Here is a 55,571-nt window from a genome sequence, read left to right as displayed (position 1 = left end):
GCTCGACCAGCGCGGTGGAGACCCAGCCGCCGGGGACCGCCCGCACGTGCAGGCGGATGGTGTTGTCCTCCCGCGGCGCGTTCGCGATGGAGAACGCGCGCCACACGCGAGGCCAGCGCGCGGTCTGCACGTTGACATACTGGCCGGGCTGGTACGGCAGGCGCTGGCCGGGCCGCAGGGTGATCACGGCGATGTCCGGCGTGCGGAGCTCGTGGTCGATCACCTCGGCCAGCCACCAGGCGGGGGAGATCCCCGAGTCGGACTCGGCTGAATCGATCATGAGGTTGGCGGCGACGGTGTACGCGGCCACCCACGCCGCCTCGATCTCGGAGTTCCAGACTTCGGCGGCGAAGCGCCTGATCGTGGCCAGCAGCGCGTTGCCGACCGCGGTGTAGTGCTCGGAGAGCACTCCGTACTTGCGATGGTCGCGGCCGAGCTGGCCGAGGAAGGACGTCAGGCTGTCCGGGCTGTCGAGGCTCCAGACGATCCTGGTCAGCGCCTTGAACAGGCGGTCGCGCTGGGCGTCCATGGCCGGGGGGAACATTCCCCGCAGCTGCGGGCTCTCGGCGAACAGGCGGCCGTAGAAGTATGCGGCGGCTTTGTCGGCGACGGGCTCGAGGACGGAGAAGCTTTCCTTGACGAGACGCGGATTCAAAGACATGTGACAGAACCCACCCTAATTGATCGGATCAAAGTCCGATCATGCAGATCCACCTCCCTGACGGCTCCGGGTGATGAGCGGCCGGCGGCCCCGGCGCACCTGGTCGCTCGAAATTTGAGTCTTCCATCACCATGTGGACGTCACAACCGTTTCTCTGTAATATGATGCGAAATCAAACTTTCTGTAATTGGAAAGTTATTTTCCGTGATCACAATGATCGACATGGGTGGAATAGGCGAATAAGAATCACATCTATCCTGAGTCGCCGGTTTACTAGTCATATAGGCCCATGTCATGGTCGCCACTTCGTGGTCGCGGGTCCAGGTCTCCATCGTTCCGGCGGCGGTGAGCGGCTTCCGGTGAGATGACACTGATGCCCGAGATGCGTGACACGGCAGAAATGCTTGCACGATGATAGGGGTCCTACCGCAGGTGGGATGGGTGCCGTCCGAAATGGGGGCTCCACCTTCGGCATGGCTCTGGGAGAACGCATGTCCCGACCCCTGATCGGTATCACCGCCTACTTTGAGGCCGCCCGCTGGAGCACCTGGGTCCGTGAGGCCGTCCTGTCCCCGCCCGCCTACGCCCGTGCCGTCGAGAAGGCGGGTGGCGCGCCGGTGCTGTTGCCGCCGCTGGGCCTGGGCGGTGTCGATGACTACGTGCGCGGCCTGTCCGGGGTGATCCTGGCCGGTGGCGGCGACCTCGACCCGGCCCTGTACGGCGCGGCCCGCGACAGGCGGACCGCTGAGCCTCAGCCCCAGCGTGACCGCTTCGAGCTGGCGCTGGCCCGCGCCGCCGTCCAGGCCGACATGCCGCTGCTCGCCGTCGCCCGGGGCATGCACGTCCTGAACGTCGCACAGGGCGGCACCCTGATCCCGTGGCTGCCCGAAGAGGTCGGCCATGACCGCCACGCCGACGCCGGCCGCGCGCACGTCATCCAGATCAGCGTGTCGAGCAGGCTGGGCAAGGCGGTGGGCGACCGTGCCGAGGTGACCGCGCCGCACCATCAGGCCGTCAAGCGGCTCGGCTCCGGCCTGCTCGCCGTGGCCTGGGCCGACGACCAGATCGTCGAGGGCGTCGAGCTGCAGGGGCACCGCTTCGCCGTCGGGGTCCAGTGGCATCCCGAGCGCGGCGGGGACAACCGGCTCGTCGAGGCCCTGGTCGAGGCCGCCGCGCGCTGACCCCGGACGCCGTGAGATCCGCGGGATAAGGTGCGTTCATGCCGTTGCACCCTCAGGCCGAGACCTGTCTGAAGCCGTATCCGACGGACTGTGGCGTCCCTGATGGCGAGGCCCCCCGGTGAAGGGCTATGAGGACTACGAGAAGCTGAAGCTCGACTGGGCCGCCGACGGTGTGCTCCGGATCGTGATCAGCGAGCCGCGCAGGCTCAACGCCGTGGACATGACCGGGCACCGCGAGCTGTCCGAGATCTGGCGCGACGTCGACCGCGACGACGACGTGCGCGCGGTGGTCGTCCGGGGGGAGGGCGAGGTGTTCTCCGCCGGAGGCGATCTGTCGATGATCGAGGAGATGACGCGCGACCACGCCACCCGCATGCGCATCTTCGCCGAGGCCCGAGACATCGTCTACAACGTGCTCAACTGTTCCAAACCCGTCGTCTCGGCCGTTCAGGGCCCCGCGGTGGGCGCGGGGCTCGCGGTGGCGTTGCTGGCCGACATCTCCGTGGCCGGCCGTACCGCACGCATCATCGACGGCCACACCCGGCTGGGCGTCGCGGCGGGCGACCACGCCGCCATCGTCTGGCCGCTGCTGTGCGGGCTGGCCAAGGCCAAATACCACCTGCTGCTGTGCGAGCCGGTCACCGGCGAGCAGGCGGAGGCGATGGGCCTGGTCAGCGTCTGCGTCGACGACGACCAGGTGCACGACAGGGCGCTGGAGATCGCCGTCCGGCTGGCCGGCGGCTCCGCCGAGGCGATCCGCCTGACCAAATACTCCCTCAACAACTGGCTGCGCCTGGCCGGTCCCTCCTTCGACGCCTCCCTGGCCATGGAGTTCCTCGGCTTCACCGGTCCGGACGTGGCCGAGGGTGTGCGGGCCGTCCGGGACAAGCGCCCGCCCAGGTTCACCTGACCGGTCCGCGCCTCCTCGATCGGGACGCCGGCCGCCCACCGGCACGGCGGGAACGAGGAGATCGAGGAGGCGCGGTCAGAAACGCTTGTGCAGCGAGGCCAGGCCCGGCTCGAAGATGCCGCGGGTGAAGATCTTGGTCATCTTCGCCTCGTCGTCGGCCTCGAGGGTGGCCGACCACTCGACGAAGGCCTGCCCGCTGTCGGTGACGGGGGAAACCCGGTAGCAACCCCGGTAGTTCCGGACCGGCAGCGGGCACTGGAGAATCTCGTAGGTCGCCGAGCGGGAGCCGTCGTCGAGCGTGAGCAGCCGCTCCAGGAAGACGCCGCCCGCCCCGTCGATCCTGCGCACCGCGCCCGGCTCGGAGCTTTCGCCCTCCTCGATCTCGCAGCTGGTGATCCCGGGCAGCCACTCGGCCAGGTTGCCGAAGTCTCTCAGGTAGCTCCACACCTCGTCGGCCGAGGCGTTGATCACGGTGCTGGCGTACGGGGACATCGGTCACTCCTTTGTGCTCGTCCGAACCTGCCCATGGTCTGCCCGTACGGCGCGTGCCGCAATCGGCTCAGAAACTCTTGGGGAGCCCGAGCACCTGGGTGGCGAGGTAGTTGAGCAGGAGCTCCTCGGTGACCGGGGCGACCTTGCCGATGCGGGCGTCCGCCAGCAGGCGGGCGACCGGATACTCCAGCGAGTAGGCCATGCCGCCATGGGTCTGGAAGGCGTGGTCGGCCGCCTCCCAGGCTGCCTGGGAGGCGGTCAGCTTGGCGATGTTGGCCTCGGTGCCGCACGGCTGCCGGTTGTCGAACAGCCAGGCGGCCTTGTAGAGCATCAGCCTGGCCAGCTCGATCTTCGCCTTGACCTGGGCGAGGGGAAAGGCGATGGCCTGGTTGGCGCCGATCGGACGGCCGAAGACCTCGCGCTCCTTGGCGTACTGCACGGCGACTCTCAGGGCGACCTCGGCGCCGCCCAGGGCGGAGGCCGCGAGCAGGATGCGCTCGGGGTTGAGGATGTCCCACAGCACCAGCGCGCCCTGGTCGACCTCGCCCACCACGTTCGCGGACGGCACCCGCAGGTCGTCGATGAAGACCATGTTGGACGGGGTGGTGTTGGCCCCCATCTTCGGGACCGGCCGGTAGGAGAGCTGCCCGGCGGCGACCGCCTCGGGGACGTTCACCAGGAAGATCGTCAGACCGTTGGTCCGGGGCTTGGCCTCGGCGGCCGGGACGGTCCGGGTGACCAGGAGCATCCAGGTGGCGCGCTGCACGCCGGTGATCCAGATCTTCTGGCCCTTGATGACGAATTCGTCGCCGTCGCGGCGGGCGAAGGTGGAGATGCCCAGGGCGTTGGAGCCGGCGTCCGGCTCGGTCAGGGCGAAGCAGGTCTCCAGCTCGCCGGTGGCCAGCTTGGGCAGCAACTCGTCACGCTGCCACTGGCTGCCGTGCCTGGCCAGGGTCAGGGCGCCGAAACCCGGGGTCAGGACGTAGGTGAACGCCGACCCCCCGGCCGAGCCGGACGCCGACAGGGTCTCGGTGGCCACGGCCAGCTCCAGCAGGCCCTGGCCGCCTCCGCCGTACTCCTCCGGAACGGCCAGGCCGAGCCAGCCCCCCTTGGCCAGCTCCGCCCAGACCTCCTCCGGCCAGCGTTTTTCGCTCTCGCAGCGCTGCCAGTAGTCGAGGTCGTAGCGCGAGCAGATATCGGCGATGCCGCGCTGGACGGCGAGGGCACTGTCGGGAAGCGTGAAGTCCACCGTGATCACTCCATTCTAGTTGCGCGCGCAATCTTAGAACGAAGTTCTATTCTGCTCCAGGCCTCTCACGGCATCGTTCGTCACGTCCCGGGCGCCGACCGCTCACTCCGGCACTTCCCGGCTCGGATTCCCGGCGTGCTCCCGTGGCCTGCGCACGTGATAGACGAATGCCGGGGGGAGGTTGCCCCACACGGTCCGGCCCACGACGACCTCCTCGAAGGTGTCGAGCAGGCGCTGCCGGAAACGCCGCGCGGGCGGCAGGTGCTTGGCGAAGCTGTAGGCGAAGGTGGTGAACGCGGTGTTCGCCCCCATGATCGAGCAGACCGCGTCCAGCAGGCGAGTCTGCACGTCGTCGGAGAACGCCGCCCAGGGGAGTCCGCTCACGATCGCGTCGGCCTTGACCAGGCCCCGCTCCTGCAACAGGTGCGGCAGCCGGGCCGCGTCGTCGACCACGACCTCCACCTTCGGATGCCTGGCGGAGAGGAACTCGGCCAGCTTCGGGTTGATCTCAACCGCCATGTGGTGACCGCGACCATCCAGCCGTCGCTGGATTTCCGCAGTGAACGCGCCCGTGCCCGGACCAAGCTCGACGATCACGGGATCGCCTCGGCGGGGAACCGGCGCGGCCACCGTCTCGGCGAGCCGCCGCGAACTTGGCGCCACCGCTCCGACGGTTCCCGGGGAACGCATCCACTGGCCCAGGAAGAGCGTGGTGTCATTGGTCATGCTGTGAAGGGTAGAGGGTGCGCGAGGAGATGTGACCCAGTCGTTCGGCCCCTTTCGGAGACCCTACCGGAGGAGGAGGGCGCCCTACCGAAGGAGGATGGCGCCCCTGAGAGATCCCCGAGCCGCGCACCGGAGCGGGCGGCCGGAGCGGATGGCCGGAGCAGACGGGCGGAGAGGACGGCCGGCGAGGAGGTCCGCCCGGCCGGAATCCACCACGCGGCGGATCAGGGAGTAAGCCCCCAGGCTGACGACCCGCCGTGTCTTCCACGACCACGATGTGTCCGAACCACTCACCAGAGGAAGGACACATCCCATGCGGGAGGTCATCGCCCAGCCGCCCACGGCACAGGGCCGCCCCGTCTCCGCGGGCCTGCTGTACGGCCTGCGCATCCTGGTCACCGCACAGGCGGTCGGCCTGGTCGTGGCGGCGGCGTTCGCCGGCCGTGCCGTGCAGGGCGGGGGAGACCTGGCCGAGACCCACGTCATGGCCGGGATGGTGGTGCACCTGATCGCGCTGCTGCAGATCGTCGCGGCCGTGCTGGTCTGGCGGCCGGGACGGGGCGCCGGGTGGCCCGCGCTCGCCAGCCTCGGCCTGCTCCTGATCGGCATGGGCCAGCACTTCAGCTGGGAGATGCTCGGCACCCACGTGCCCAGCGGCCTGATCCTGTTCGGGCTGACCGTGGCCGTGCTGATCTGGGCCTGGTCGCCCCGCGCGGCCGTACGCCGCTCCTGAGCCCACGCCGAAGGCGCCACCGCGGTCCCCCGGGGCCGCGGTGGCGCCTTCGGCGTTCGCGGCCCGGATCGCCCGCCGGGCGCTCCGGGACGCCGGACGGGCCCCGCGGAGCCGTGCCTGTGCCCCACCGCGGTGAGGAGGCCGGGACCCCCTGGCGCGATGCTGGAACGTCGGCCGGAAGACGGATGCGATTCTCGCGAGTCCCGCACAGGTAGGGTCGGCATCAAGTACGGGGAGGGGAGATAAACCGGTGAATCCGGAAGCATCGGGAGCCGAGGATCGAATCTGGACGGTTCCCAACGCGCTGAGCCTGGCCAGGCTCCTCGGCGTGCCGGTCTTCCTGTGGCTGGTGCTGGGGCCCAAGGCCGACGGCTGGGCCGTCGCGTTGCTGATGCTGGCCGGTTTCTCCGACTGGCTCGACGGCAAGATCGCCCGAGCGTGGAACCAGACCAGCAGGCTCGGCCGCCTGCTCGACCCGCTGGCCGACCGGCTCTACATCCTGGCCACCCTGCTCGGCCTGGCCCTGCGCGACATCATCCCCTGGTGGCTGGCGCTGGCGATCCCGCTACGGGACGTCATGCTGCTGGGCATCCCGGTCATCCTGCGCCGCCTGGGGTACGGCCCGGCGCTGCCGGTGCACTTCCTCGGCAAGGCCGCCACCGCCAACCTGCTCTACGCCTTCCCGCTGCTCTTCCTGGCCCACCACGAGGCCTGGTACGCGGAACCCGCCAGAATTGTCGGCTGGTCGCTCGCCATCTGGGGCACGGGGCTGTATTGGTGGTCGGGGGTGCTGTATTGGGTACAGGTGCGTCAGCTCATCAGAGGAGCCAAACGCCTTAAGAGGTGATTCGTGAAGGCCGTCGTGATGGCGGGCGGGGAAGGGACACGGCTCCGGCCGATGACCGCGAACCAGCCCAAACCTCTGTTGCCTGTGATCAACCGGCCGATCATGGAGCATGTGCTGCGCCTGCTGAAACGGCACGGGCTCACCGAGACCGTGGTGACCGTGCAGTTCCTGGCGGCACTGATCCGCAACTACTTCGGCGACGGCGACGAGCTCGGCATGAGCCTGTACTACGCCACCGAGGACATCCCGCTCGGAACCGCCGGCAGCGTCAAGAACGCCGCGGACAGGCTCCGTGACGACCGCTTCCTCGTCATCTCGGGTGACGCGCTCACCGACATCGACCTGAGTGACATGATCCGGTTCCATCGCGAGAACGGCGCGCTGGTCACCATCGGGCTCAAGCGCGTCCCCAACCCGCTGGAGTTCGGCATCGTCATCGTGGACGATCACGGCCGGGTGGAGCGCTTCCTGGAGAAACCCACCTGGGGCCAGGTCTTCTCCGACACCGTCAACACCGGCGTCTACGTGATGGAGCCGGAGGTCCTCGACGAGATCACCGCGGGGGAGTCCGTCGACTGGTCGGCGGACGTCTTCCCCCGCCTGCTGGAGCGCGGCGCCCCCCTGTACGGCTACGTCGCCGACGGCTACTGGGAGGACGTCGGCACCCACGAGAGCTACCTCAAGGCCCAGGCCGACGTGCTGTCCGGGCGGGTCAAGGTGGACATCGACGCCTTCGAGGTCTCACCCGGCATCTGGGTGGCCGAAGGAGCCTCGGTGGACGCCGACGCCGTGCTCAAGGGCCCGCTCTACGTCGGCGACTACGCCAAGGTCGAGGCGGGGGCCGAGCTTCGCGAATACACCGTGCTGGGCAGCAACGTGGTGGTCCGCGAGGGCGCCTTCCTGCACCGCGCGGTGATCCACGACAACGTCTACGTCGGGCCGAGCGCCCACCTGCGCGGTTGCGTCATCGGCAAGAACACCGACCTGATGAACGGCGTCAGGATCGAGGAGGGCGCCGTCGTCGGCGACGAGTGCATCATCGAGGCCGAGGCCTACGTCTCCTCCGGGGTCAAGATCTATCCGTTCAAGACCGTCGAGGCGGGGGCGGTGATCAACACCAGCGTCATCTGGGAGCCGCGTGGCCAGCGCAACCTGTTCGGCCCGCGGGGAGTGTCCGGTCTGGTCAACGTGGAGATCACCCCCGAGCTGTGCGTACGGCTGGCCAGCGCCTACGCCACCACCCTGAAGAAGGGCGCCTCGGTCATCACCTCCCGCGACTCCTCCCGCGCCGCACGGGCGCTGAAGCGGGCCGTGATCAGCGCGCTGAACGCCAGCGCGATCAACGTGGTCGACCTGGAGGCGGCCCCGCTGCCCGTCTCCCGCTTCCACACCGCCAGGGAGAACGCCGTCGGCGGCATCGCGCTGCGGACCACCCCCGGCGACCCGCAGAGCGTCGACATCGTCTTCATGGACGAGCACGGCGCCGACCTGTCCCAGGGGGCCCAGCGCAAACTGGACCGGGTCTTCTCCCGGCAGGAGTTCCGGCGGGCCTTCCCCGGCGAGATCGCCGAGCTCGTCTTCCCCGCCAGGGCGATCGAAGACTACACCCACGAGCTGCTGCGCTGCGTGGACATACGCGGGGTCCGCGACGCCGACATGAAGGTCGTGGTCGACTGCGCGGGCGGTACCTCCTCACTGGTGCTGCCCAGTCTCCTCGGCAGGGTCGGGGTCGACGTGCTCACCGTCAACAACCGGCTGGACGACGCCTCGCCCACCGAGACCCTCGCCGAGCGCCGCCGCGACCTGCAGCGCCTGTCAGAGCTCGTCAGCTCCTCCAGGGCGGCCTTCGGGGTGCGCTTCGACCCGGTGGGGGAGCGGGTCGCGCTGGTGGACGAGATGGGCCAGCTGATCAGTGAGGAGCGTGCCCTGCTGGTGGTGCTGGACCTGGTCGCGGCCGAGCGGTGCGGCGGCCGGGTGGCGCTGCCCGTCACCACCACCCGCGTGGCCGAGCAGGTCTGCCGGTTCCACGGGGTGCAGGTCGAATGGACCTCCACCGCGATCGACGCGCTCACCGCGGCCGCCCGGGGACAGGACATGATCTTCGCGGCGGACGGGCGGGGCGGCTTCGTCGTGCCCGAGTTCGGTCCCACGGTGGACGGCCTGGCGGTGTTCCTGCGCCTGCTCGGGCTGGTCGCCAGGACACGGCTGTCGCTCAGCCAGATCGACGCCAGGATCCCCGAGGCCAAGCTGCTGCGCCGTACCGTCCCGACGCCGTGGGCGGCCAAGGGGGTGGTGATGCGCTCGGTCATCGAGGCCGCCCAGCACGGCCGCATCGACACCACCGACGGAGTGCGGGTCGTCGCCGAAGACGGAAGCTGGGTGCTGGTGCTGCCCGACCCGGCCGAGGCCGTCACCCATCTGTGGGCCGAGGGCGCCGACGTCGACTCCGCGCAGAGCCTGCTGGAGCGCTGGGCCCGGGTCGTGGAGGAGGCGACGGGAACCTGAGGAGGCGGGCCGGCCGGACGGCCGGTGATCCGGAGCCGGACGGCCGGTACCGTGGAGCGGAGTGCGGTAAACCCAGCGCGGCGACATGGACCGGGGACACCGCGCGGCTGTAGCTTTGTCACCGACCGAACCCTCGGTCGAGCGTCAGCCTTGATCTTTGCGTCTCAGTAGTGTAAGTTGCGGCATTCGCAGTCTGAGAAAATACTTGAGAAGCGAAGAAGCGAGGCGCGCATCCCTGAGTACCGTTGCCGCGTCTTCGCGGTAGGAGGCCGAGCCGATCGATGCCGAGCGTCTACTGCACGCAGTGCGGTCATGCCAACCCTGAGGATGCCCGTTTCTGTTCACGATGCGGGTCGCCGCTGACCAAGTTCGACTCACCCGGAGACAGCACTTCCACGATCTCCCTCTCCGGGATCGAGGCGTATGAGGCGGAGACCGGAGAGACGCTTCTCGCCGAGCGGCAGGCCGTCGAGCAGCTGCCCCCGGGCACTGCTCTGCTGGTCGCCATGCGTGGTCCCAACGCGGGCAGCCGTTTCCTGCTGGACAGCGATCTCACCACCGTGGGCCGCCATCCCGAGAGCGACATCTTCCTTGACGACATCACCGTCTCGCGCCGTCATGTGGAGTTCTACCGGCGTGCCGGCGGGGTGTTCACCGTCCGCGACGTCGGCAGCCTGAACGGCACCTACGTGAACCGCGAGCGGATCGAGGAGGTCCCGCTGTACGGCGGGGACGAGGTGCAGATCGGCAAGTTCCGCCTGGTCTTCCTCACCCGCGGTGCCGCTGGAGGATGATGAGCTCGCAGGCCGCTCGTGCGCACATGAGCATCGGGGAGGTGCTCACTCTCTTACAGGGCGAGTTCCCCGATGTCAGCATCTCCAAGATTCGTTTCCTGGAGGGCGAGGGGTTGATCGAGCCGCAGCGAAGTCCCTCCGGCTATCGGAAGTTCACCTACGCCGATGTCGAGCGGCTTCGCTACATCCTCAGCGAGCAGCGTGATCGTTACCTGCCGCTGCGGGTGATCAAGGATCATCTCGAGGCGGCCGATCGCGAGGATCGGCCGGTCGCCCGGCCCCGCGCGGTCCCCGACGACGCGCCCCGCGAGGTCCGCCTCACCCGCGAGGAGCTGCTGGCCGCCGCGGAGCTCAGCGAGGAGACCCTCACCGAGCTTGAGGACTTCGGCCTGCTGGCCGCCGTGGCGCGTTACTACGACGCAGAGGCGCTGGCCGTGGCCCGCAGTGTCGGCGCTCTCGCGGCCTTCGGGCTGCATGCGCGCCACCTGCGGGCGGTCAAGGCGGCGGCCGAGCGCGAGGCCGGGCTCGTGGAGCAGGCCATCGCACCCCTGCTGCGCCGCCGGGGACCCGGCGCCATCGACCAGGCCGACGAGACGGCCAGGGAGATTTCCGGCCTCCTCCTGGATTTACACGCCTCCCTGCTACGTTCCGGCGTTCGTGGGATCCTGGGCCGTTGAGAACCTGACCAGGCACTCGTACCCCCACGAGTGTTACGTTGAACAAACCGGTCGTAATCCAGCGAAGACGGAGCAGCCCGTGTTGCAGATGGAGGTCGTGGGGGTTCGGGTTGAGATGCCCTCCAACCAGCCGATTGTTCTGCTGAAGGAGGTGCATGGGGAGCGCTATCTGCCGATCTGGATCGGCATGACCGAGGCGACGGCGATCGCCATGGCTCAGGCCGAGGAGCCACCACCCCGGCCCCTTACCCATGACTTGTTCCGCGATGTGCTCGACGCGCTCGGTGTCCGGCTGAGCACGGTGAACATCGTCGCGCTCCGTGACGGGATTTTCTTTGCCGATTTGGTGTTCTCCAACGGGGTAGAGGTGAGCGCCCGTCCCTCAGACTCGATCGCCTTGGCGTTGCGCACCGGCGCGCGTATTTTCGCCAGCGAGGATGTGGTCCGGGAAGCCGGGGTGATCATCTCCGACGACCAGGAGGACGAGGTGGAGAGGTTCAGGGAATTCCTTGACACGATCACGCCCGAAGACTTCGGTCGCGCGGGGTAGGAATTTCGGTGCATTTACGCTTCACGACGCGCCGGGTGGGGTCGTTGACTGAGCTTGGCCCCAGTCCTACGGTGCAAGTGAAACCCGCGGTCGTGCACAAACCCCCAGATCAGGCCGCGGGATGAGAGAAAGCCGGAGGTCCGCGTGGCGGTCAGCAGCGGCGAGGGTAGAAACGCCGATCAGGATGACCCGGAACGGCGCCAGTCGGCACGCCAGCGCGCGGGTGAAGAGGGTCTGCTGTTCGACGGGGAACCGGTGAAACTGCCCGCCGACATCGGATACCGAGGCCCCACCGCCTGTGCGGCGGCCGATATCACCTATCGGCAGCTGGATTACTGGGCGCGCACCGGACTGGTGGAGCCCACTGTGAGAGCCGCCCAGGGTTCGGGCTCCCAGCGACTGTACGGTTTCCGCGACATCCTGGTGCTCAAGGTCGTCAAGCGGCTGCTCGACACCGGTGTCTCCCTCCAGCAGATTCGCATCGCCGTGCAGCACCTGCGCGACCGCGGCGTCAACGACCTCGCGCAGATCACCCTGATGAGCGACGGGGTGAGCGTTTACGAGTGCACCTCGCCCGACGAGGTCATCGACCTCCTCCAAGGCGGTCAGGGAGTCTTCGGCATCGCGCTCGGCCGGGTCTGGCAGGAGGTGGAGGGTTCCCTCGCGGATCTTCCCGGTGAGCGGGCGGAGTCCGGCCAGGGCCCTTTAGGAGATCACCACACAGATGAGTTGGCGCGTCGTCGCAGGGCCCGCCGCACCGGGTAAGGTTGGTATCGCTGCTGACACCGCGCGGGAGAGACCCCGACATGATCGGGGCGCCGAAGGAGCAACCTCCCCGGAATCTCTCAGGCACCCTGTACCGCGCGGACGAGGCGACTCTGGAAAGCAGATGCGTCCGCCAGGCGTGTCTCACCGACGGTGAAAGCCTCCCGGGAGGGAAGGCGAATCTCTCAGGTTGAGATGACAGAGGGGGAGATTCGGCATACGCCCGCGCCCAGCGCCGGTCTCCACCGCCTCAGGAGGCTTTCCATGACCGACCTGTCACCGCTCAGCGAACTCACCTCCCCACCGTTCTCGACCCGTCATATCGGGCCCGCCGACGCCGACCAGACCCGCATGCTGGAGGCCGTCGGATTCGCCTCCACCGCCGACCTGATCGCGGTGGCCGTGCCGGAGGCGATCCGGGTCAAGGACCAGCTGAACCTGCCCCCGGCGGCCAGCGAGACCGAGGCCATCGCCGAGCTGCGTGCCCTGGCCGGGCGTAACAGCGTGCTCACCTCGATGATCGGCCTGGGCTACCACGACACCATCACCCCGGCCGTCATCCGCCGCAACCTCCTGGAGAACCCGGGCTGGTACACCGCCTACACGCCCTACCAGCCGGAGATCTCCCAGGGCCGCCTGGAGGCCCTGATCAACTTCCAGACGGTCATCTCCGACCTGACCGCGCTCGACGTCGCGGGCGCCTCCCTGCTGGACGAGGCCACCGCCGCCGCCGAGGCGATGACCCTGGCCCGCCGCGCCGGCCGTTCCAAGTCGAACGTCTTCGTGGTGGACGCCGACGCGCTGCCGCAGACCAAGGCCGTGCTGCGCACCAGGTCCGAGCCGCTCGGCATCGAGCTGGTCGAGAGCGACTTCACCGCCGAGCTCCCCGAGTGCTTCGGCGTTCTCGTGCAGTACCCGGGCGCCGGCGGCCTGGTCAGGGACTTCCGGGCCATCGCCGACGCCGCCCACGCGCGCGGCGCCCAGGTGATCGCCGCCGCCGACCTGCTCGCCCTCACCCTGCTCGCCGCGCCCGGTGAGCTCGGCGCAGACATCGCGATCGGCTCCTCGCAGCGCTTCGGCGTCCCGCTGGGCTTCGGCGGCCCGCACGCGGCCTACATGGCGGTCCGCGACGGCCTGCAGCGGCAGATGCCCGGCCGTCTGGTGGGAGTCTCCCAGGACGCCGACGGGCGCCCCGCCTACCGGCTCGCGCTGCAGACCCGCGAGCAGCACATCCGCCGCGAGAAGGCGACCAGCAACATCTGCACCGCGCAGGTGCTGCTCGCGGTGATCGCGGGCATGTACGCCGTCTACCACGGCCCCGAGGGCCTGCGCCGGATCGGCCGGCGCGTCCACCGGCACGCCGTCGTGCTCGCCGAGGGCCTGCGCCAGGGCGGTGTCGAGGTCGTGCACGACACCTTCTTCGACACCGTGCTGGCCCGCGTGCCCGGCCGCGCGGCCCAGATCGTCGCCACGGCCCTCGACAACGGGGTCAACCTGCGCCTGGTCGACGCCGACCACGTGGGCGTCACCTGCGACGAGAAGACCGAGCTCATCCACCTGGAGCAGGTCCTGGCCGCCTTCGAGGTCAGCGGCGCGGCCCTGGCCGACCTGGACGCCGCGACACACGACGCGCTGCCCGCCTCCCTGACGCGCGTCAGCGACTACCTGACCCACCCGGTGTTCCACAGCCACCGGTCGGAGACGGCCATGCTGCGCTACCTGCGGAGGCTCCAGGACAAGGACATCGCGCTCGACCGGTCGATGATCCCGCTGGGCTCGTGCACCATGAAGCTCAACGCGACCACCGAGATGGAGCCGATCACCTGGCCGGAGTTCGCCGGGCTGCACCCCTACGCTCCGGAGGACCAGGCCAGGGGCTACGTCGAGCTGATCAAGGAGCTGGAGAACTGGCTGGCCGAGGTCACCGGCTACGACGCGGTGTCGATCCAGCCCAACGCCGGCTCCCAGGGTGAGTTCGCCGGTCTGCTGGCCATCCGCGCCTACCACAAGGCGCGCGGCGAGTCCGGCCGGGACGTCTGCCTGATCCCGTCCTCCGCGCACGGCACCAACGCCGCCAGCGCCGTCATGGCGGGCATGCGCGTCGCGGTGGTCGCCTGCGACGACAACGGCAACGTCGACATCGACGACCTCACCGCCAAGATCGAGAAGCACCGCGACCAGCTTGCCGCGATCATGGTGACCTATCCGTCCACGCACGGGGTCTACGAGGAGACCATCACCCAGATCTGCGATCTGGTCCACGAGGCCGGCGGCCAGGTCTACGTCGACGGCGCAAACCTCAACGCGCTGGTCGGCCTGGCCAAGCTGGGCGAGTTCGGGGCGGACGTCTCCCACCTGAACCTGCACAAGACCTTCTGCATCCCGCACGGTGGCGGCGGCCCCGGTGTCGGCCCCGTCGCGGTCCGCGCGCACCTCGCCGACTACCTGCCCGGCCACCCGCTGCGCGAGGACTCGGCGGTCGGCCCGGTCTCGGCCGCGCCGTACGGCTCGGCGGCCATCCTGCCCATCTCCTGGGCCTACATCCGGATGATGGGCGCCGACGGCCTCAAGGCGGCCACCGAGCAGGCCATCCTGTCGGCCAACTACCTGGCCCGCAGGCTCGCCCCGCACTACCCGGTCCTCTACACCGGCCGCGGCGGCCTGGTCGCCCACGAGTGCATCGTCGACCTGCGCCAGATCACCAAGGAGACCGGCGTGACCGTGGACGACGTGGCCAAGCGCCTGATCGACTACGGTTTCCACGCGCCGACCATGTCCTTCCCGGTGGCCGGCACGCTGATGATCGAGCCGACCGAGAGCGAGGACCTGGCCGAGCTCGACCGGTTCTGCGACGCGATGATCGCGATCCGGGAGGAGATCGGGAAGGTCGCCTCCGGGGCGTACGACAAGACGGACAACCCGCTGCGCAACGCCCCGCACACGGCCGACTGCCTGGTCGCCGACGAGTGGGGTCACGCCTACACCCGGACCGAGGCGGCCTATCCGGTGCCCGCCCTGCGCGAGGGCAAGTACTGGTCGCCGGTCCGCCGCATCGACCAGGCCTACGGTGACCGCAACCTCGTGTGCTCCTGCCCGCCGCTTTCGGCCTACGAGGACTGATCCGGCCGGTCCACCCCTGCGGCTCGCGCCTGGCGGCGCGAGCCGCACACCACATGTCTGGGACGAGCGTGGCCCCGAGTCGTTAGGCTCGGGGCATTCCTTTTACCCGGAGAGGACCCCGCATGCCAGAGGTGGAGACTCGTCCCTTGGACACCGCGCGGAAGCTGGCCGAGGACGGCGATCTCGACGGCGCCGCGGCGATTTTCGCGGATCTGGCCGCCGACACCGAGGAGCCCGACCGGGCGCAGGCGGCGGTGGGACTGGCGGTCGTGCTCCAGGAGCGCGGAGACGTGGCGGGCGCCCGGGCGGCCGCGCGCACCGCGCTGGCGACCGGGCACCCGGAGTTCGCCGCCCAGGCCGCCTGCCTGCTCGCACAGAGCTTCGAGCGGGAAGAGCTGCTCGACCAGGCACGGGCCGCCTGGCAGGCCGCGCTGGGCCTGGGCAACCCCGGTTACGTCCCGCTGGCGCACATGGCGCTCGCCCGGCTCGCCACGGAACAGCGGGAGGCGGAGGAGGCGCTGCGAGCCGCACTGGCCACCGCCGATCCGCAGATCGCCTCCCACGCGGCCCAGCGGCTGGCCGAGCTTCTGCTGGGGGAGGGGGAGCCTGGCGGGGCCGCGGAAGCGCTTCTGGAGGCGCTCTCGGTGCCGGATGTGGAGGAGGTGCCCCGGCTGCGGGTGCTGCTCGGCATCGCGCACCTGGAGCTGGCATGCGCGGAGTTCACCGGGGCCGTCGAGGAGGGCGGGGACGCCGAGACCAGCGCCCTGGCCATCGAGCTCCTGGCCCGCACGCTCCCACTGAGAGGCCGTGACGAAGACGCCGAGCACGTGTGGCGCTACGGCCTGGACAGCCCCGACGAGGACCTGGCCGAGGAGGTCCGTCTCCGGCTGAACCGCGGCATCTGAGCGGCCGCGGGCGCGGCTCGGCCCGGCTGGAGAGCGGGCCGCGGGCGCGGCTCGGCCCGGCTGGAGAGCGGGCCGGGCGAATCGTGGCAGCTGATCGGGTCTCGAGGTGGCCGCGGTGCGGCGGTCTCAGTCGCGGTCGCGCCAGCGGCCGATCGCGTGGGCGACATTGATCGCCACGATGCCGCCCCAGGCCATCAGGAGCCCCGCGGTTCCCGCCGCGCCCGCGGCGATGGCGGTCAGCGGGACGCCGATGCCCATGGAGCCCAGCGCGATCGGAATGGAGCCGTTGCTGCTCTTCTTCGGAGGCCGCTGCGGGTACGGCCCGCCTCCGGCGGCGTGCACCTCGGCCCGCACACGGGCGGCGATGGTCGCGTCGAGGCGTTCCACGAACGACTCCACGAGCGCGGATTCGTACTCCGGGCCGAGGTCTCGCCGGGCCTCGATCGTGGCACGCATGTCCTGTCGGATATCTTGGTGATCCTGCACGTGCCGATTTTCCGCCAACGGGCGGGTTTTGGCATCGGTCGTTAGGACTAGATCCGTGTCCACCCGGAGTACGGTGCCCCCATGGAGATCATGACCCCGCACGGTCCGGCCTTGGCGGAAGTCGACGAGGTCGCCGACCCGCGTTTTCTGCTGGTGCTCACCCACGGCTCCGCCGGGGGAGTGGACGCTCCGGACCTGCTCGCCGTACGGGACGCCGCGGCGGGGGTCGGCGGGGTGGTCGCGCGGGTGCTCCAGCCGTTCCGGATGCGGGGCGCCCGGGCGCCCGGGTCGGCGGTGAAACAGGACGAGGCCTGGACGGCGCTGGTGGCCGAGCTTCGAGGGCGCTATCCGGGACTGCCGCTCGTCCAGGGAGGGCGGAGCAACGGAGCCAGGGTCGCCTGCCGTACGGCTCTCGCGGTCAAGGCCGAGGCGGTGGTCGCGCTGGCCTTCCCGCTGCACCCGCCGGGCAAGCCGGAGCGGTCCCGAGCGGAGGAGTTACGCGCGGCCGGTGTGGACGTGCTGGTGGTGAGCGGGGACCGTGACCCGTTCGGCGTTCCGGACGAGGCGGACGCGGCACGTCTGGTGGTGCTGCCGGGTGAGGGGCACGATTTCAAGAAAGACCCCGCCCGGGTGGGCGGGGTCGTCGCGGAGTGGCTCGAGGCGAGGATGCGGCCGGACTCGGCGTGACGGTCAGGAAACGCCGGCCAACGGCCGGTGCGGCTCGATGACGGCGCCGTCGGGCAGAAGCTCACCGGTGTCCTCGAACAGCACGACACCGTTGCAGAGCAGGCTCCACCCCTGCTCGGGGTGGGACGCCATCGTCCGGGCGGCTTCGCGGTCCAGCGCCTCGGCGGGCGGGCAGGACGGCTGGTGCGGGCACATCGGCGTGCCTCCGAATTTCTCTTGTCGGCTCGCCGGGACCGCCGTCGGGCAGCGGCGGCACCGCCCCCGATGGGGCCCGTTCCCGCGTATGACGGGGAGACGAGCATCTGATGGTTGACGTATGGCCATGCGCGCCTCGAACGGTGAGGCCCGCACATCAAGCAGATCAAGTGTGCGATCTGATCGCACCCTGCGACATAGCCCGTTAGGACTGTTTGCGAACTCGGAGAGGGTGAGTCTTGCGGGCTCTTTCGGGGGTGTGACCTATAGCACAGCATGCCTCATCGACTCATAACAGGCCAAGCGCGACACGCCGCCCGTCCGGTAAACGATCGGTTACGACTTCCTGACGCGGTTCAGGTGGTGCCGAGGCCCGCCAGGAGCGCGCTCAGGCCGCGCTCGAAGTCGGCGTCGGCCGCCGCGCTGCCCCCGCCCTTGGACGGCGGCCGCCACGGTTCGTCGTCGCCCGCCGGTTCGGCCCAGCCCGACTGCTGCACCTCAACCGCCACCGCGCCGAAGACGTAGGCCCGCAACGTCCGCACGGCCTGGGCGGCGTCGGCGAGCCCGGCGTCGGCGAGCTGGTCGATCTGCTCCCGTATGGCGATCGCCGCGCGTCCTTTGGCGGGCTTGGTGAGCGCCAGGGCCAGCACCCCTGGGTGCTCCCTGAGCGCGGCCCGGCTCGCCCGGCACCATGCCCTCGCGCTGTCCTGCCAGGTCGCGCCCGGCTCGACATGGATGGTGGTGACGTGCTCGGCGAGCGCGTCCATGAGGGCTTCCTTGCCGCGGGGCAGGTGGTGGTAGATGGCCATCGCCTCGACCTGGAGCGCGTCGCCCAGCCGCCGCATCGTCAGCCGCCGCAGCCCCTGGCTGTCGGCGATGTGCAGGGCCGCCTCAAGGATGCGTTCTCTGGAGAGGGGGATGGGCGGTCGCTTGGCAGGCATGGGGGCATCCTGTCATCCCTGACCTTACTGCGTAAAGGCAGACGCGCCGGACGGGGCGACGCTGAGTGTGTGAGGTGGAGGCGGAGCGCGTAGGCTACGGGGATGCGGGCCGGCCCTTCCGGCCTTTCGGTTCGAAGGTGCGGGCCTGGGACGAGCGGGCCGGCCGTGATCTGCCGGAGACCCGGCGATGGGTGAGAAAGGGTAGACGATGGCGTTTTTCCGACCGAGCGTGAGCCGGGAGGCGGAGGTTCGTTACCACGCTGACCAGGAGGTCGGGAAGAGCTTCCCCGAGCTTCTGGAGAAGGCGCGTGCGGCGGAGGCCGTGCTGCGCCGGGCGCAGTCCGTCTCGACCTCTCCCGAGGAGCTCCGGGCCGCGGGCCTGGCCTTTGACAAGGCGCTGACCGAGGCCCTGCGCGCGGCCGAGGCCAACCAGCGGGCGACGTTCGGTGTCCGGGCCTACGACGACCGGATCCGCCGCCGCAAGGGCAAGGCCACCCCGAAGGGCGCCGAGTGGACCGCCGAGGTCGACCGTCTGCGCACCCTCCGCGAGCAGAACCGCCTGACCGGCATCGCCCGCGTCCCGCGCCCGGTCGTCGCCGCGTCCTGACGGTCGTCCGCGCCCGGCGCCCCGCCTGTCGCCGCGCGCCGGTGAGGAGCCGGTTTCCATGCCGGGCCGTCGCCGTGCGTAGGTGATCGCCGGGTCCCGCGCCCGGTCGTCGCCGCGCTCCTCGGGTCGCCGCTTTCCGCACCCACCACGAACTTCGTGGTGGGTGCTTTCTTTTTTCCGGGGGTTTTCCGGGAGCGCCCGGAGGCGGCGTACGCCCTCGGCCCAAATAAGTGGACATCGTGTCCGCCTGGTGTTACGGTGACTAAGTGGACAGATCGTCCGCTTTGAGGATTGGGGAGTCATGAGTCACCTGCTGCACCTGGACGCCAGTGCCCGCCGCGCGTCGTTTTCCCGCACCCTGTCGGACGTGTTCGCCCGGACGTGGCGCGAGGCCGACCCCGAGGGTGGATACACCTACCGGGATCTCGCGGCCGACCCGGTTCCGCACATCGACGAGGCGTGGACCGAGCTGTGCTACTACGTCCTGGCCCAGGAGATCACCGACATCGGCCGTTACCGGGAGGCGGTGCGGACCCCCGGGCAGGCCGCCGCCTGGGCGATCACGGAGCCTCTGATCGCCGAGCTGGAGGCCGCCGACATCGTGCTGATCGGCACGCCGATGTACAACTACTCGGTTCCCGCGACGTTGAAGGCCTGGATCGACCGGGTGACCTTCCCCAAGATGAACCTGAAGGGCCGGTCGTTCGTCGTCGCGGGCGCGCGAGGGGGAGCCTACGGCCCGGGCACCCCGAGAGAGTCCTTCGACCACGAGGAGCGCTACCTGCGCGACTTCTTCCTGGGGCATTTCGGCGTCGACGACGTCACGTTCGTCCACGCCGAGCTGACCAACTCGCTGATCGACCCGGCGCTGGCCGGCCGGCGGGACACGCACGAGAAGTCCTACGCCGCCGCCCTGGAACTCGCCGCGGAGCTTGCCGGAAAGCTGGCCGGGCGATGAGCTGGGTCCTGCTCGTTCTGGCCGGCCTGGTGGAGATCGCCTGGTCGCAGAGCATCAAGCCGACCGAGGGTTTCACCCGGCCGATTCCCACGGTGATCTGCTTCGCGCTGGCGGCCGTCGCGGTCTGGCTGCTGTCGAAGTCCATGCAGACCCTTCCCGTCGGCACGGCCTACGCCGTATTCACAGGCATCGGCGCCGTCGGCGCCATCGGGCTGGGGGTCGCGCTGCACGGCGACCCGATGAACGCCGGGCGGCTCGCGGCGCTCGCGCTCATCGTCGGGGGAATCGTGCTGGCCCGGGCGCTCGGCTGACCGGCCCTCCGAAGGAGGCTCCCGAGCGCTCACGACCAGGGGCGGACATACCCGCGTCTCCACGTCCGATTGTCGCCAGCCCCCGGCCCGCTCGAACGGGCACCATCGAGACATGATCACCGAGCAGACAACTGACGGAACGCCGTCCCCGGCCCCCGCCGCCGCGCCGTACCCGGACGGGCGGTCGCATGGGGACTCCCTGGCCGTGCTGGAGAGGTTCTTCGTCGAGGAGGCGGCCTACATCGCCGCCGGTGGCCTCGGCAAGGCCAGCTTCGACCGGCTCGCCGAGTGCCTGCACCCCGACGTCGTGATGTATCAGGCGCCCGGGTTGCCCTATGGGGGCACGTGGCGCGGGCCACAGGGCATAGAGGGCTTCCTGGCGGCGATGAGCGAGACATGGGAGTCTCTGGAATTCCTGGAACAGCAGTACGTGGTCGACGGCGACACCGTCGTGATCAGGAACCGGGGCCGCCTGCGTGCCCGGGGCACCGGCCGGAGCCTGGAGACCTGGGTCATGCAGCTGATGACCATCAAGGACGGGCTCATCACCGAGATCCACCCGTTCTACTGGGACACCGCCGCGGTCGCCGAGGTCCTGCGCCCGGCGGACTCCGGCGACGTCCCGGGCTGAGATCCGGCGCCGGGGCCGCGAGCGGCGTCGGAGGCCGTGCCGGACGGTCGCGGACACCGCCCGATGACGACTTGTGCCGGCTCACGGCGGCTCACGGTGGCTCATGACAGCTCATGACGACTTGTGCCGGCTCACGGCGGCTCATGACAGCTCGCGACGGCTTGTGACGGCGGAGCGGACATGCGAAGGCGCCGCCGCGGACGAGGGTCGCGGCGGCGCCCAGACCGGTCAGCTGGCCCAGTCGAGCAGCGGACGGGTGTTGCTGGGATGGCGCAGCTTGGACAGGGACTCCTTCTCAAGCTGGCGAATGCGCTCGCGGGTCAGGCCCAGGTGCTTGCCGATCTCGTCGAGGGTGTGGGGCTTGCCGTCGACGAGGCCGAAACGCAGGGCCATGATCTTGGCCTCCCTGGGGGAGAGGTTGCCGAGCACGCCACGCAGCTGCTCGCCCAGCAGCTGCCGGTCCACCACCTCCGAGGCCTCGGGCGAGTCGACGTCCTCGATGAGGTCACCGATGGTGGTCTCGCCGTCCTCGCCGATGGTGGCGTTGAGGCTGATCGGCTGACGGCTGGTGCGCAGCAGCTCCTCGATCTGGTCGGGAGTCTTGTCCAGCTCGACCGCCAGCTCCTCGGGCGTGGGTTCGCGGCCGAGTCGCTGGTGCATGTCGCGCTCGACGCGCGACAGCTTGGAGAGCATCTCCAGCACGTGAACGGGCAGGCGGATGGTCCGGGCGGAGTCGGCGAAGCCGCGCTGGATGGCCTGCCGGATCCACCACATGGCGTAGGTGGAGAACTTGTAACCCTTGGTGTAGTCGAACTTCTCCACCGCGCGGATCAGGCCGAGGTTGCCCTCCTGGACCACGTCGAGCAGGGCCATGCCGCGGTCGGTGTATTTCTTCGCGACCGAGACGACCAGGCGGAGGTTGGCCTCCAGCATGTGGTCCTTGGCGCGGCGGCCGTCCTCGGCCACCCACTCCAGGTCGTCACGCATGTCGGGGGACAGGCCCGGCTCGCCCTCCAGCTTGGACTCGGCGTACAGGCCGGCCTCGATCCGCTTGGCGAGCTCGACTTCCTGTGCGGCGGTCAGCAGCGTGCGGCGGCCGATCGACTTGAGATAGGTGTGCACCGAGTCACCCATGACCGAGGACTGGTCGTCCAGGTCCATGGTGGGCTCGCCCTCATCCTCCAGCTCGGCCTCGTTGGCCGCGGTCCACTCCTCGTCGTCCAGCTCCAGGTCGATGTCCTTGAGGTCCTTCAGGTCCTTGGGAGCGGGCTCGTCGGCCGCGGTCGCCGCCTGCTTCGCGGGGGCGGCCCCGGCGGTGGTCTTGGGCGTGGCCTTGGGCGTGGTGGCCTTGGGAGCGGCCTTGGCCTTGCGGGTGGCCGTCTTGCGAGTGGTCTTGGCCGCGGACTTCTTGGTGGCGGCCGCGAGCGTGGGCTCGTCCTCGGCTGCCAGGCTGACGCCCGCCTCGGTGAGATCCCGCAAGATCGACCTGCCCTCGGTGGGGCTGATCCCTGCCTCGGCGAAGGCGTGACGCAGCTCCGCGAGTGAAAGGTGGCCCTGGACTCGCCCTCGGTCGAGGAGCTGTTCGAGGGTCGTCGGGGCCTCAGATGAGGTCGCCACGGCGGTTTGGGGCATGAGGACACCTCCTCCATCACGGAGTCGTCTGGTTACAGGTTGTGGAGTGGGGCGGCGCGGGCCGCTCTGCGCACCCGTACCAATAACCCCATACAAGAACTTTCTGTTCCCGACTTGACGGGGAAAATATGATGGGTGGATCGCCGTGACCGCGACCCACCCGTCAAGGGCGCCTGGGCATGGCTTATTCGGTCACGTCCACCGGGCCCTCGATCATGGGCATGGGGTACGGTTCCGCTTTCTTCATGCGGTCCTTGGTCCAGTAGCCCACGATCTGCTTCGGGTTCGGATTGAGGTCCTCGGAGACCACGTTACTGTCCGGGGGCGGGGTCTTGTCCGGGGAGGCCGGTAAATTCTCGGAAGCTGATCGGCTCGTCTCCCGCAGGACCCCCGGCGCGGGGTCACCGCCCTTGCCGGCAGTGGCCGCCGCCGTGACGGATATGCCGCCGGCGAGGACCGCGCCGACGATCGCGGCGGAGACCCACGTTTCGCGGGTTACGTTCATCGAGCTCGTCCTTTCTGCTGCGGCTCTGTTGCGGCTACCTCTTTGACGTGGGAGAGCACCCTTATGGTTCCTGCTGGAGACCATAACGGAGGGTTTCGAGGTCTGGCTTGCCGTTGGGCAAAAGCGGTAATTCCGGTAGAACGACCAGCTCGGCGGGGGCGGCGTAGGCAGGGAGACGCTCCTTGACGAAGGCACGGAGCTCGGCCAGGGACGGGGGCGCCGAAGAGACGACGGCGGCGACCACCCGCTCGCCCCATTCGGGGTCGGGGCGGCCGACCACGGCGGCGTCGGTGATCGCGGGATGCTCGGCCACGACGGCGGTCACGGCCGCCGCGACGACTTTCTCACCGCCGGTGTTGATGACGTCGTCGGCCCGGCCCAGCACGCGCAGTCGTCCGCCGGTCAGGGAACCGAGGTCGGAGGTGAGGAACCAATCGCCGTCGCGGGCGGCGCGGGTGAGATCGGGACGGAGACGATAGCCGGAGAACAGCATGGAGCCGGCGACACGGATCCGGCCGTCGTCGCCGATTTTGAGATCTACATTGTCAAGGGGCTCGCCGTCGTAGACGCACCCGCCGCAGGTCTCGCTCATGCCGTACGTGGTGACCACCCGCGCACCGGCGGCCCGGGCCGCCGCGAGCAGGTCCGGGGGAGCGGCGGCGCCACCGAGCAGGATCGTCCGGAAAACCGAGAGGTCCGCCGGAAGCAGCCGGCGGAGCTGGGTCGGCACCAGGGAGACGTGATCGGCGCCGCTGGCGAGCACCGCCTCGGGAGAGAATCCGTCGTGAACGATCGGATCGGTCCCGCCCAGCAGTGCCCTGACGAGCACCTGCAGGCCGGAGATGTGGGAGGGCGGCAGGCAGCAGAGCCAGCGCTCGCCGGGCCGTACGTCCAGGCGGCGCAACGAGGCCGAGGCGGAGGCGCGCAGGGCGGCGGCGGAGAGCTGGACCCCCTTGGGGACTCCGGTCGTACCGCTGGTGGCGATGACCACGGCCACCTCCGGTGGCACACCCGCACCGTGCTCGTGCCGTACCCCGTTGACGTGCGTGGGGCGCAGCGCGTCGAGCGTGGCCCGCAGCGCCGGGGCCGGCAGCGCGGGGGAGAGGGGCAGCACGGCGGGGCCGCGGCCGTCGAGCGCCGCGCCCACGGCCTGGAACAGCTCGGGCCCGGGGGGAAGCGTGACGGCGTGCAGCTCCCGTTGGAGGGAAGGCGACTCCGTGTGCATGGGACCGGTCATCACAGTCGTAAGGTTAGTGCGGACAAGCCGGATAACGGCCGAGGGCGCCCCGGCGCAGCGGAAAGGACGAAACGATCGTGAGCACGGAGCGTGTCGGGTCGGGAACGGGTGAGCGGGTGACCGGCGAGGCACGTCCCGAGCCGGCGAGCGTCCAGGTGAGCGCGGTCGACAGCGCGACGAACTAAGGAGGCAGTGCGGTGAATCCCGCTACCGCGCTTGCGACCGTGCTGGTCGACGAGTTCGTGCGGTGCGGCCTTACCGACGTGGTGCTCGCGCCCGGTTCGCGTTCGACCCCGCTCGCCCTCGCCGCGCACGCCGACAGCCGGATCCGGCTGCACGTGCGCATCGACGAGCGCTCGGCCTCCTTCCTCGCGCTGGGCCTGGCCCGGCGCGCCGAGCGTCCGGTCGCCCTGATCTGCACCTCCGGCACCGCCGCGGCGAACTTTCACCCGGCGGTCATCGAGGCGCACGAGTCGGGGGTGCCGCTGCTGCTGCTCACCGCCGACCGGCCGCCCGAGCTGCGCGACACCGGCGCCAGCCAGACCGTCGACCAGATCAAGCTGTACGGCACGGCGGTCCGCTGGTTCAGCGAGGTCGGCGTGCCCGAAGACCGTCCCGGACAGGTCGCCTACTGGCGTTCGCTGGCCTGCCGCGCCTACCAGCGTTCGCTGGGCCCGTCCGACCCCGGCCCGGTCCACCTGAACCTGGCCTTCCGCGAGCCGCTGATCCCCGACGGCGACACCTCCTGGTGCGAGTCCCTGGAAGGCGACGCCAACGGGCCCTGGGTCCGCGCCCGGGTGGCGCCTCCCGCGGTGGCGCTGCACCTGCCGCCGACCCGGCGAGGCGTGCTGGTCGTCGGCGACGGCGCGTCCAACGTGCGCAGATACGTCGCGGCGGCGGGAATGGCCGGGTGGCCGGTCCTGTCGGAGCCGAACGGCGGCGCCCGTTACGGGGACCACGCGATGGCGGCCTACCACTTCCTGCTCGGCATCCCGGAGTTCGCCGACCGGCACCGGCCCGAGGTGGTGGTCACGCTGGGCCGCCCCAGCCTGTCCCGGCCGCTGCTGAACTGGCTGAAACACGCCGACGAGCACATCGTGGTCGCCCCCGACCTGACGCACTGGCCCGACCCGACCCGCTCGGCCACCCAGGTGGCCCAGGCGGTGGAGATCCCGGTCGCGGCGGGGACCGACACCTGGCTGCACTCCTGGCGCCGCGCCGACACGGCGGCCAGGATCGCGATCGACGAGGTGCTGGACGGCTCCGGGCTCAGCGAGCCGCGCCTGGCCCGCGACCTGGCGGACATGCTGCCCAACGGGTCCCTGCTGTTCTCCGGCTCCTCCATGCCGATCCGCGACCTGGACCAGGCGATGCGTCCCCGGCGGGGACTGCGGATCCTGGCCAACCGGGGTGCCGCCGGGATCGACGGGGTGGTGTCCACCGCGATGGGGGCGGCGCTGGCGCACAACGGCCCCGCCTACGCCCTGCTGGGTGATCTGACCTTCCTGCACGACCAGAACGGGCTGATCCTCGGCCCCCGCGAACCCCGCCCCGACCTGTGCCTGGTCGTGGTGAACAACGACGGGGGCGGGATCTTCTCGCTGCTGCCCCAGGCCGCGCTGCGCGACCCGTTCGAACGGGTTTTCGGCACCGCGCACGGGGTGGACCTGGCTCACGTGGCCGCCGCCACCGGCACCCCGTACTCCTTCGTGAGCGAGCCCGACCAGCTGCCCAAGGCCCTGCGCGGGGAGGGCCTGCGGATCGTCGAGGCCCGCACCGACAGGGAGCCCAACGCGGTGCTGCACGCCGTGATGCGGGACGCGGCCCACACCGCGATCCGCGAGGTCATGTGACGTCACGGCGGCCGGGCAGGCGGCACCCACGGCTTCCGGCACGGCCTGGTGTCAGGGCGGGGGTGACCTGGGCGACGCAATAAAGTGGCGGGCATGCATGTCGACGAGTGGCTTCAGACGATTCCGGCCGTGTGGGTCTGCGTTCTGGTCGGGCTGGTGATCGGGCTGGAGAGCCTGGGCATCCCGCTGCCGGGGGAGATCGTCCTGGTCAGCTCCTCGTTGCTGGCGGCGAAGGGCGTGGTCGATCCGCTCTGGGTCGGGGTCTGCGCCAGCGTCGGAGCCGTCGTGGGCGACTCGATCGGCTACGCCATCGGCCGCAAGGGCGGCAAGCCCATGTTCGACAGGCTGGGCCGCAGGTTCCCCAAGCACTTCGGCCCGGACCACATTGCCAAGGCCGAGCGTTACTTCGCGCGTTACGGCATGTGGACGGTGTTCTTCGGCCGGTTCGTCGCGCTGCTGCGCATCCTGGCCGGTCCGCTCGCGGGTGCGCTGCGCATGCCGTACTGGAGGTTCCTGGTCGCCAACGTGCTCGGCGGGATCGCCTGGGCGGGCGGGACCACCGCGGTCATCTACTACCTGGGCAGGGTCGCCGAGCAGTGGCTCAAGGGCTTCTCCTGGGTGGGGCTGGCGCTCGCGGTGCTGTGCGGCGTCACGACCACGCTGCTGGTCAAGCGCCGGGCGGCCAAGCTGGCCGCGGAGGAGGCTCCGGAGCCGCTCAACACGGCCTGACTACCAGACCTGGGGATGTGCGGCCGCCACGGCGCGGCCACGGTGGGGGTATGACTCACCCGTGGAGAGAAGGCGCCATGCGGCCTTACGACACCACCTTGACCGGCTATGAACCAGTGATCTCCTACGACACCTACGTGGAGGCGCAGCGGGCCGTGGACTACCTGTCGGACCAGAAGTTCCCGGTCGAGCACACGATGATCGTCGGAACGGACCTCCGGCTCGTCGAGAAGGTGCTGGGGCGGCTGACCTACCTGCGCGCGGCGGGAATGGGAGCGGCGTCGGGCGCCTGGATCGGCCTGCTGATCGGTCTGTTCCTCGCGATCTTCACGCCGGGGGCGTTCCCCTTCCTGCTGGTCCTGTGGGCCCTGATCTGGGGTGCGATAGCCGGAGCGCTCTTCGGGCTGATCGGCCACGCGATGACGGGAGGCAAGCGGGACTTCCTGTCCGCCAGCTCGATCGCCGCCCATCGCTACGAACTGCTGGCCACCGCCGACCGCGTCGCCGAGGCGCGCAGGCTGCTCGAGGCCGGCATACCCCAGCAGACATAGCGGGAGACCTCCACGCGACGAAGACACCCGGCCGTGATGCCCGGCCACTCGCCCGCCGTCGCCGCGCTTTCCCACCCTGAGCCTTCCGCCCCGCGGCTCGGCCACCCGGACGAGTGACCGGGAGGGCCAGAACTACCAGGTTTGAGGATGTGGAGGCGCCTCCGAAGGACAAGTGTCGGCGTTACAGCGGACACTGGAGGTCAGCATGGCTAAAGCAGTCGGGATCGACCTCGGCACCACCAACTCGGTGATAGCCACGATGGAAGGCGACAAGCCCACGGTGATCCCCAACGCCGAAGGGTCGCGGACGACGCCGTCGGTCGTCGCCTTCACCGAGGACGGCGAGCGCCTGGTGGGGCAGCTGGCCCGGCGGCAGGCGATCCTCAACCCGAAGGGGACGATCTATTCGGCCAAGCGCTTCATCGGACGCCGTTACGACGAGGTCACCACCGAGCAGCAGGCCGTGTCCTTCGACGTGGTGCCGGGCCCGGACGGGGCGGTCCGGTTCAAGGTGCGGGACAAGCTGTACGCGCCCGAGGAGATATCCGCGCTGGTCCTGCGCAAGCTCGTTGACGACGCCTCGAAGTTCCTCGGAGAGAAGATCACCGAGGCGGTCATCACCGTGCCCGCCTACTTCAACGACTCCCAGCGCCAGGCGACCAAGGACGCCGGGAAGATCGCGGGTCTGGAGGTGCTGCGGATCATCAACGAGCCGACCGCCGCCGCTCTGGCCTACGGCCTGGACCGCAAGGAGAACGAGACCGTGCTCGTCTTCGACCTGGGCGGTGGAACGTTCGACGTCAGCATCCTCACCGTCGGCGAGGGCGTCGTCGAGGTTCGGTCGACCGCGGGTGACGGTCATCTGGGCGGCGACGACTTCGACCGGCGCATCGTGGACTATCTCGCCGACGAGTTCCAGCGGGACACCGGCATCGACCTGCGCCAGGACCCCCAGGCCCTGCAGCGGTTGTTCGAGGCCGCGGAGAAGGCCAAGGTCGAGTTGTCCTCGGTCACCCAGACGCAGATCAGCCTGCCCTTCATCACGGCGGACGCCACCGGCCCCAAACATCTGAACACCACGCTGAGGCGGGCGACGTTCGAGGAGATCACGAACGATCTCCTGGAGCGGTGCAGGGGCCCGGTCGAGCAGGCCATGGCCGACGCGAGGCTCACCGCCAACGACATCGACGAGGTGATCCTGGTAGGCGGCTCGACCAGGATGCCCGCCGTGCAGAACCTGGTGCGCCGCATGACCGGCGGCAAGGAACCGAACATGACGGTCAACCCCGACGAGGTCGTGGCCCTGGGGGCCGCGATCCAGGCGGCCGTCATCAAGGGTGAGCTGAGGGACGTCGTCCTGCTCGACGTGACCCCTCTCTCGCTCGGCATCGAGACGCTCGGCGGGATCATGACCAAGGTCATCGAACGCAACACGACGATTCCGGCCCGCCGTACCGAGGTGTTCAGCACCGCCGAGGACAACCAGAACGCCGTCGACGTCGTGGTGCTCCAGGGCGAGCGCGAGCGCGCCGCCGACAACCGGGTCCTCGGCCGGTTCCGGCTGGAGAACATCAGGCCCGCGCCGCGTGGCGAGCCCCAGATCGAGGTGACCTACGACGTCGACGCGAACGGGATCCTGAACGTCTCCGCCCGGGACAAGGACACCGGCGCCGAGCAGCGCATCACCATCAGCGAGAGCTCGACCCTCGACCAGGGCGAGATCGAGCGGATGGTCCGGGAGGCCGAGCAGCACCAGGACGAGGACCGGCGGCTGCGGCAGATGGTCGACGCGCGAAACGCGCTCGACAGCATCGCCTACCAGGTGGAGCGCCGCCTGAACGAGCTGGGGCAGGCGGTTCCCGTCCACGAGAAGGCGCGGGCCGAGATGCTCGTGTCCGAGGCCCGCCAGGCGATCAAGCAGCAGGACATGTCGCTCGACCGGCTTCAGTCCCTGGCCAACGACCTGCAGCAGGTCTACCAGAGTCTCGGTGCCGCCGCCGGGGCGTTCGCCGGCGGGGCCGCGGCCGGCTCCCAGGGTGGGGCCGGTGGCGGCGGTGGAGGCGGAGGCGGTGGCGGTGGGACCGACGACGTCATCGACGCGGAGTTCACGACCGATGAGTGACCCATCCGAGCGGGAAGAGACCGCACAACCCCAGGCCGCACGATCACCGGCCGGGCAGGAGGAGGCTCCGGGCACGGCCCAGGACGCCTCCTCGGGCACGGCTCCGGACACCGCCGAGCTCCAGGCCCAGGTCGCCTACCTGGAGGATCGCTGGAAGCGCGCCCTGGCCGACCTCGACAACCTGCGCAAGAGAGTCAGCCGGGACGCGGATCGGGTGCGGCAGGAGGAGCGCGCGCGGGCGGCCGGTGTCTGGCTGCCCGTGCTGGACAACCTGGAACGCGCCCTGGAGCACGCCGAGACCGAACCCGCCCCCATCGTCGAGGGATTGCGGGTGATCCGGGACCAGGCCTTGGAGGTGCTCGCCCGCCTCGGCTACCCGCGTCGTGACGACACCGGGAAGGCGTTCGACCCGGCCAGGCACGAGGCGGTGGCCGTCCTCGCGCAGGAAGGCGCCCCCGACGGGACGATCCTGCGGGTGATACGACCGGCGTACGGGGACGGTGAGCAGCAGCTACGGCCCGCGCAGGTCGTGGTGTCCAAGGCGGAATGATGCCGCCGGCCCGCGACTTCTACGAGACCCTCGGGGTGCCCAGGGGCGCGAGCCAGGAGGAGATCCAGCGCGCCTACCGCAAGCTCGCCAGGGAGAACCACCCCGACGTCAACAAGGACCCGGCGGCAGAGGATCGCTTCAAGGACATCTCGGAGGCCTACAGCGTCCTGTCGGACCCCGCGACCCGGCGCCGCTACGACGCGTTCGGTCCCGGCTTCCGCCAGGTGCCCGAGGACATGGACCCGGAGACGTGGTCGCGGATGCGCGCCGGAGGCGGCCGGAGGGCGGCGCAGGGCGGCCGGGCCGGCCAGGGCGGCCCGGCGGGGTTCGGGCCGGGGGCCGAGTTCGGGGAGGGCGTCGACATCGACGACCTCCTGGAAGGACTGTTCGCGGGGAGAGGGGGCCGGGCGGGCCGCGGGTGGGGCCCGATTCCCGGAGCCGACCAGGAGGCCGAGATCCCGCTGACCGTCGAGGAGGCCTACCGGGGCGGCCGCCGCTCGATCAACGTGGGCGGCCGCAGGATCGAGGTCAACATCCCCGCCGGAGTGACCGACGGACAGCGCATCCGGCTGGCCGGGCAGGGAGGCCGGGGCAGCGACGGAGCCCCCGCCGGGGATCTCTACCTGATCGTCAGGATCGCGCCGCACTCCCGCTACCGGGTCGAGGGGCGCGACATCTACGTCAACCTTCCGGTCGCCCCGTGGGAGGCGGCGCTCGGCGGGACCGTCGCCGTCGACACCCCGGGCGGTGAGGCCAAGGTCAAGGTGCCCCCGGGCACATCCAGCGGCCGGCGGCTGCGGCTGCGCGGCCGGGGGCTGCCGAACCCGCGCGGCACTCCCGGCGACCTGTTCGCCGAGGTGCGAATCATGGTGCCGCCCCGGCTGACGGACGAGGAACGGCGGCTGTTCGAGCAGCTCGCGGCTGTCTCGACGTTCAACCCGAGGGGACAGCGATGAGCTGCCCGTTCTCGCATCCGAACGGCCCGCTCCGAGGAGACGACGATGATTTATGCCCTCGCCAGGCCACAGCGTCTGGACCTGGAGTCGTTCGCACGGGCCACCGGGACCCACCCGGAGCTGGTGCGGCGTCTGGTCGCACTCAGTCTGCTCGACGCGCAGCGTGACACGGCCGGAGCCCTGTGGTTTCCGGAGAGCCAGCTGCACGCGATGGCCCGGATCCAGCGCCTGCGTGCCGGATTCGCGCTCAACTACGCCGCTCTCGGCCTCGTGGTGGACCTGCTCGACCGCATCGCCGAGCTGGAAGCCGCCCTGCGTGACCGTCCTCACATCATCGGAGGCCCGAAGTGGACATGAACCAGCTGACGCAGAAGTCACAAGAGGCCCTGCACGATGCGCAGACCAAGGCCCTTCGCTTCGGGCACACGGAAGTCGACGGGGAACACCTGCTCATGGCGTTGCTGGAACAGCCGGAGGGCCTGATCCCCCGCCTGCTCCAGCGCGCCGGTGCCGACCCCGAGCGGCTCAAGGCCGATCTGGAGGCCGAGCTGAGCCGCCGGCCTCGGGTCAGCGGACCCGGCGCCCAGCCCGGCCAGGTCTATGTGACCCAGCGGCTGGCACGCCTGCTCGACACGGCGAAGAGGGAGGCGGACCGGCTCAAGGACGAGTATGTCTCGGTGGAGCACCTGCTCATCGCCCTGCTCGAGGAGGGCTCCGAGACCTCCGCCGGGCGGCTGCTGCACCAGCAGGCGGTGAGCAGGGACACCTTCCTCAAGGCGCTCACCGAGATCCGGGGCCACCAGCGGGTCACCTCGGCGATGCCCGAGGCCGCCTACGAGGCGCTGGCGAAGTACGGGCAGGACCTGGTCGCCGCCGCGGCCGCGGGCAAGCTGGACCCGGTCATCGGGCGCGACGCCGAGATCCGCCGCGTCATCCAGATCCTGTCCCGCAAGTCCAAGAACAACCCGGTCCTGGTCGGCGACCCCGGAGTCGGCAAGACCGCCATCGTGGAAGGCCTCGCCCAGCGGATCAGCAACGGTGACGTGCCCGAGGGCCTCAAAGACAAGACGATCTTCAGCCTTGACATGGGGGCGCTCGTGGCCGGGGCGAAGTACCGGGGCGAGTTCGAGGAACGGCTGAAGGCGGTGCTCACCGAGGTCGCGGCAGCGGAGGGACGGATCCTGCTCTTCGTCGACGAGCTGCACACGGTCGTGGGCGCCGGCGCGGCGGAGGGCTCCATGGACGCGGGCAACATGCTCAAGCCGATGCTGGCCCGCGGTGAGCTGCATCTGATCGGCGCGACGACCCTGGCGGAGTACCGCAAGTACATCGAGAAGGACGCCGCCCTGGAACGCCGGTTCCAGCCCGTGATGGTCGACGAGCCCTCGGTCGAGGACGCCGTCTCGATCCTGCGCGGCCTGCGCGAGCGGCTCGAGGTCTTCCACGGGGTGACGATCCAGGACAGCGCGCTGGTGGCCGCCGTCGTGATGAGCCACCGCTACATCTCCGACCGGTTCCTGCCGGACAAGGCCATCGACCTGGTGGACGAGGCCTGCGCGATGCTCCGCACGGAGATCGACTCGATGCCCGCCGAGCTCGACGAGCTCACCCGCAGGGTGATGCGGCTGGAGATCGAGGAGGCCGCGCTCGCCAAGGAGGAGGACCAGGCGAGCAAGGCACGTCTGGGGGAACTGAGAAAGGAGCTCGCCGACCTGCGCGCCGAGGCCGACGCCATGCGGGCGCAGTGGGAGGCCGAGCGGCATGCCCTGCGCAGTGTCCAGGCCCTGCGCGAGGAGATAGAACGCGTGCGCGCGGAGGCCGAGCGGGCCGAACGCGACTACGACCTCAACCGCGCCGCCGAGCTGCGGCACGGCAAGCTGCCCGAGCTCGAACGGCGGCTGCACGCCGAGGAGGAGCGCCTGCGCAGCAAGCAGGGCACCGGGCGGCTGCTGCGTGAGGTGGTGACAGAGGAGGAGATCGCTTCGATCGTCTCCCGGTGGACGGGTATTCCGGTGAGCCGCCTGCAGGAAGGGGAGCGGGAGAAGCTCCTGCGCCTTGACCAGATCCTGCACGAGCGGGTGATCGGCCAGGACGAGGCGGTGCAGCTGGTGGCCGACGCCGTCATCAGGGCTCGCTCCGGCATCAAGGACCCACGCCGTCCGATCGGGTCGTTCATCTTCCTGGGACCGACCGGGGTGGGCAAGACCGAGCTGGCCAAGGCCCTCGCCGAGGCGCTCTTCGACACCGAGGACAACATGGTCCGCATCGACATGAGCGAGTATCAGGAGCGCCACACGGTCAGCCGTCTCGTCGGCGCGCCTCCGGGCTATGTCGGCTACGAGGAGGGCGGCCAGCTCACCGAGGCCGTACGGCGCAAGCCGTACTCGGTGGTCCTCTTCGACGAGGTGGAGAAGGCGCATCCCGACGTCTTCAACACGCTCCTGCAGGTCCTGGACGACGGCCGGCTCACCGACGCCCAGGGCAGGACCGTCGACTTCCGCAACACCGTGCTCATCATGACCTCCAACCTCGGCTCGGTCTACCTCCTCGAAGGCGTCACACCGAGCGGGGAGATCAAGCAGGATGTGAAGGACCGGGTCATGGCGGAGCTGCGCACGCACTTCCGCCCGGAGTTCCTCAACCGCATCGACGACATCGTGATCTTCAAGCCGCTCACGCTGCAGGAGATCGAGCGCATCGTCGACCTGATGTTCGGCGAGCTGCGCAAGCGGCTGGACGAGCGGGGCATAGGCCTGGAGGTCACCGAAGCGGCCCGCAGGTACATCGCCGAGCGGGGGTTCGACCCGGTGTACGGCGCGCGTCCGCTGCGCCGGTTCATCGCCAGAGAGGTCGAGACCCGCATCGGGCGTGCCCTGCTCACCGGCGACATCCGTGAAGGCGGGGTCGTCCGGGTGCACGTGGCCGATGGAGAGCTCGCGGTCACCTACGAGTGAGGAGAAGCGAGTATGTTCACAAACGTCGTGCGGTGCACGAACTGCGGGCAGCGGAACCGGGTGCCGCAGATCGCGTCGGGTACCCCGCGCTGCGGTAAGTGCCACCGGCCGCTGCCGTGGATCGTCGAGGCGGGAGACGACGACTTCGCCGAGGTCGTCGAGGGCTCGGCGATCCCGGCAGTCGTGGACTTCTGGGCGTCGTGGTGCGGGCCCTGCCGGATGGTCGGCCCGGCGCTCGAGCGGGTCGCCGAGGACCTCGCGGGCAGGGTGAAACTCGTCAAGATCGATGTGGACCGCTCGCCCAAGCTCTCCGAGCGCTTCGCGATCCGGAACATCCCCTTCCTGATGGTGGTGAGCGGGGGGAAGGTCGCCGCCGAGCGGGCGGGTGCCGCGCCGGCGCCCGAGCTGCGCGGCTGGGTGGAGCAGGCCATCGCGTCGGCGGGGCGGGGGAACGGCTGAGATGGACGCCTTCGCGGAAACCCCCGATCATCACGGAGCATTTCCCCGGCTGAGCGAAGCGCAGGTCGGCAGGCTCGCCGCCCAGGGAGACCGGTGGTCCACCCGGCCGGGCGACGTCCTGACGCGGGAGGGCGAGGACTGCTCCGACTTCATCGTCATCCTGGCGGGGAAGGCCGCCGTCATCGAGGACGAGCGCGTCGTGCGGGTTCACGGGCCGGGTCGTTTCCTCGGCGAGCTCGGACTGCTCACCGGGCAGAAGACGTTCGTGACCACGGTCGTCTGCGAGGCGGGTGAGGTTCTGGTGGTTCCCGCCGAGAACCTGCGGCGGATCGTCGCCCACGATCCGGCACTCGGGGACCTGATCCTGCGAGCCTTCATGCTCCGCCGTTCGCTGCTGATCACCAGCGGTTCGGGCCTGAGGATCATCGGCTCCCGCTACTCGCCGGACGCCCGGCGGTTGCGGGAGTTCGTCGCCCGCAACCGGCTGCCGCACCGGTGGATCGACCTGGAGGAGGATCACGAGGCCGAGGCACTGGTGCGCGACCTCGGGATAAGGCCCGAGGAGACACCGGTGGTGATCCTGGGCGAGACCAAGGTACTGCGCAATCCCGGCAACGCCGACCTGGCCCGCGCCATCGGCCTGCCGGTGCCGTCGGTGGCCGAGGCCGTCTTCGATCTCATCGTCGTGGGAGCGGGCCCGGCGGGCCTGGCCGCCGCGGTGTACGGGGCGTCCGAGGGACTGAGCACGATGGTGCTCGACGCGGTCGCGACCGGTGGCCAGGCGGGCACCTCGTCGTGCATCGAGAACTACCTCGGTTTCCCCACGGGCATCTCCGGCGGCGAACTCGCCGAGAGGGCCGTCATCCAGGCCAAGAAGTTCGGCGCGCATCTCGGCGTGCCCGCCGAGGCCACCTCGCTCAAACCACAGGACGGGCACTACGCCGTCGGGCTCGCCGGCGAGCCTCCGATCCGGGGGCGCACGGTCGTCATCGCCACCGGAGCGCGCTACCGCAAGCTCGACGTGCCACGACTGGAGGATTTCGAGGGCAACGGCGTCTACTACGCGGCGACTCCGGTCGAGGCCGGAATCTGCGGCGGCGAGCCGATCGTGATCGTGGGAGGGGGGAACTCGGCGGGACAGGCGGCGGTCTTCCTGTCCGAGCACGCCGCGTGGGTGCGCCTGCTCGTCCGCGGCGACGACCTCGGGGAGAGCATGTCGCGCTATCTCATCGACCGGATCGAACGGAACCCCCGGGTGGAGGTGATGCTCCACACGGAGGTGCGCGAGCTCATCGGAGACATCGCCCTGGAGGCCGTCGTCGCGGAGGACACACGCGTCAGGGAGCGCCGGCGCATCGACACGCGGTTCCTGTTCGTGTTCATCGGCGCCGAGCCGTGCACGGGGTGGCTGGCTTCCGCGCTCACCCTCGACGACAAGGGATTCGTCGTCACCGGCGTCGACGACGGCATGCCGCTGGAGACCAGCTTGCCCGGCGTCTTCGCGGCGGGCGACGTCAGAAGCCAGTCGACCAAGCGGATCGCCTCGGCGGTGGGCGAGGGAGCGATGGCGGTCCGGCTGGCGCACGAGCACTTCGCGCGGGAGATGTCCCAGCGGACCGGGTGAGCTCAGGGACGCGGGCGGACGTTCTCGTCCGCGGCCAGCGCGGCGAGCCGGGCCAGCTCGACACGCGAGTGGATGCCCAGCTTACGGAAGACCTGGCGCAGATGGAACGCGACGGTGTGCTCGCTGATGAACATCTGCTCGGCGGCCTGCCGGTTGGTCAGCCCCTGGGCGACGAGGTCGCAGACGGCGCGTTCGGTACCGGTCAGGCTGGCCCACCCCGACACGGGATGATCGGTCCGGACCCAGTGGCGGCGGCGTTCGCCCAGCTCGCGCAACCGGCCCCGCACGCGGGCCGCGTCGCGGGCCGCCTCCATACCCTCGTAGCAGCGCAGGGCGCTGTTCAGGCTGTCGACGGCCAGGTCGCGCGAGCCGCTGTCGCTGCTGAGCAGCACGCCGAGATCCTCCGCGGCCGAGGCCCTGGCCCACGGGTCGGCGTGCTCGGCCATGGCGCGGCCCAGCGCGTCCGGGTCGCGGTCGCGCAGGCCGCGTGCGTGGACGGCCGCCACAGAGGGGCCGGGCAGGCAGGGGTTGCGCCGGGCGACGCTCTCGGCCGCGCTCACCACGGCGTCGGCCCGGCGGCTGTCGTTCACCGCCATCGCCAGCCGCACCAGCCACGCCGCGGCCGTGGACTCGCTGGTCAGAGCTCCGGTGTGCCTGGGCAGGGAGTCGTAGACCCGGCCGAGGGAGTCCATCCCGCTGGCGGCTCCGCCGCGTGCCTCGCTGATCTGCCCGGCGGTCAGCTCCGACCGCAGCCGCGTGTACGGCGGCGCGCCCTGCGGCACCCTGGCCAGATCGCTCTCCAGGTACCTGATCGCCCGGGGAAGATCACCCGCCCGCAGTGACGCGGCGCCGAGCACCGACGACGCCGAGGAGGTCAGGGCCGGGGCGCCCAGGGTGCCGGCGGCGGTCAGACCGGCCTGCGCCTGCTTGATCGCGCTGCCGAGCCGGCCAGCGGCGAGATCGAGACGGGCGCGGAGAACGGGGATCTCGGCGGTCCATTCGGGATGGCCCACCGCGTCCGCCGCGGCGCGCGCCACCTCCCTTTCCGCCTCGTCGAGCAGCCACAGATCGGTGAGCATCGTCGCGAGGACGGCCCGTGGCTGCGGATGGCGCCCGTTGCCGGGGAGATCGGCCGCTTCACGGGCCAGTTCCAGCCCGCGCGAGAGCCTGCCCTCGTCCCACGCCAGCAGCGCCAGGATCACGATCGCCTCGGCCGCGACGCCGTCCGCGCGGTGGTGCCGCGGGGCCGGGCGGACGGGCGGGGTCTGTTCGATCTGATCGTGCAACGCCTGCCGTACCGGGGCGGGCACCGTCTCGATGACCGACCGCCACAGCAACTCGTGCCGGAACGTCAGCTCGTCGGAGGTGGCGACGAGCACGCCGGCCGCCAGCGCCTCCTCCAAGGCGGGGAGCAGCGTGGCCGGGGTCTCGCCGAGCATCCGGGCCGCGTACGCGGGTGAGAACGAGCGCCCGAGCACCGCGGTGGCCTCCAGCAGGTACCGGGTTTTGGTGCTCACCTCGCCGAGACGCCGCCGGACGGCGGCGTGGACGCGTCGCGGCAGGGCGGTCCCGGTCAGCCGGGCGACACCCGCGCCCACCCGCACGGTGCCCTCCTCACGCAGCCCGGTGAGGAGTTCGAGCAGCAGAAGCGGGTTACCGCCCGCCTGGGCGGTCAGCGCGGCGAGGTCCTCCCCGGGAGCCGCGTCCAGCGCGTCGGCGACGACCTCGGCCACGGCGTCGTCATCGAGCGGGCGCAGGACGATCCGTGTGGCCCCTTCCCGCTCCAGCAGGTCGAACAGCCGGCCGGCGTCGCCGTGGCCCGGAGTGGTACGGCGGGCCAGCAGCCACAGCAGCGGGCGGGAGGCCATCCGTGACGGCAGCGTCCGCAGGGTCATGAGCGTGGCCGGGTCGGCCCACTGGAGGTCGTCCAGGGTCACGAGCAGCGGCCCCGAGTCTGTCCGTCTCTCCAGCGCGGTCCGCACCTGCTCGGCCAGCCACAGCAGCAGACCGGACCCGTCGGGCACGGTGCTCCTGGTGACGGGCATGAGGACGGGCGACTCCTCCAGGGCGAAGAGCAGGGGCCCCAGCGGCATCAGCCGTTCCAGCTCGTCGGCCTGGCCGCGCACGACCTTCATCCCGCGCGCGGACGCGACGGTCGCCGCCTCGGCCAGCAGGAGGCTCTTGCCTATCCCCGGCTCCCCTTCCACGAGCATCACGTTTCCGCCCGCGCCGGTGACGGTCCCCAGCAGTGCGAGGACCGCCGCCCATTCACGCTCCCGGCCGCGCAACGCTCTGTCCCGGATGTGAGGTCATAGGGCCAGCCTTCTAACGGGCGATTTCCCGCACGACGTCCCATGAGAACAAAACACTCATTGAGGGAAATTCCCAGGTCAGAGCCACTTATGCGAGGTTCGAGCCGGAAGGGCCGATTAAGAGTGGCCGGTTTAAGAGTGTCCGGTGTTTTCCGCCATGACCGGCCGTGCCGGTGAACGGCCGGAGAGCGGTCAACGCTCGACGAGGGTGACTTCGAGGGAATAGTGCGAGGCCCGGTAGACATGGGAGCCGTGCTCCACGGCCCTGCCCTGGTCGTCGTAGGTGGTGCGGAGCATGGTGAGCAGCGGCGCGCCGCGCCGTTCGCCGAGCAGTTTGGCCTCGGTGGCCGTGGCCGCGCGCGCTCCCATGCGCTGGTTGGCCACGCGCATCCGCACCCCGGCGGAACGCAGCAGCTCGTACAGCCCGCGCCCCTCAAGGTTCTCGGCGGTCAGCGGGGCCAGGCCGACGGGCAGCCAGTTGTGCAGCAGCGCGAGCGGCTCTCCGGAGGCGTAGCGGATCCGCTCCACGCACAGCACCTCGGTGCCGGCCTCGACACCGAAGATCGCGGCGATCTCCTCCTCCACCGGCACGGGCGCGAGGGACAGCACGCGGGTGGCCGGCTCCTGGCCGGCCCTGCGCAGGTCGTCGTAGAGGCTGGTGAGCTCGACGGAGCGCTTGACCTGCCCGTGCACGACCTGGGTGCCGACTCCCCGCTTGCGGACCAGCAGGCCCTTGTCGACGAGATACTGGATCGCCTGGCGGATGGTCGGCCGGGACAGGCCGAGCTGGTCGGCGAGTAGGATCTCGTTGTCCAGCCGGGATCCGGGGGCCAGATCGCCACGCCGGATGGCCTCGGAGATCTGCTCAGCCACCTGGAAATACAGCGGCACCGGGCTGGACCGGTCCAGGTCGATGGCGAGCTTCGCGGTCATCTGCCCTCCCGTAGATACACTCCGTGATCAGGCTAGCGGACATCAGAATGTCATTACAAACGGTGCCCAACGCTCCCGGGCGGCGAAAGACGGACATGGCTGGGCAGGCCGATCGCGAGACGTTTCCGGTCAGGGTGGAGGGGAGAGGCCTCCCTGTGTGAGCGCCGGCGCGGGCATCCGGGCGCGGAGGGGGCTCGGGAGTAGCTTTTCCCTGCCTCCCGCGTGGCCTCCCGCGTGCGTGAGAACGTCGCTGACCTCGCGAATCTCAGGATTACCTATTCATCATGTAGGAAATAGGGGTAGGCTGAGGGCTACGCCGTACTAGGGAGCCGCCATGAGCCCGGAACCGGGAAACGAGGGTCCGTTGTCCACGGCCGTCGGGGCCGCGCGCTGGATCCGCTCGGCGGCGGTGGACGACGAGCGAGGACGGCACTGGCGCGCCAACCCCGACCCGCGGGGCCGGGCGGCCGTTCCCGGTCAGCCGCTGTCGCTGTACTCGGGGGCGGCCGGCATCGTCCTGTTCTTCCTCGAACTGGCCGCGGCCACCGGGGACGAGAGCTATCTCGACGACGCCGTGGCCGGGGCCCGCTACCTCGTCGCCACCTGGCGGGACCAGGCCGACCTTTCCCTCCACCACGGCCTGGCGGGAGTGATGTTCGCGCTCACCGAGGCGGGCTGGGCCACCGGGGAGAGTTCCTTCGAGACCGAGGCGGGCGCCGTCGCCGACCACATCGTGCGCAGTGCCCGGTCGATCGACGGCGGCCTCGGCTGGAGCGGCGACCCCGCCCAGCGCGGTGACGGCGGGATCATCCTCGGGCTCCTGCACGCCGCGGGCATCCTGGGGGTCCCCGCCTATCAGGACGTCGCGGTCGAGGCGGGCGCGCGCATCGCCGAACTCGTCGTGCCGGGCCACCGGTTCGGCGAGGGCGCCTGCGCCGACCTGCCGCTGGACGCCGTCACGCCGGGCTTCCTGCCCGGCACGGCGGGAACCGCCTTCCTGCTCGCCCGTCTGTACGGCGTGACCGGGCAGGTCCGCTTCCTGAAGGCCGCCAGGCGGGGGGCGGACTTCGTCCGCGCGGTCAGCACCGTGACCGAGCGGTGCGCGATGGTCCCCCATCACCTTCCGCAGGGGCGTGAGCTGCACTATCTCGGCTTCTGCTCGGGCTCCGCCGGGGTCGCGCGCATGTTCTACGAGCTGTACCGGGTGGCGGGCGACGACAGCGACATCGACTGGGTGGAGCGCCTGGCCCGGGGGATCGTCCGCAGCGGCGTCCCCGGGCGCCAGACGAACGGCTATTGGAACGTGGCCTGCCAGTGCTGCGGTACGGCGGGCCTGCTGGAGCTGTTCGTCGGGCTGTGGGCGGCGACCGGCCGCCGGTCCCACCTGGAGTTCGCCCACAAGCTGGGGGAGAACCTCGTCGGCCGGGCCAGCCGGCACGACGAGGGCGGATCCCGCTGGTACCAGGCTTATCGCCGGCTGCGGCCGTGGGAGGTCACCGCCGACACCGGCTACATGATCGGTGCCGCGGGGATCGGGGCCGCGCTGCTCCACCTGGACGCCGCCACGCGCCCGCAGGAGGCACGGCGGCTCATCTTGCCCCCCGACAACCCGTTCCCGGCCATCCCATTACCCATCGTGACGTTCCGTCAACCTTGAGTACCATGTAAATACCCCATTAGGTGACAAAACTGGTCATTTCGTGAAAAATGGCGTGAACGTTGTCGATTTCGGCTTGAGGTGCTCTCGTGCCGCCGGGATGGGTGACGAAGCGGCCATCCGCTTGTCAAATCTCTCAAATGGCGACCAAGCTCTTGATCAAGATTGGTGATTCTCCGTGAGCATCGCGCAGCCCCTGCCTACCGTCGATGACGTGCTGACCATAGAGGACTTCCTTCCCGACCCCCGCCGTTCCGCAGTGGCCGTCGAACCGGCCCGGCATGCCCCCGGCCACTGGGCGGGCGCCCCCAGCGCGGTGGCGAGCGACGGGCTGATCTACCTGGCGTACCGGCTGCGGCGGCCGGTCGGCGAGGGGCGCGGTTACGCGGTCGCCATCGCCCGGTCGGCGGACGGCGAGCGGTTCGAGACCCTGCTGACGATCGACAGGCAGGAGATGGACACCGAGTCGCTGGAGCGCCCCACGCTGGTGCGCACCCCCGAGGGCCGCTGGCGCCTCTACCTGAGCTGCGCCACCTACGGCAGCAAGCACTGGCGGGTGGAGGTGCTGGAGGCCGGCGACCCGGCCGGATTCGACCCCCGGCACCGCCGGGTCGTGCTCCCGGGTGACCCGAAGACCGGCGTCAAGGACCCGGTGATCGTACGGCGAGGCGGCGTCTGGCACCTGTGGGCCTCCTGCCACCCGCTGGCCGAGGCCGAGGAGGCCGACCAGATGGTGAGCGACTACGCCACCAGCGCGGACGGCGTCGAGTGGACCTGGCAGGGCACGGCGCTCAGCGGCAGGCCCGGCACCTGGGACGCCCGGGGCACGCGGATCGCCGCGGTCCGTTTCCTGGGCGACAAGGTGGTGGCCTTCTACGACGGCCGGGCCACCGCGGCGGAGAACTACGAGGAGAAGACCGGCGTGGCCGTCGGGACCGACCCGGCCGAGCTGACCCCGGTCGGCACCGAGCCCGCCGCGGCCTCGCCGTACGCGGGCGGCGGTCTGCGGTACCTGGACATCGTGGACCTGCCGGACGGCAGGCGGCGGCTCTACTACGAGTACACCCGCCCGGACGGCGCGCACGAGCTCCGCACCGAACTGCGTTGAACTGCGCTGACGCGCCCGGGGCGCGGGCCCCGAGCGCGCCGGCGGCCGGTGCCGCGCACGCGGCACCGGCCTCGCTATGTCTGCGGGCGCCCGTTGCGGGCCTGGCGCTGTCCGTGGGGGCGGGTTCCCACCAGGCCGCCGGATCGTTCGCGGGGGCGCAGCCAGTCGCTGAAGTCCTCGCCGGTCACCCGCTGCAGCAGTGCCACGTCCTCGGCGAAGTGGCTGATCAGCCGTTCCCGCTGCTCCCAGGTCAGGGGCTGGCGGGAGCGTGCCCGCTGCTGCAGCCGCCGTTCCAGGGGGTCGGTCAGCGCCTCGCCCGTCCGCGCGGGCAGGAAGCGGCCGGCCGCCGACGCGGCCCGCAGTGCCCGTGACAGCAGCCGGTGGCTGTGCGTCGGCTCGGGGTGGGCGGTCACGTTCTCCCGGGGGACCTCGGCGACGACGCCGGTCTCGACGCCGAGGAAGCGGCCGATCCGGTCCAGCGTGTCGGCGGGCCGGTCGACCAGGTCCCTGTAGCGGAAGACCAGCACCTGGTCGCGGGGGAAGAGCGTGTACAGGTGCTCCAGCTGCCGGCCGTACCGGCCCAGACCGAGATAGTGCCAGAACGGCGCCCAGCCCGCCTTGATCCGTTGTTCCTCCTGCTCGCACGCCCGCACCACGTCGCCGATCGGCTCCAGCCCGGCCGACCACAGGTGGGTCCAGTTGGAGTGCGCCCGTTCCACGGGGTCGCGCAGCACCACGATCAGCCTGGCGCCGGGGATCATGGCGCGGATGCGCCGCTGGGCGGCCAGGTCGTAGAGATAGAACGGGGTGGACTCCCCGGTCAGTGCGCCTGGCGGCGCGGCGCTGAACAGCGCCTCGTAGTCCTCGCGTCGCCAGATGTGCTCCCGGTAGGTCTGGCTGTCACCGGGTCCCCCCTTGGCCGGGGGCGGGCCGTCGGTGAGGAAGAACTTCGGTTCCTTCACCGGGGACAGGTAGAGCCCCGGGTGGCGGGCCAGCGCCGCGTGCAGCGCGGTCGTCCCGGCCTTCGGGGCGCCGATTGTGAGGAAATCCGGCAGGGGCATCGCTATTCCCCTTAATTCCTACTAATAGTACAGCAAATATAACCTCTCGAAAGGCAAAAGCAAGCGGCCGGTGACAGGTGATCGCCGGGCACCGGGTCGGCGGTCAAGGGTGCGTCGCCGCTGTCGGTGTCCGGGTCGTGGGGCTCGGCGCCCTCGCCCCGCTTCATGGGCGCGAAGGCGATGTTCCGGGTTCGTCGCGGCGGGTACGGCGAGCCCGCCGCGAACCACCAGGATACATTTGGCCATTTTCATGGCTGAAGAAACTGTTTATTGCTATATATCCGAATCGTCAAATGTCTTCACCGGTGTGATCGCGGGGACGAACCGGGTCGTGGAGGTCTCGACGGAGGGTGGAGGCGGTCGCGCTCGCTCATCGTGACGCCTCCGGACCCTCAGATAAAGACTGGGCAACGATACGTACAAATGTCATGACATATAGACGGATGTGTGATTAATGAGAGCTTACTTCGCCATCGTAGGTCCTAATGTCACGACAAATCGTTGACATCCAGGTAATGCGGTGGTTACAAACCAGAGGCGGGGCAGATCCGGCGAGAGACGCACGGAGGTTACCGATGAAGTGGACAACAGGGCTGGTCATAGCGGCAATGCTGGGGCTCTCCGCCCTGACCGGCTGCTCAGGTGGTTCGGGCGGGCAGAGCGGCGGCCAGGGCGCCGGGGAGTTGCCGGCCGCGGCCGCCCCGGCTCCGACGGCCAAGGGCGGCAGGTTCGCCGTCATCACCCACGCGGGCGCGGGGGACGCCTTCTGGGACGTGGTCAAGAACGGCGCCGAGGCCGCCGGCAAGCAGTACGGGGTCACGGTGAGCTACCAGGGCGACGGAGATCCGGCGCGGCAGTCCCAGCTCATCGACCAGGCCGTGAGCCAGAAGGTCGACGGCATCGTGGTCTCCATGGCCAACCCGGACGCGCTGAAGGAGGCCATCGGCAAGGCCGTGGCCGCCAAGATCCCGGTGATCACGATCAACTCCGGTGTGGACAGGTTTCGCGAGTTCGGCGCGATCACTCACGTCGGCCAGTCCGAGGACGTGGCCGGACGGGGCGCGGGAGAGAAGCTCAAGGCCGCAGGTGTCACCAATCTGCTCTGCGTGATTCACGAGGCCGGGAACGTGGGCCTCGACCAGCGCTGCGAGGGCGCCACTCAGGGGCTGGGCAGCAGGGTCGAGCGGCTCCAGGTGGACGTGAGCAACCTCGCCGACGCCACCTCCAAGATCAAGGCCAGGCTCCAGTCGGACACCTCCATCAACGGCGTCCTCACCCTGAACCCGGCCGTGGCCATCGCCGCCCGTGACGCGATCGCCGACAGCGGCTCCAAGGCCAAGCTCGGCACCTTCGACCTGTCGGCCGACGTGGTCACCGCGATCAAGGACGGCGAGATCCTGTTCGCGGTGGACCAGCAGCAGTACCTCCAGGGCTGGCTGCCGATCACCTTCCTGACCCTCTACCGCAACAACCTCAACACCGTCGGCGGGGGCCTGCCGGTCAACACCGGCCCCGGCTTCGTCACCAAGGACAACGCCGCGCAGGTGGCCAAGCTCGCCGAGGGCGGCACCCGATGATCCTCAACCGGCGGACGCCGGCGTCACCCGGCCGCGGGGCGCCGGCACTCGGCGGAGGGAGCGCCCGGTGACGGCGGTGGACGAACGGCTCGCGCGGACCGGGGTGGCCCGGCGGATGCTGATCCGGCCGGAGCTCGGCGCCGTGGTCGGCGCGGTCGCGGTCTTCGTGTTCTTCGCGAGCCAGTCGGCCACGTTCCGCTCGATCGACGGCGTGGCCAACTGGCTGGACCCGGCCTCCACCCTCGGCATCATGGCGGTGGCGATCGCGCTGCTGATGATCGGTGGCGAGTTCGACCTGTCGGCGGGGGTGCTCACCGGCACCACCGGCCTGATCGTGGTCGTCCTCGCCACCCGGTACGGCCTGTCGGTCTGGACGGCGATGCTCGTCGCCCTCGTGGCGGCACTGCTGATCGGTTTCCTGAACGGGCTGATCGTGGTCCGGACCAAGCTGCCGAGTTTCATCGTCACGCTCGGCACGTTCCTGATGCTGCAGGGCGTCAACCTGGGCGTCACCAAGGCACTCACCGGGACCGTGCAGGTCAGCGGGCTGCGCAGGGCCGAGGGATACGAGGGGGCGCGAGCCGTGCTGGCCGGGACCTTCTCGGCCGGCGGGACCGACTTCCGGGTGGCCATCCTGTGGTGGCTGGGCGTCACCGCGCTGGCCACCTGGGTCCTCATGCGGACCCGGGCCGGAAACTGGATCTTCGCGGTGGGCGGCGACGCCCAGGCCGCCCGCGCGGTCGGGGTCCCCGCCGAACGGACGAAGATCGCGCTGTTCATGACCACCGCCGTGGCCGCCTGGCTGGTCGGCTCGATCCTGGCGCTGCGCTTCACCTCGGTGCAGGCCAACTCCGGAATCGGCCAGGAGTTCATCTACATCATCGCGGCGGTGATCGGCGGCTGCCTGCTGACCGGCGGGTACGGCTCCGCGATCGGGGCCTCCATCGGCGCCGTGATCTTCGGCATGGCGGACAAGGGCATCGTGTTCGCCGGCTGGGACGCCGACTGGTTCAAGTTCTTCCTGGGAGCCATGCTGCTGCTGGCGACCCTGGCCAACCGGCTCGTCCGCCGCTACGCGGAGGAGGTGAAGCATTGACCGGAACGGATGAGACCCCCGGGAACGCCACCCCGGAGCGGTCCCCGGGCGCCGGAGCCTCCCCCTGCCTTCTGGAGGTCCGTGCCGCGGGCAAGACGTTCGGCGGCGTGATCGCGCTGCGCGACGTCTCCATGCGGGTGTGCGCGGGAGAGGTGACCTGCGTCCTCGGCGACAACGGCGCGGGGAAGTCCACATTGATCAAGATCTTGTCGGGCATGCACGCGCCCGACTCGGGGGAGTATCTGGTGGACGGCGCCCCCGCCGCCTTCACCAGCCCCCGTGACGCCCTGGACCGGGGCATCGCGACGGTCTACCAGGACCTGGCGATGATCCCGCTGATGTCGGTCTGGCGAAACTTCTTCCTCGGCTCCGAGCCCGCGCTCGGCTGGGGCCCGTTCCGCCGGTTCGACGTGGCCAGGGCCAAGCGCGTGGTCCGCGAGGAGCTGAGCTCCATGGGCATCGACATCCGCGACGTCGACCAGCCGATAGGCACCCTGTCCGGTGGCGAACGCCAGTCCGTGGCCATCGCCCGCGCCGTCCACTTCGGCGCCCGCGTGCTCATCCTGGACGAGCCGACCTCCGCCCTGGGGGTCAAACAGGCCGGGGTCGTGCTCCGCTACATCGCCCAGGCCCGCGACCGGGGTCTCGGCGTCGTCTTCATCACCCACAACCCCCACCACGCCTACCCGATCGGGGACCGGTTCCTGCTGCTCAACCGGGGTGTCAGCCTCGGCGAGTACGGCAAGGCGGACATCACCCGCGAGGAGCTCACCTCCCTGATGGCGGGCGGGGCCGAGCTCCAGCAGCTCGCCCACGAGCTGAGCCGGAACGATCCGCCCGGCTAGCGCCGTTCTCGCCGGTGCCGGTACTCCACGGCGACCGGGGCGCTCGCGCCCGTGGAGCGCCGGCACCAGTCAGGCCGTTCCCGGCCCCGGCGGCACGGGGGTTCGGGATCAGCGGGGGAACAACTCGAAGCTGACGGCGGGCCGGCCGCCGAAGCGGACGGCTGCCTGGGAGGTGGTCCGCTCCAGGAAAGCGCGGCTGTAGCTCTCGGGATCCTCGTCGGTGAGCGCCTCGATGTAGGTGCGGTGTTCCAACAGGGAGCGCACCGCCCGGTCCAGCCCGTCGGTCACGTCGACCGCGTGGGTCGGCTGGGGCGATCCGGCGACGGCCACCCAGCGCACGCCGTCCCACGGGACGAGCCCCTGGTCGGCGAGTTCGGGGAAGATCCATCGGTTTCCCGCGTCCGCGGCGGCGTCCAGCGTGGCCTGGCCCACCGCCCGGTGGTCGGGGGTGTTCCAGGTCGTGCCGCCCCAGGTGTCGCGGTGGTTCAAGGTCAGCACGAGCTCCGGTCGGTACTGCCGGATGGCTCCTGCTAGGTCCTTGCGCAGGGCCAGGCCGTACTCGATCACTCCGTCCCTATGGTCGAGGAACTCCACCGATGTCACCCCCACCGCGGCGGCGCTGGCCCGCTGCTCCTGCTCGCGCAGGGGAGCGGCCTTGGCCGGGTCCAAGGTGCCGATCCCGGCCTCGCCCCGTGTGACCAGCAGGTAGGAAATCTCCTTGCCGGCGTCGCCCCAGACGGCGATCGCCGCGGCGGCGCCATATTCCAGGTCGTCGGGGTGTGCCACGATCGCCAGCGCCCGTTGCCAGTCTGTGGGCATCGCCTGGAGCTGCTCGGCCATATGGTCTCCTATAGTGGATCTACTTTGTAAAGAACGGAATCGATTCAGCCTATCCACAGCGTGGAAGGACAATCATTCTGCAAAGGGGGAGTGAAAGGTGGAACGCGAAGCCGTCTGGGCGGTCATTGCCGCGATGTACGACGCCTACCGGCGGGGTGATCGGGCGGGGATCGACCGGCTGCTTCATCCAGAGGCCACGATCTGGGACTCGGCGGACCCGGTGCTGATCACCAGCGGAGCGCAACTGGACAAGGTGCGCGACGCCAGACCCGCCGACGGCCCGGCGGAGACCGGTGTGCACGCCTATGACGAGGTCATCGACGTCTGGGAGGGAGTGGCCCTCGCCCGCTACCAGAATGCGGGTCAGTGCTCCGGCCTTCGGGCCGGGGTGAAGGCCCGCGTGGGAAGACCCCCGGGGCCTGAGCGTGCCCTAATCCGGGCGGTTTTGCCGCTCGATGTACCGGCGTAGGACGCCGATCGGGGCGCCGCCCACCGACCCGGCGAAGCAGGAGCCCGACCACAGCTTGTTCGCCCGGTAACAGTGGTGGGCCAACTCGGGAAACTCCCGGCGCATCCGGCGGGAGGAAACGCCCTTCAGCGAGTTGACGAGTCTGGACAGGGCGATCTTGGGTGGGAAGTTCACCAGCAGGTGGACGTGATCGCTCTCGCCGTTGAACTCGCGCAACTCGGTCTCGAAGTCGGCGCACACATCCCGCATGATCTCCCCCATCCTGTTCAGGTGGGTGCCGGTGAACACCTCGTGCCGGAACCTGGTCACGAAGACCAAATGCGCATGTGGGGCAAAAACACAGTGCCTGCCGGTTCTGATGTCTTCATGCTCGGCCATAAGCCAACGATATGATCAGCGGGTGCGGCTTCGTTACAACTACCGGGTGTATCCCGACGCCGACCAGCGTGCCGCGCTGGCGCGGGCGTTCGGGTGTGCGCGGGTGGTGTTCAACGACGGGCTGCGCGCACGGGCCGACGCCCACGCGGCCGGGCTGCCGTACCTCTGTGACGGGGACCTGTCCAAGCGGGTCGTCACCGAGGCGAAGAAGACCCCGGAACGCTCCTGGCTGAGTGAGGTGTCGGCCGTGGTGTTGCAGCAGGCGCTCGCCGACCTGAACACCGCCTACCGCAACTTCTTCGCCTCCCTGTCGAGCAAGCGGAAGGGCCCGAAGGTCGCCCCGCCGCGTTTCCGGTCGAAGAGGGACAACCGGCAGGCGATCCGCTTCACCAAGAACGCCCGGTTCGCCCTCACGCCGGGCGGGAGGCTGCGCCTGCCGAAGATCGGGGACGTGGCGGTCCGCTGGTCGCGGGACCTGCCCGCCGAACCCTCCTCGGTGACCGTGGTCAAGGACGCGGCCGGGCGATACTTCGCCTCATTCGTGGTCGAGGTCGCCGAGCATCCCCTCCCACCGGTGGAGAGCGAGACCGGCATCGACCTCGGCTTGGGCCATTTCGCGGTCCTGTCCAACGGGCGGAAGATCGACTCGCCGCGTTTCCTGCGGCGGGCGGAGAAGAAACTCAAGCGGCTCCAGCGGGCGCTGGCCCGCAAGGCGAAGGGGTCGAACAACCGGGTCAAGGCCCGCGCCGCGGTGGCCCGTCAGCATGCGAAGGTCGCCGACGCGCGCCGCGAGTTCCACCACCGGGAATCCACAAAGATCATCCGTGATAACCAAACGGTGGTCGTGGAAGACCTGGCAGTGAACGGGCTGGCGCGCACCCGGCTGGCCAAGAGCGTGCACGACGCGGGCTGGTCGTCCTTCGTCGGGATGCTGGAGTACAAGGCCGCCCTGTACGGGCGGGCCTTCCACCGGATCGACCGGTGGTTTCCCTCCTCCAGGTTGTGCTCCGCCTGCGGCGCGCTCGCCGGGTCCATGCCGCTGAACGTCCGGTCGTGGGAGTGCTCGTGTGGCGCGGTCCATGACCGGGACGTGAATGCGGCGATCAACATCCTCGCCGCTGGACGGGCGGAGAGGTTAAACGCCTCCGGAGGGCAGGTAAGACCACCGCGTGCGGTGGCACGGCCCGGTGAACGAGGAAGCCCTCGAGGTGCCGCATGAACCCATGCGACACGGGCGAGAACCCCGGGCCTGAACCCGAGGAACGCGTCAACTGCTTCGTGTGGACTTTGCGCAGGGAGAGCCGGAGATCGTGCGGACCACCGCGGTGCTGCGGCTCATCGAGGGGCGATGGCTCATCGTGCACATCCACGAGAACACGATCTGACGCGCGGGCGTCGCGAGGCGGCGGGCGCCATCGCCCGGGGTGCTGTTAATCTACTTTGTAAAGGCGAGTAGCCTGACCAGATGGCCGAGCCGTACCTGACCTTGGAAGACGTCGCCGAGCACGAGATCGAGATCAAGCGATCACGGTTCATCTGCGCGATCGCCCCGGCCTTCTCGGAGGAGGAGGCCAAGGGGTTCGTCGCCGGGCGCAGGCAGCTCTACGGCGATGCCACGCACAACTGCTCGGCCTACGTGATCGGCGGGGACAGGCGGATCCAGAAGGCCGACGACGACGGGGAACCCGGTGGCACCGCCGGGACTCCGATGCTGGAGACGCTGCTGCGCCGGGGGATCGGCGACGCGGTGGCGGTGGTCACGCGTTACTTCGGCGGGGTGAAGCTGGGCGCCGGTGGCCTGGTCCGGGCCTACGGATCGTCGGTCGGCAAGACGCTGGACCTGGCGCCCCTGGTCGAGATGGTGCCCGCGAAGGTCATGTCGGTGACCGTGGACCATGTCCAGGCCGGGCGGCTGGAGAACGATCTGCGCGCCTCGCCGTACGAGGTGAAGGAGGTCGTCTACGGCGCCGAGGTCGGCTTCCGGGTCGCGGTGCGCGAGTCCGACCTTCCCGACTTCCCGGGCTGGATCGCCACGCTGACGGCCGGCCGGGCGGCGGTCGAGGCCGGGGAGACGGTCTATCTCAGACGGTCCTGAGGTGCTGTCTCAGACGGTCCTGAGGTTTTCTGCACCTCCTTAGCTGGGGTGCGTATGAGGAAATCCCCGCAGTAGCCCTCATCCCGGGCATATCTTGATTTACCTAGCCTTTGGGGCATGACTTCAACGACCGTTGGTGGAATCGCCGGATGGGCAGTCGGTCTCATGGAGACCTTGGGGGCGCCCGGGGCAGGAGTGGCGATCGCGCTTGAGAACCTGTTCCCTCCGCTGCCGAGCGAGGTGATCCTGCCGCTGGCCGGGTTCACCGCGAACAAGGGGACGCTGACCCTGCTCGACGCCATACTCTGGACCACCATCGGTTCGGTGGCCGGCGCGCTGGCGCTCTATGGAATCGGAGCGCTCCTGGGCCGCGAGCGGGTGGTGGCCATCGCGGCGAAACTGCCGCTGATCAGCGTCTCCGACATCGAGAAGTCCGAAGCCTGGTTCGCCAGGCACGGCAGGAAGTCGGTCTTCTTCGGCCGGATGATCCCCCTGTTCCGCAGCTTCATCTCGATCCCGGCCGGGATCGAGCGCATGCCGATCCCGATCTTCACCCTCCTGACCGCGCTGGGCAGCCTCGTCTGGAACACGATCTTCGTGATGGCCGGGTACCTGCTGGGGGAGAACTGGTCGCTGGTCGAGGGCTACGCCGGGATCCTGTCCAAGGCCGTGCTGGTCGTCGTGGCGCTCGCCGTGGTGGCCTTCATCGTGGTCCGGCTGCAGGACCGGCGCAGGGGCAGGCATCACGTCCGACGATGAACGGAGCGAAAAGCCCGGCCGCTCCGCCCGGACCCCCGAGGCCGTCTTCCTTCTCCGGTCCGTGGCAGCCGGCCCGGCCGGCGGCGGCCGTGGCCCTCGGCCGCCGAGCCGGGTCTCCCTCTCAGCCGGGCCATGGTGCCGGTGCCGGAGGGTCAGCCTTCCAGGGCGTATCGCATCACGCGCAGCTTGGCCTGGGACTCGGCGAGCTCGCAGGCCGGGTCGGAGTCGCCCATGATGCCGCAGCCGGCGAACAGGCGGGCTCGCGAGCCCTCGATCTGGGCGCAGCGCAGCGCGATGCCCCACTCGCCGTCGCCACGGGCGTCGATCCAGCCGACCGGGCCGGCGTAACCGGCGCGGTCCATGCCCTCCAGCTCGCGGATGACGTCGAGCGCCGTCTCCGTGGGCGTGCCGCCGACGGCGGCGGTCGGATGCATGGCGGCCACCACGTCCAGGACCGAAGCCCCGGCCGACAGCCTTCCGGTCACCGGGCTGGCCAGATGCTGGACGTTCGGCAGCACCAGCAGCTCGGGCTCCTCGGGCACCTTCAGCTCCGAGCAGAGCGGGGCCAGCGCCTCCCGCACCGACTCCACCGCGCAGGTGTGCTCGTGGCGATCCTTCTCCGAGGCGAACAGGGCCGCACCGCGCGCCAGGTCCTCGGCCTGGTTCGCGCCCCGGGAGACCGTGCCCGCCAGCGCCAGGGACTCGATCGTCTCGCCGGTGCGCCGGACCAGCAGCTCGGGGGTGGCGCCGACCAGGCCGGCGCAGGAGAAGGTGTAGCACTCGGGGTAGCGCCGGGCCAGACGGGACAGCAGCAGGCGGACGTCGATCTCCCGCTCGGCGGTGGCGGTCAGGTCACGCGCGAGCACGGCCTTCTCCAGACGGCCCGACCTGATCTGCTGGACGGCTCGCGCCACGGCGTGCTCCCATTCGGGAGCGGTCAGGCTGCCGTCGCCGTACCGGATCCTGCCCGGGTCGCGGGGCGGGGTGACCAGGTCGAGCCGTTCCTCCCCGATGGTGGTCAGCCAGGCACGGCCGTTACGGCGGGCGAGGATGACCTGAGGCACGGCCAGGACCGAGCCGGGGGAGTCGGGGTCGAAGGTGAATGAGCCGAAGGCGACCGGGCCTGAGCCGGGGGCGCCCACGTTGTCGTCGACGTGGGCTTCGCCGAAGATGCCGGCCAACCAGTCGCGGGCCCAGTCGAAACGCCTGGGACCGGGTGGCACGGCCACGCGCGCGACCTCCCCCCATGCGACCAGTCCCTCACCATGCCTGATCCAGGCGTAGGGGGCGGCCGTGGGAAGTCGCGCGAGCAGGTCGTCGGGGTCGCCGACGAACGTGGTTCTCACCACGAGGGGACGGGTTAATCCGAGCGCGACACTCACCCGGAACACTCTATGACGGAAACTGAACGCGTTCGGCAACCGGTCCCCGGTCAGCACAGCCGCCACGCTGTGTCAAGAAAACCAAGGCACTGGGTCAACGGAGAACACCGCGCTGTCCTGCGGTGATACATCCGAATCAGACATGATCTCTCAGCCGGAGGTGCCCTGGTGCGCAGGACTGTGACAGCATTCACAGGGGTCGTGGCGCTCACGGCCACAGGGGTGCCCGTGCCGCTCCCGGCGGCGCGTGCCGCCGAGCCGTGGCGGCCGGCGGTGATGGCCGCCGTCGGAGATTCCATCAGCGCCGGATTCAACGCCTGCGGCTGGTATGCCGCCTGTCCCTCGCACTCCTGGTCGGCGGGTGACCAGATAGCGGTCCAGAGCCACTATCTGAGGCTGCTGGACCGGGACACGGGCGTCTTCGGGCACAACGTCAACCTCGCCGTCCCCGGCGCGACCAGCGCCGATCTGGCCGGGCAGATGTCCAAGGCCGTCGCGCGGCGCGCCGACTACGTGACCGTCCTGGTCGGAGCCCAGGACGCCTGCGTGCCCGAGGAGCGGCGGATGACCCCGGTGGACGTCTATGAGAAACACGTCGCCGAGGCACTGGCGCGGTTCCAGGCCGGACGCCCCGACGGCAGGGTTTTCGTGGCGAGCGTTCCCGACCTCAAGAGGCTGTGGCGGGTCGGCAAGGACCACCTGGCGGCGCGCGCGTTCTGGTCGATCGGCCGGATCTGCCCCACCATGCTGGACAGGCCCACCTCGACCGCCGCGGCCGACAGGGCCCGCCGCGACCGGGTGCGGGACCGGGTCGCCGGCTACAACGCCGCCCTGGCCAGGGTCTGCGCCGCGTACGGCCCGGCCTGCAGGTTCGACGACAACGCCCTGTTCGACTGCCGATTCACGCTGAACCACGTCAGCAAATGGGACTTCTTCCACCCCAACGCCGCGGGCCAGCAGCTGATCGCCCGGAAGACGTTCCCGGCCGTCGCCGACTGGATCGAGGAGCCCGAGCAGGAACCCGCGGGCCAGCCCTGATCGGCACGCGGCGAGGTCCCGGGCGCGAGCCTCCGCCCCGCCAGGGGAGGACGGGGCGGAGCACCGACGCCGGGCCGGCCGCGCCGCGTGGTAGGGATGACCGGGTGAGAAAGAAAGCGGAAGGGCCGGGGGAGTTCGCGTTCTACCCGTGGCTGCTGCTCGCCTACCCGCCGGTGCGGGATCTGGCCGAGGGCCTGGTACGGCCGGCAGCCCTGGCGGCGCTGCTGCTGGTGGCCTTCGTCGCCTTCTACGCGCTGACCGTCACCCTGTCCTTCCGGGGCAGGACCCGCGAGGCGGTCGTGGCGCTGGCCGCGCTCGTGCTGGTGACGTTCGCGCTGCTGACCCGGTTCGCGGACAACTGGTTCTACCTGGCGCCGCTGATGACCATCGCCGCCGGGGTCGCGATCCGGAGCAAGTGGATCTACCCCGTCCTTCTCACGCTGACGCTCGCACTGGCGCTGCTGATGTGGCGCGTGGGATCGGCCGGGGAGAGCATCTCGACGACCCTCTGGGGGACGGCCACGGGTGGTCTGATCGTCAGCATCGTCCTGAAGCTGTCCCGCGTGATCGCCGAGCTCCAGCAGACCCGTGAGGAGCTGGCCCACGCCGCGGTGGCCGAGGAACGGCTCCGGTTCTCCCGGGACCTGCACGATCTGCTGGGGCACACGCTGTCGGTGATGGTGGTGAAGGCGGAGGCCGTACGGCGCCTGGCCCCTCGTGACGCGGAGGCGGCGGCGCGGCAGGCGGCCGACATCGAGGCCATCGGCCGGGAGGCGCTGACGGAGGTCAGGAGCGCGGTCACCGGTTACCGGGGCCGTGGCCTGGCCGCCGAGCTGGCGTCGGCGCGCACGGCGCTGGCCGACGCGGGCATCGCCACCACGGTGACCGGCGCCGGACAGGCCGGCACGCCGGAGGCCGACGCCCTGCTGGGCTGGGCCGTACGGGAGGGAGTGACCAACGTCATCCGCCACAGCGGCGCCACCGCCTGCGCGATCAGACTGGACGGGACCGCCCTGGAGATCCACGATGACGGCAGAGGGGCCGCCAGGACCGCCTTCGGCAACGGCCTGCGCGGCCTGGCCGAACGGGTCGTGGCAGCGGGCGGACACCTGGAGACGGACACCCGAGACGGCTTCCTGCTGAAGGTGACAATTCCATGATCACAGTGCTGCTGGCCGAGGACCAGGGCATGATGCGCGGCGCGCTCGCCATGCTCCTGGATCTGGAGGACGACATCGAGGTCGTCGCCACGGTCGCCACGGGCGGCGAGGTCGTGCCCACCGCGTTGCGGGTGCGCCCCGACGTCGCGCTCCTGGACATCGAGATGCCGGGCATGAGCGGTCTGGACGCCGCCGCCGAACTGCGGGACCGGCTGCCCGGCTGCCGGGTGCTGATCCTGACCACGTTCGGCAGGCCCGGCTACCTGCGGCGGGCGATGGAGGCGGGCGCCGCGGGCTTCCTGGTCAAGGACGGGCCGGTCGAGCAGCTCGCCGTGGCGATCCGGCGGGTCCTGGCCGGGGAGAAGGTGATCGACCCCGGGCTGGCGGCGGCCGCGCTGAGCGCCGGTGCCAACCCCCTGACCGGGAGGGAGCGGGACGTGCTGGCCGCCGCGGCCGACGGCGCGACGATCGCCGACATCGCGCTACGGCTGCACCTGTCGGAGAGCACGGTCCGCAACTACCTGTCCGCCGCGATCGGCAAGACAGGCACCCGCAACCGCGTCGAAGCCGCCCGCAACGCCCGGCACAACGGGTGGCTTTAGGCGTGTCCGCTCCCGCCGGAGCGGGTGGGACGGCGACGGGCGCCCCCCCGGGGGGGGGCCGGCCCCCCGCCGGGGGCCCCCAAGGGTAACAGGGGGGGGGGTGGATGTGTCGCGCGGGCCGAAACCCGCAAAACCCGCGGGGATAAGCACCCCCCC

The 55,571-nt window shown here is 70.3% G+C and carries 54 protein-coding genes and 1 riboswitch (1 of these 55 running past the window's edge); of the genes, 38 read left to right on the top strand and 16 right to left on the bottom strand.

Annotated features, from left to right (window positions below; all coding sequences use genetic code 11):
- Window positions 1–661 carry the 5' portion of a globin domain-containing protein gene (locus tag ACFY2X_RS17250; RefSeq protein ID WP_389939146.1) on the bottom strand. The gene continues 455 nt to the left of window position 1, outside the view, so only the first 661 of its 1,116 coding nucleotides appear in the window; it begins with the start codon at window positions 659–661; the stop codon falls past the left edge of the window.
- A 491-nt stretch (window positions 662–1,152) separates the two neighbouring features.
- Between ACFY2X_RS17250 and ACFY2X_RS17245 the strand changes: the two genes are divergently transcribed.
- A complete protein-coding gene (locus tag ACFY2X_RS17245; protein WP_389939144.1) occupies window positions 1,153–1,842 on the top strand; it encodes a gamma-glutamyl-gamma-aminobutyrate hydrolase family protein in 690 nt (229 codons plus the stop codon).
- 118 nt (window positions 1,843–1,960) lie between these two features.
- Complete coding sequence (locus ACFY2X_RS17240; protein ID WP_389939142.1) at window positions 1,961–2,752, top strand: enoyl-CoA hydratase/isomerase family protein; 792 nt, start codon at window positions 1,961–1,963, stop codon at window positions 2,750–2,752.
- A gap of 75 nt (window positions 2,753–2,827) precedes the next feature.
- On the opposite strand, the gene ACFY2X_RS17235 is transcribed toward ACFY2X_RS17240, so the two are convergent.
- The 3 genes from ACFY2X_RS17235 to ACFY2X_RS17225 all read right to left on the bottom strand — a co-directional run bounded on the left by ACFY2X_RS17235 (window position 2,828) and on the right by ACFY2X_RS17225 (window position 5,219).
- Window positions 2,828–3,244, bottom strand: coding sequence for an SRPBCC family protein (locus ACFY2X_RS17235; protein ID WP_389939140.1), 417 nt, complete (start codon window positions 3,242–3,244; stop codon window positions 2,828–2,830).
- Between the two features lie 67 nt (window positions 3,245–3,311).
- Window positions 3,312–4,493: an acyl-CoA dehydrogenase family protein gene (locus tag ACFY2X_RS17230; RefSeq protein WP_389939138.1), complete on the bottom strand. Its 1,182-nt coding sequence runs from the start codon at window positions 4,491–4,493 to the stop codon at window positions 3,312–3,314.
- 102 nt (window positions 4,494–4,595) lie between these two features.
- Window positions 4,596–5,219, bottom strand: a complete 624-nt coding sequence (locus ACFY2X_RS17225) for a class I SAM-dependent methyltransferase (protein WP_389939136.1) — start codon at window positions 5,217–5,219, stop codon at window positions 4,596–4,598.
- A 313-nt stretch (window positions 5,220–5,532) separates the two neighbouring features.
- Between ACFY2X_RS17225 and ACFY2X_RS17220 the strand changes: the two genes are divergently transcribed.
- The 9 genes from ACFY2X_RS17220 to ACFY2X_RS17180 all read left to right on the top strand — a co-directional run bounded on the left by ACFY2X_RS17220 (window position 5,533) and on the right by ACFY2X_RS17180 (window position 16,115).
- On the top strand, window positions 5,533–5,952 hold the full coding sequence (locus ACFY2X_RS17220; protein WP_389939134.1) for a hypothetical protein: 420 nt from the start codon (window positions 5,533–5,535) through the stop codon (window positions 5,950–5,952).
- Window positions 5,953–6,202: 250 nt separating this feature from the next.
- Complete coding sequence (locus ACFY2X_RS17215; protein WP_389939132.1) at window positions 6,203–6,799, top strand: CDP-alcohol phosphatidyltransferase family protein; 597 nt, start codon at window positions 6,203–6,205, stop codon at window positions 6,797–6,799.
- Window positions 6,800–6,802: 3 nt separating this feature from the next.
- Complete coding sequence (locus tag ACFY2X_RS17210; protein WP_389939130.1) at window positions 6,803–9,304, top strand: sugar phosphate nucleotidyltransferase; 2,502 nt, start codon at window positions 6,803–6,805, stop codon at window positions 9,302–9,304.
- Between the two features lie 281 nt (window positions 9,305–9,585).
- Entirely contained in the window at window positions 9,586–10,098 is a 513-nt protein-coding gene (locus ACFY2X_RS17205; RefSeq protein WP_389939128.1) for an FHA domain-containing protein, read from the top strand.
- Between the two features lie 41 nt (window positions 10,099–10,139).
- Entirely contained in the window at window positions 10,140–10,775 is a 636-nt protein-coding gene (locus tag ACFY2X_RS17200; RefSeq protein WP_389939126.1) for a MerR family transcriptional regulator, read from the top strand.
- A gap of 79 nt (window positions 10,776–10,854) precedes the next feature.
- Window positions 10,855–11,325, top strand: coding sequence for a bifunctional nuclease family protein (locus ACFY2X_RS17195; protein ID WP_389939124.1), 471 nt, complete (start codon window positions 10,855–10,857; stop codon window positions 11,323–11,325).
- Window positions 11,326–11,469: 144 nt separating this feature from the next.
- On the top strand, window positions 11,470–12,090 hold the full coding sequence (locus tag ACFY2X_RS17190; RefSeq protein ID WP_389939122.1) for a MerR family transcriptional regulator: 621 nt from the start codon (window positions 11,470–11,472) through the stop codon (window positions 12,088–12,090).
- A 15-nt stretch (window positions 12,091–12,105) separates the two neighbouring features.
- A riboswitch (glycine riboswitch) is annotated at window positions 12,106–12,197 on the top strand.
- Between the two features lie 157 nt (window positions 12,198–12,354).
- Window positions 12,355–15,210 (top strand): aminomethyl-transferring glycine dehydrogenase, encoded by a 2,856-nt coding sequence (gcvP, locus tag ACFY2X_RS17185; protein ID WP_389939120.1) that lies wholly within the window; start codon window positions 12,355–12,357, stop codon window positions 15,208–15,210.
- A gap of 122 nt (window positions 15,211–15,332) precedes the next feature.
- The gene (locus ACFY2X_RS17180) at window positions 15,333–16,115 is read left to right on the top strand and encodes a tetratricopeptide repeat protein (RefSeq protein WP_389939118.1); all 783 of its coding nucleotides are present in this window, start codon (window positions 15,333–15,335) and stop codon (window positions 16,113–16,115) included.
- A gap of 126 nt (window positions 16,116–16,241) precedes the next feature.
- Here ACFY2X_RS17180 and ACFY2X_RS17175 read toward each other — a convergent pair whose 3' ends face one another.
- A complete protein-coding gene (locus tag ACFY2X_RS17175; protein WP_389939117.1) occupies window positions 16,242–16,571 on the bottom strand; it encodes a hypothetical protein in 330 nt (109 codons plus the stop codon).
- 111 nt (window positions 16,572–16,682) lie between these two features.
- On the opposite strand from ACFY2X_RS17175, the gene ACFY2X_RS17170 reads away from it, so the two are divergent.
- Window positions 16,683–17,288, top strand: coding sequence for an alpha/beta family hydrolase (locus tag ACFY2X_RS17170; RefSeq protein WP_389939115.1), 606 nt, complete (start codon window positions 16,683–16,685; stop codon window positions 17,286–17,288).
- 3 nt (window positions 17,289–17,291) lie between these two features.
- Here the strand turns inward: ACFY2X_RS17170 and ACFY2X_RS17165 are convergent, their stop codons facing one another.
- Window positions 17,292–17,483, bottom strand: coding sequence for a DUF5999 family protein (locus ACFY2X_RS17165; protein WP_389939113.1), 192 nt, complete (start codon window positions 17,481–17,483; stop codon window positions 17,292–17,294).
- A gap of 356 nt (window positions 17,484–17,839) precedes the next feature.
- Entirely contained in the window at window positions 17,840–18,424 is a 585-nt protein-coding gene (locus ACFY2X_RS17160) for a TetR/AcrR family transcriptional regulator C-terminal domain-containing protein (RefSeq protein WP_389939111.1), read from the bottom strand.
- 208 nt (window positions 18,425–18,632) lie between these two features.
- Here ACFY2X_RS17160 and ACFY2X_RS17155 point away from each other — a divergent pair, with 208 nt between their 5' ends.
- The 4 genes from ACFY2X_RS17155 to ACFY2X_RS17140 all read left to right on the top strand — a co-directional run bounded on the left by ACFY2X_RS17155 (window position 18,633) and on the right by ACFY2X_RS17140 (window position 20,931).
- The gene (locus tag ACFY2X_RS17155) at window positions 18,633–19,031 is read left to right on the top strand and encodes a hypothetical protein (protein ID WP_389939109.1); all 399 of its coding nucleotides are present in this window, start codon (window positions 18,633–18,635) and stop codon (window positions 19,029–19,031) included.
- A 301-nt stretch (window positions 19,032–19,332) separates the two neighbouring features.
- Window positions 19,333–19,989, top strand: a complete 657-nt coding sequence (locus ACFY2X_RS17150) for an FMN-dependent NADH-azoreductase (RefSeq protein ID WP_389939107.1) — start codon at window positions 19,333–19,335, stop codon at window positions 19,987–19,989.
- The gene (locus ACFY2X_RS17145; protein WP_389939105.1) at window positions 19,986–20,300 is read left to right on the top strand and encodes a DMT family transporter; all 315 of its coding nucleotides are present in this window, start codon (window positions 19,986–19,988) and stop codon (window positions 20,298–20,300) included. Before ACFY2X_RS17150 ends, ACFY2X_RS17145 begins: the two co-directional genes overlap by 4 nt.
- Window positions 20,301–20,412: 112 nt before the next feature.
- On the top strand, window positions 20,413–20,931 hold the full coding sequence (locus ACFY2X_RS17140; RefSeq protein ID WP_389939103.1) for a nuclear transport factor 2 family protein: 519 nt from the start codon (window positions 20,413–20,415) through the stop codon (window positions 20,929–20,931).
- 228 nt (window positions 20,932–21,159) lie between these two features.
- Here ACFY2X_RS17140 and ACFY2X_RS17135 read toward each other — a convergent pair whose 3' ends face one another.
- The 3 genes from ACFY2X_RS17135 to ACFY2X_RS17125 form a co-directional block, all read right to left on the bottom strand.
- Window positions 21,160–22,563, bottom strand: a complete 1,404-nt coding sequence (locus ACFY2X_RS17135; RefSeq protein ID WP_389939101.1) for an RNA polymerase sigma factor — start codon at window positions 22,561–22,563, stop codon at window positions 21,160–21,162.
- 184 nt (window positions 22,564–22,747) lie between these two features.
- The gene (locus tag ACFY2X_RS17130) at window positions 22,748–23,068 is read right to left on the bottom strand and encodes a hypothetical protein (RefSeq protein WP_389939099.1); all 321 of its coding nucleotides are present in this window, start codon (window positions 23,066–23,068) and stop codon (window positions 22,748–22,750) included.
- A gap of 61 nt (window positions 23,069–23,129) precedes the next feature.
- Window positions 23,130–24,305, bottom strand: coding sequence for an AMP-binding protein (locus ACFY2X_RS17125; protein ID WP_389939222.1), 1,176 nt, complete (start codon window positions 24,303–24,305; stop codon window positions 23,130–23,132).
- A gap of 197 nt (window positions 24,306–24,502) precedes the next feature.
- Here ACFY2X_RS17125 and menD point away from each other — a divergent pair, with 197 nt between their 5' ends.
- The 10 genes from menD (at window position 24,503) to ACFY2X_RS17075 (ending at window position 36,103) form a co-directional block, all read left to right on the top strand.
- A complete protein-coding gene (gene menD, locus ACFY2X_RS17120) occupies window positions 24,503–26,158 on the top strand; it encodes a 2-succinyl-5-enolpyruvyl-6-hydroxy-3-cyclohexene-1-carboxylic-acid synthase (RefSeq protein ID WP_389939097.1) in 1,656 nt (551 codons plus the stop codon).
- A gap of 93 nt (window positions 26,159–26,251) precedes the next feature.
- Entirely contained in the window at window positions 26,252–26,887 is a 636-nt protein-coding gene (locus tag ACFY2X_RS17115; RefSeq protein WP_389939095.1) for a DedA family protein, read from the top strand.
- A gap of 77 nt (window positions 26,888–26,964) precedes the next feature.
- Window positions 26,965–27,438, top strand: coding sequence for a general stress protein (locus ACFY2X_RS17110; protein WP_389939093.1), 474 nt, complete (start codon window positions 26,965–26,967; stop codon window positions 27,436–27,438).
- Between the two features lie 205 nt (window positions 27,439–27,643).
- Window positions 27,644–29,560, top strand: coding sequence for a molecular chaperone DnaK (gene dnaK, locus ACFY2X_RS17105; RefSeq protein WP_389939091.1), 1,917 nt, complete (start codon window positions 27,644–27,646; stop codon window positions 29,558–29,560).
- Window positions 29,553–30,110, top strand: coding sequence for a nucleotide exchange factor GrpE (locus ACFY2X_RS17100; RefSeq protein WP_389939089.1), 558 nt, complete (start codon window positions 29,553–29,555; stop codon window positions 30,108–30,110). Before dnaK ends, ACFY2X_RS17100 begins: the two co-directional genes overlap by 8 nt.
- Window positions 30,110–31,066: a DnaJ C-terminal domain-containing protein gene (locus ACFY2X_RS17095; RefSeq protein ID WP_389939087.1), complete on the top strand. Its 957-nt coding sequence runs from the start codon at window positions 30,110–30,112 to the stop codon at window positions 31,064–31,066. Before ACFY2X_RS17100 ends, ACFY2X_RS17095 begins: the two co-directional genes overlap by 1 nt.
- 45 nt (window positions 31,067–31,111) lie before the next feature.
- Window positions 31,112–31,423, top strand: coding sequence for a chaperone modulator CbpM (locus ACFY2X_RS17090; RefSeq protein WP_389939085.1), 312 nt, complete (start codon window positions 31,112–31,114; stop codon window positions 31,421–31,423).
- A complete protein-coding gene (gene clpB, locus ACFY2X_RS17085) occupies window positions 31,420–34,020 on the top strand; it encodes an ATP-dependent chaperone ClpB (RefSeq protein WP_389939083.1) in 2,601 nt (866 codons plus the stop codon). The genes ACFY2X_RS17090 and clpB overlap by 4 nt, the downstream gene beginning before the upstream one ends.
- Window positions 34,021–34,032: 12 nt before the next feature.
- Window positions 34,033–34,479 (top strand): thioredoxin, encoded by a 447-nt coding sequence (trxA, locus tag ACFY2X_RS17080; protein ID WP_389939081.1) that lies wholly within the window; start codon window positions 34,033–34,035, stop codon window positions 34,477–34,479.
- A gap of 1 nt (window position 34,480) precedes the next feature.
- Window positions 34,481–36,103, top strand: coding sequence for an FAD-dependent oxidoreductase (locus tag ACFY2X_RS17075; RefSeq protein ID WP_389939079.1), 1,623 nt, complete (start codon window positions 34,481–34,483; stop codon window positions 36,101–36,103).
- 2 nt (window positions 36,104–36,105) lie between these two features.
- Here ACFY2X_RS17075 and ACFY2X_RS17070 read toward each other — a convergent pair whose 3' ends face one another.
- Both ACFY2X_RS17070 and ACFY2X_RS17065 read right to left on the bottom strand, forming a co-directional pair.
- Window positions 36,106–38,391: an AAA family ATPase gene (locus tag ACFY2X_RS17070; protein ID WP_389939077.1), complete on the bottom strand. Its 2,286-nt coding sequence runs from the start codon at window positions 38,389–38,391 to the stop codon at window positions 36,106–36,108.
- A 216-nt stretch (window positions 38,392–38,607) separates the two neighbouring features.
- Window positions 38,608–39,348, bottom strand: coding sequence for a GntR family transcriptional regulator (locus ACFY2X_RS17065; protein WP_389939075.1), 741 nt, complete (start codon window positions 39,346–39,348; stop codon window positions 38,608–38,610).
- Between the two features lie 334 nt (window positions 39,349–39,682).
- Between ACFY2X_RS17065 and ACFY2X_RS17060 the strand changes: the two genes are divergently transcribed.
- Together ACFY2X_RS17060 and ACFY2X_RS17055 are read left to right on the top strand one after the other, a co-directional pair.
- Complete coding sequence (locus ACFY2X_RS17060) at window positions 39,683–41,005, top strand: lanthionine synthetase LanC family protein (RefSeq protein WP_389939073.1); 1,323 nt, start codon at window positions 39,683–39,685, stop codon at window positions 41,003–41,005.
- Between the two features lie 214 nt (window positions 41,006–41,219).
- Entirely contained in the window at window positions 41,220–42,113 is an 894-nt protein-coding gene (locus ACFY2X_RS17055; protein ID WP_389939071.1) for a hypothetical protein, read from the top strand.
- 74 nt (window positions 42,114–42,187) lie between these two features.
- On the opposite strand, the gene ACFY2X_RS17050 is transcribed toward ACFY2X_RS17055, so the two are convergent.
- Window positions 42,188–43,174, bottom strand: a complete 987-nt coding sequence (locus ACFY2X_RS17050) for a sulfotransferase family protein (RefSeq protein WP_389939069.1) — start codon at window positions 43,172–43,174, stop codon at window positions 42,188–42,190.
- Between the two features lie 575 nt (window positions 43,175–43,749).
- On the opposite strand from ACFY2X_RS17050, the gene ACFY2X_RS17045 reads away from it, so the two are divergent.
- The 3 genes from ACFY2X_RS17045 (at window position 43,750) to ACFY2X_RS17035 (ending at window position 46,692) form a co-directional block, all read left to right on the top strand.
- Window positions 43,750–44,751, top strand: a complete 1,002-nt coding sequence (locus ACFY2X_RS17045; RefSeq protein ID WP_389939067.1) for a sugar ABC transporter substrate-binding protein — start codon at window positions 43,750–43,752, stop codon at window positions 44,749–44,751.
- 67 nt (window positions 44,752–44,818) lie between these two features.
- Window positions 44,819–45,847, top strand: a complete 1,029-nt coding sequence (locus tag ACFY2X_RS17040) for an ABC transporter permease (protein ID WP_389939065.1) — start codon at window positions 44,819–44,821, stop codon at window positions 45,845–45,847.
- Window positions 45,848–45,918: 71 nt separating this feature from the next.
- Window positions 45,919–46,692, top strand: coding sequence for an ATP-binding cassette domain-containing protein (locus ACFY2X_RS17035; RefSeq protein WP_389939220.1), 774 nt, complete (start codon window positions 45,919–45,921; stop codon window positions 46,690–46,692).
- A gap of 108 nt (window positions 46,693–46,800) precedes the next feature.
- Here the strand turns inward: ACFY2X_RS17035 and ACFY2X_RS17030 are convergent, their stop codons facing one another.
- Complete coding sequence (locus ACFY2X_RS17030) at window positions 46,801–47,532, bottom strand: PIG-L deacetylase family protein (protein ID WP_389939063.1); 732 nt, start codon at window positions 47,530–47,532, stop codon at window positions 46,801–46,803.
- Window positions 47,533–47,629: 97 nt separating this feature from the next.
- Here ACFY2X_RS17030 and ACFY2X_RS17025 point away from each other — a divergent pair, with 97 nt between their 5' ends.
- On the top strand, window positions 47,630–48,001 hold the full coding sequence (locus ACFY2X_RS17025; protein ID WP_389939061.1) for a DUF4440 domain-containing protein: 372 nt from the start codon (window positions 47,630–47,632) through the stop codon (window positions 47,999–48,001).
- Here the strand turns inward: ACFY2X_RS17025 and tnpA are convergent.
- A complete protein-coding gene (tnpA, locus tag ACFY2X_RS17020) occupies window positions 47,963–48,379 on the bottom strand; it encodes an IS200/IS605 family transposase (RefSeq protein ID WP_389939059.1) in 417 nt (138 codons plus the stop codon). The genes ACFY2X_RS17025 and tnpA overlap by 39 nt on opposite strands.
- A 22-nt stretch (window positions 48,380–48,401) precedes the next feature.
- Here tnpA and ACFY2X_RS17015 point away from each other — a divergent pair, with 22 nt between their 5' ends.
- From ACFY2X_RS17015 to ACFY2X_RS17005, 3 genes are all read left to right on the top strand, one after another.
- On the top strand, window positions 48,402–49,598 hold the full coding sequence (locus ACFY2X_RS17015; protein WP_389939057.1) for an RNA-guided endonuclease InsQ/TnpB family protein: 1,197 nt from the start codon (window positions 48,402–48,404) through the stop codon (window positions 49,596–49,598).
- Window positions 49,599–49,844: 246 nt separating this feature from the next.
- Window positions 49,845–50,474 carry a YigZ family protein gene (locus tag ACFY2X_RS17010; protein WP_389939055.1) on the top strand — a complete coding sequence of 210 codons (630 nt, stop codon included), beginning with the start codon at window positions 49,845–49,847 and terminating at the stop codon, window positions 50,472–50,474.
- Between the two features lie 117 nt (window positions 50,475–50,591).
- A complete protein-coding gene (locus ACFY2X_RS17005; RefSeq protein ID WP_389939053.1) occupies window positions 50,592–51,233 on the top strand; it encodes a DedA family protein in 642 nt (213 codons plus the stop codon).
- A gap of 152 nt (window positions 51,234–51,385) precedes the next feature.
- On the opposite strand, the gene ACFY2X_RS17000 is transcribed toward ACFY2X_RS17005, so the two are convergent.
- A complete protein-coding gene (locus tag ACFY2X_RS17000) occupies window positions 51,386–52,615 on the bottom strand; it encodes an isochorismate synthase MenF (protein WP_389939051.1) in 1,230 nt (409 codons plus the stop codon).
- A 180-nt stretch (window positions 52,616–52,795) separates the two neighbouring features.
- Between ACFY2X_RS17000 and ACFY2X_RS16995 the strand changes: the two genes are divergently transcribed.
- The 3 genes from ACFY2X_RS16995 to ACFY2X_RS16985 all read left to right on the top strand — a co-directional run bounded on the left by ACFY2X_RS16995 (window position 52,796) and on the right by ACFY2X_RS16985 (window position 55,415).
- Window positions 52,796–53,653, top strand: a complete 858-nt coding sequence (locus ACFY2X_RS16995) for an SGNH/GDSL hydrolase family protein (protein ID WP_389939049.1) — start codon at window positions 52,796–52,798, stop codon at window positions 53,651–53,653.
- 104 nt (window positions 53,654–53,757) lie between these two features.
- A complete protein-coding gene (locus tag ACFY2X_RS16990) occupies window positions 53,758–54,813 on the top strand; it encodes a sensor histidine kinase (protein ID WP_389939047.1) in 1,056 nt (351 codons plus the stop codon).
- Entirely contained in the window at window positions 54,810–55,415 is a 606-nt protein-coding gene (locus ACFY2X_RS16985) for a response regulator (RefSeq protein WP_389939045.1), read from the top strand. Before ACFY2X_RS16990 ends, ACFY2X_RS16985 begins: the two co-directional genes overlap by 4 nt.
- The last annotated feature ends 156 nt before the right edge of the window (window positions 55,416–55,571 follow it).

It is taken from the genome of Streptosporangium sp. NPDC000396, from assembly GCF_042898655.1.
Taxonomy (GTDB): domain Bacteria; phylum Actinomycetota; class Actinomycetes; order Streptosporangiales; family Streptosporangiaceae; genus Streptosporangium.
This window is presented reverse-complemented; position numbering and strand designations above follow the sequence as displayed.

Excerpts from the sequence above, each read along its gene's own strand:
- ACFY2X_RS17245 (WP_389939144.1), top strand. The coding sequence starts at position 1,153 with ATGTCCCGACCCCTGATCGGTATCACCGCCTACTTTGAGGCCGCCCGC.
- ACFY2X_RS17235 (WP_389939140.1), bottom strand. The coding sequence starts at position 3,244 with ATGTCCCCGTACGCCAGCACCGTGATCAACGCCTCGGCCGACGAGGTG.
- ACFY2X_RS17225 (WP_389939136.1), bottom strand. The coding sequence starts at position 5,219 with ATGACCAATGACACCACGCTCTTCCTGGGCCAGTGGATGCGTTCCCCG.
- ACFY2X_RS17220 (WP_389939134.1), top strand. The coding sequence starts at position 5,533 with ATGCGGGAGGTCATCGCCCAGCCGCCCACGGCACAGGGCCGCCCCGTC.
- ACFY2X_RS17205 (WP_389939128.1), top strand. The coding sequence starts at position 9,586 with ATGCCGAGCGTCTACTGCACGCAGTGCGGTCATGCCAACCCTGAGGAT.
- gcvP (WP_389939120.1), top strand. The coding sequence starts at position 12,355 with ATGACCGACCTGTCACCGCTCAGCGAACTCACCTCCCCACCGTTCTCG.
- ACFY2X_RS17180 (WP_389939118.1), top strand. The coding sequence starts at position 15,333 with ATGCCAGAGGTGGAGACTCGTCCCTTGGACACCGCGCGGAAGCTGGCC.
- ACFY2X_RS17175 (WP_389939117.1), bottom strand. The coding sequence starts at position 16,571 with ATGCGTGCCACGATCGAGGCCCGGCGAGACCTCGGCCCGGAGTACGAA.
- ACFY2X_RS17170 (WP_389939115.1), top strand. The coding sequence starts at position 16,683 with ATGGAGATCATGACCCCGCACGGTCCGGCCTTGGCGGAAGTCGACGAG.
- ACFY2X_RS17165 (WP_389939113.1), bottom strand. The coding sequence starts at position 17,483 with ATGTGCCCGCACCAGCCGTCCTGCCCGCCCGCCGAGGCGCTGGACCGC.
- ACFY2X_RS17160 (WP_389939111.1), bottom strand. The coding sequence starts at position 18,424 with ATGCCTGCCAAGCGACCGCCCATCCCCCTCTCCAGAGAACGCATCCTT.
- ACFY2X_RS17155 (WP_389939109.1), top strand. The coding sequence starts at position 18,633 with ATGGCGTTTTTCCGACCGAGCGTGAGCCGGGAGGCGGAGGTTCGTTAC.
- ACFY2X_RS17150 (WP_389939107.1), top strand. The coding sequence starts at position 19,333 with ATGAGTCACCTGCTGCACCTGGACGCCAGTGCCCGCCGCGCGTCGTTT.
- ACFY2X_RS17145 (WP_389939105.1), top strand. The coding sequence starts at position 19,986 with ATGAGCTGGGTCCTGCTCGTTCTGGCCGGCCTGGTGGAGATCGCCTGG.
- ACFY2X_RS17140 (WP_389939103.1), top strand. The coding sequence starts at position 20,413 with ATGATCACCGAGCAGACAACTGACGGAACGCCGTCCCCGGCCCCCGCC.
- ACFY2X_RS17135 (WP_389939101.1), bottom strand. The coding sequence starts at position 22,563 with ATGCCCCAAACCGCCGTGGCGACCTCATCTGAGGCCCCGACGACCCTC.
- ACFY2X_RS17130 (WP_389939099.1), bottom strand. The coding sequence starts at position 23,068 with ATGAACGTAACCCGCGAAACGTGGGTCTCCGCCGCGATCGTCGGCGCG.
- ACFY2X_RS17125 (WP_389939222.1), bottom strand. The coding sequence starts at position 24,305 with ATGACCGGTCCCATGCACACGGAGTCGCCTTCCCTCCAACGGGAGCTG.
- ACFY2X_RS17115 (WP_389939095.1), top strand. The coding sequence starts at position 26,252 with ATGCATGTCGACGAGTGGCTTCAGACGATTCCGGCCGTGTGGGTCTGC.
- ACFY2X_RS17110 (WP_389939093.1), top strand. The coding sequence starts at position 26,965 with ATGCGGCCTTACGACACCACCTTGACCGGCTATGAACCAGTGATCTCC.
- dnaK (WP_389939091.1), top strand. The coding sequence starts at position 27,644 with ATGGCTAAAGCAGTCGGGATCGACCTCGGCACCACCAACTCGGTGATA.
- ACFY2X_RS17100 (WP_389939089.1), top strand. The coding sequence starts at position 29,553 with ATGAGTGACCCATCCGAGCGGGAAGAGACCGCACAACCCCAGGCCGCA.
- ACFY2X_RS17095 (WP_389939087.1), top strand. The coding sequence starts at position 30,110 with ATGCCGCCGGCCCGCGACTTCTACGAGACCCTCGGGGTGCCCAGGGGC.
- ACFY2X_RS17090 (WP_389939085.1), top strand. The coding sequence starts at position 31,112 with ATGATTTATGCCCTCGCCAGGCCACAGCGTCTGGACCTGGAGTCGTTC.
- clpB (WP_389939083.1), top strand. The coding sequence starts at position 31,420 with ATGAACCAGCTGACGCAGAAGTCACAAGAGGCCCTGCACGATGCGCAG.
- trxA (WP_389939081.1), top strand. The coding sequence starts at position 34,033 with ATGTTCACAAACGTCGTGCGGTGCACGAACTGCGGGCAGCGGAACCGG.
- ACFY2X_RS17075 (WP_389939079.1), top strand. The coding sequence starts at position 34,481 with ATGGACGCCTTCGCGGAAACCCCCGATCATCACGGAGCATTTCCCCGG.
- ACFY2X_RS17065 (WP_389939075.1), bottom strand. The coding sequence starts at position 39,348 with ATGACCGCGAAGCTCGCCATCGACCTGGACCGGTCCAGCCCGGTGCCG.
- ACFY2X_RS17060 (WP_389939073.1), top strand. The coding sequence starts at position 39,683 with ATGAGCCCGGAACCGGGAAACGAGGGTCCGTTGTCCACGGCCGTCGGG.
- ACFY2X_RS17050 (WP_389939069.1), bottom strand. The coding sequence starts at position 43,174 with ATGCCCCTGCCGGATTTCCTCACAATCGGCGCCCCGAAGGCCGGGACG.
- ACFY2X_RS17045 (WP_389939067.1), top strand. The coding sequence starts at position 43,750 with ATGAAGTGGACAACAGGGCTGGTCATAGCGGCAATGCTGGGGCTCTCC.
- ACFY2X_RS17030 (WP_389939063.1), bottom strand. The coding sequence starts at position 47,532 with ATGGCCGAGCAGCTCCAGGCGATGCCCACAGACTGGCAACGGGCGCTG.
- tnpA (WP_389939059.1), bottom strand. The coding sequence starts at position 48,379 with ATGGCCGAGCATGAAGACATCAGAACCGGCAGGCACTGTGTTTTTGCC.
- ACFY2X_RS17010 (WP_389939055.1), top strand. The coding sequence starts at position 49,845 with ATGGCCGAGCCGTACCTGACCTTGGAAGACGTCGCCGAGCACGAGATC.
- ACFY2X_RS17005 (WP_389939053.1), top strand. The coding sequence starts at position 50,592 with ATGACTTCAACGACCGTTGGTGGAATCGCCGGATGGGCAGTCGGTCTC.
- ACFY2X_RS16985 (WP_389939045.1), top strand. The coding sequence starts at position 54,810 with ATGATCACAGTGCTGCTGGCCGAGGACCAGGGCATGATGCGCGGCGCG.